The 57,360-nt window shown below is 58.1% G+C and carries 55 protein-coding genes (2 of these 55 running past the window's edge); 42 read left to right on the top strand and 13 right to left on the bottom strand.

Annotation, left to right across the window (positions count from 1 at the left end):
- Both fadJ and sixA read left to right on the top strand, forming a co-directional pair.
- A protein-coding gene (fadJ, locus tag ACUW6V_RS14475; RefSeq protein WP_454038524.1) for a fatty acid oxidation complex subunit alpha FadJ crosses the window boundary here: on the top strand, positions 1-2,013 show its 3' portion. Its footprint begins 141 nt before the window's first position; the window shows 2,013 of its 2,154 coding nt (coding positions 142-2,154); the start codon falls outside the window, past its left edge; the stop codon is at positions 2,011-2,013.
- A gap of 204 nt (positions 2,014-2,217) precedes the next feature.
- On the top strand, positions 2,218-2,706 hold the full coding sequence (gene sixA, locus ACUW6V_RS14470; protein WP_029039251.1) for a phosphohistidine phosphatase SixA: 489 nt from the start codon (positions 2,218-2,220) through the stop codon (positions 2,704-2,706).
- Positions 2,707-2,776: 70 nt separating this feature from the next.
- Here sixA and smrB read toward each other — a convergent pair whose 3' ends face one another.
- Positions 2,777-3,328 (bottom strand): endonuclease SmrB, encoded by a 552-nt coding sequence (gene smrB, locus ACUW6V_RS14465; protein ID WP_004387043.1) that lies wholly within the window; start codon positions 3,326-3,328, stop codon positions 2,777-2,779.
- A 161-nt stretch (positions 3,329-3,489) separates the two neighbouring features.
- On the opposite strand from smrB, the gene prmB reads away from it, so the two are divergent.
- The 6 genes from prmB to ACUW6V_RS14435 all read left to right on the top strand — a co-directional run bounded on the left by prmB (position 3,490) and on the right by ACUW6V_RS14435 (position 8,072).
- Positions 3,490-4,422: a 50S ribosomal protein L3 N(5)-glutamine methyltransferase gene (gene prmB / locus ACUW6V_RS14460; protein WP_004387044.1), complete on the top strand. Its 933-nt coding sequence runs from the start codon at positions 3,490-3,492 to the stop codon at positions 4,420-4,422.
- Positions 4,423-4,486: 64 nt separating this feature from the next.
- Positions 4,487-5,572, top strand: a complete 1,086-nt coding sequence (gene aroC / locus ACUW6V_RS14455) for a chorismate synthase (RefSeq protein ID WP_007700103.1) — start codon at positions 4,487-4,489, stop codon at positions 5,570-5,572.
- 4 nt (positions 5,573-5,576) lie between these two features.
- Positions 5,577-6,401, top strand: coding sequence for a penicillin-insensitive murein endopeptidase (mepA, locus tag ACUW6V_RS14450; RefSeq protein ID WP_105622408.1), 825 nt, complete (start codon positions 5,577-5,579; stop codon positions 6,399-6,401).
- Between the two features lie 21 nt (positions 6,402-6,422).
- On the top strand, positions 6,423-7,220 hold the full coding sequence (locus ACUW6V_RS14445; RefSeq protein ID WP_014728378.1) for a sulfite exporter TauE/SafE family protein: 798 nt from the start codon (positions 6,423-6,425) through the stop codon (positions 7,218-7,220).
- Complete coding sequence (locus ACUW6V_RS14440; protein WP_004388548.1) at positions 7,220-7,765, top strand: elongation factor P hydroxylase; 546 nt, start codon at positions 7,220-7,222, stop codon at positions 7,763-7,765. The genes ACUW6V_RS14445 and ACUW6V_RS14440 overlap by 1 nt, the downstream gene beginning before the upstream one ends.
- Positions 7,766-7,793: 28 nt before the next feature.
- Positions 7,794-8,072, top strand: coding sequence for a YfcL family protein (locus ACUW6V_RS14435; protein WP_004388549.1), 279 nt, complete (start codon positions 7,794-7,796; stop codon positions 8,070-8,072).
- An 83-nt stretch (positions 8,073-8,155) separates the two neighbouring features.
- Here the strand turns inward: ACUW6V_RS14435 and mnmC are convergent, their stop codons facing one another.
- Entirely contained in the window at positions 8,156-10,168 is a 2,013-nt protein-coding gene (gene mnmC, locus ACUW6V_RS14430; protein ID WP_454038523.1) for a bifunctional tRNA (5-methylaminomethyl-2-thiouridine)(34)-methyltransferase MnmD/FAD-dependent 5-carboxymethylaminomethyl-2-thiouridine(34) oxidoreductase MnmC, read from the bottom strand.
- A gap of 157 nt (positions 10,169-10,325) precedes the next feature.
- Here mnmC and fabB point away from each other — a divergent pair, with 157 nt between their 5' ends.
- Positions 10,326-11,543, top strand: a complete 1,218-nt coding sequence (fabB, locus tag ACUW6V_RS14425) for a beta-ketoacyl-ACP synthase I (protein ID WP_004388551.1) — start codon at positions 10,326-10,328, stop codon at positions 11,541-11,543.
- Positions 11,544-11,889: 346 nt separating this feature from the next.
- Here the strand turns inward: fabB and ACUW6V_RS14420 are convergent, their stop codons facing one another.
- Positions 11,890-12,240 (bottom strand): hypothetical protein, encoded by a 351-nt coding sequence (locus ACUW6V_RS14420; RefSeq protein ID WP_234012002.1) that lies wholly within the window; start codon positions 12,238-12,240, stop codon positions 11,890-11,892.
- Between the two features lie 13 nt (positions 12,241-12,253).
- Here ACUW6V_RS14420 and ACUW6V_RS14415 point away from each other — a divergent pair, with 13 nt between their 5' ends.
- A complete protein-coding gene (locus ACUW6V_RS14415) occupies positions 12,254-14,887 on the top strand; it encodes a S8 family serine peptidase (RefSeq protein WP_454038522.1) in 2,634 nt (877 codons plus the stop codon).
- Between the two features lie 53 nt (positions 14,888-14,940).
- On the opposite strand, the gene flk is transcribed toward ACUW6V_RS14415, so the two are convergent.
- Positions 14,941-15,948: a flagella biosynthesis regulator Flk gene (flk, locus tag ACUW6V_RS14410; protein ID WP_007892020.1), complete on the bottom strand. Its 1,008-nt coding sequence runs from the start codon at positions 15,946-15,948 to the stop codon at positions 14,941-14,943.
- Positions 15,949-16,067: 119 nt separating this feature from the next.
- On the opposite strand from flk, the gene pdxB reads away from it, so the two are divergent.
- The 15 genes from pdxB (at position 16,068) to hisP (ending at position 30,193) form a co-directional block, all read left to right on the top strand.
- Positions 16,068-17,204: a 4-phosphoerythronate dehydrogenase PdxB gene (pdxB, locus tag ACUW6V_RS14405; protein WP_012124141.1), complete on the top strand. Its 1,137-nt coding sequence runs from the start codon at positions 16,068-16,070 to the stop codon at positions 17,202-17,204.
- A 66-nt stretch (positions 17,205-17,270) separates the two neighbouring features.
- Positions 17,271-18,284, top strand: a complete 1,014-nt coding sequence (locus ACUW6V_RS14400) for an aspartate-semialdehyde dehydrogenase (RefSeq protein WP_007892029.1) — start codon at positions 17,271-17,273, stop codon at positions 18,282-18,284.
- Complete coding sequence (truA, locus tag ACUW6V_RS14395; protein WP_069682888.1) at positions 18,284-19,096, top strand: tRNA pseudouridine(38-40) synthase TruA; 813 nt, start codon at positions 18,284-18,286, stop codon at positions 19,094-19,096. The genes ACUW6V_RS14400 and truA overlap by 1 nt, the downstream gene beginning before the upstream one ends.
- 25 nt (positions 19,097-19,121) lie before the next feature.
- On the top strand, positions 19,122-19,781 hold the full coding sequence (locus tag ACUW6V_RS14390) for a DedA family protein (protein WP_012124142.1): 660 nt from the start codon (positions 19,122-19,124) through the stop codon (positions 19,779-19,781).
- Positions 19,782-19,931: 150 nt separating this feature from the next.
- Positions 19,932-20,852: an acetyl-CoA carboxylase, carboxyltransferase subunit beta gene (accD, locus tag ACUW6V_RS14385; RefSeq protein WP_007892032.1), complete on the top strand. Its 921-nt coding sequence runs from the start codon at positions 19,932-19,934 to the stop codon at positions 20,850-20,852.
- 70 nt (positions 20,853-20,922) lie between these two features.
- A complete protein-coding gene (gene folC / locus ACUW6V_RS14380) occupies positions 20,923-22,191 on the top strand; it encodes a bifunctional tetrahydrofolate synthase/dihydrofolate synthase (protein ID WP_088275031.1) in 1,269 nt (422 codons plus the stop codon).
- Positions 22,181-22,903 carry a cell division protein DedD gene (gene dedD / locus ACUW6V_RS14375; protein ID WP_012124144.1) on the top strand — a complete coding sequence of 241 codons (723 nt, stop codon included), beginning with the start codon at positions 22,181-22,183 and terminating at the stop codon, positions 22,901-22,903. Before folC ends, dedD begins: the two co-directional genes overlap by 11 nt.
- Positions 22,904-23,135: 232 nt before the next feature.
- The gene (gene cvpA, locus ACUW6V_RS14370) at positions 23,136-23,621 is read left to right on the top strand and encodes a colicin V production protein (RefSeq protein ID WP_004386645.1); all 486 of its coding nucleotides are present in this window, start codon (positions 23,136-23,138) and stop codon (positions 23,619-23,621) included.
- 39 nt (positions 23,622-23,660) lie between these two features.
- On the top strand, positions 23,661-25,178 hold the full coding sequence (gene purF / locus ACUW6V_RS14365) for an amidophosphoribosyltransferase (RefSeq protein ID WP_004386646.1): 1,518 nt from the start codon (positions 23,661-23,663) through the stop codon (positions 25,176-25,178).
- Between the two features lie 111 nt (positions 25,179-25,289).
- Positions 25,290-25,859 (top strand): UbiX family flavin prenyltransferase, encoded by a 570-nt coding sequence (locus tag ACUW6V_RS14360; RefSeq protein WP_069682890.1) that lies wholly within the window; start codon positions 25,290-25,292, stop codon positions 25,857-25,859.
- A 276-nt stretch (positions 25,860-26,135) separates the two neighbouring features.
- A complete protein-coding gene (argT, locus tag ACUW6V_RS14355; RefSeq protein ID WP_004386648.1) occupies positions 26,136-26,918 on the top strand; it encodes a lysine/arginine/ornithine ABC transporter substrate-binding protein ArgT in 783 nt (260 codons plus the stop codon).
- A 235-nt stretch (positions 26,919-27,153) separates the two neighbouring features.
- Complete coding sequence (gene hisJ / locus ACUW6V_RS14350; RefSeq protein WP_032968945.1) at positions 27,154-27,936, top strand: histidine ABC transporter substrate-binding protein HisJ; 783 nt, start codon at positions 27,154-27,156, stop codon at positions 27,934-27,936.
- Between the two features lie 73 nt (positions 27,937-28,009).
- Complete coding sequence (locus ACUW6V_RS14345; protein ID WP_105605125.1) at positions 28,010-28,696, top strand: histidine ABC transporter permease HisQ; 687 nt, start codon at positions 28,010-28,012, stop codon at positions 28,694-28,696.
- Positions 28,693-29,409 carry an ABC transporter permease gene (locus ACUW6V_RS14340; RefSeq protein ID WP_105605126.1) on the top strand — a complete coding sequence of 239 codons (717 nt, stop codon included), beginning with the start codon at positions 28,693-28,695 and terminating at the stop codon, positions 29,407-29,409. The genes ACUW6V_RS14345 and ACUW6V_RS14340 overlap by 4 nt, the downstream gene beginning before the upstream one ends.
- Positions 29,410-29,419: 10 nt before the next feature.
- Entirely contained in the window at positions 29,420-30,193 is a 774-nt protein-coding gene (gene hisP / locus ACUW6V_RS14335) for a histidine ABC transporter ATP-binding protein HisP (RefSeq protein WP_105605127.1), read from the top strand.
- A 27-nt stretch (positions 30,194-30,220) separates the two neighbouring features.
- Here hisP and ACUW6V_RS14330 read toward each other — a convergent pair whose 3' ends face one another.
- From ACUW6V_RS14330 to yfcG, 4 genes are all read right to left on the bottom strand, one after another.
- Complete coding sequence (locus tag ACUW6V_RS14330) at positions 30,221-30,865, bottom strand: RES family NAD+ phosphorylase (protein ID WP_105605128.1); 645 nt, start codon at positions 30,863-30,865, stop codon at positions 30,221-30,223.
- A complete protein-coding gene (locus tag ACUW6V_RS14325) occupies positions 30,858-31,562 on the bottom strand; it encodes a DUF2384 domain-containing protein (protein WP_454038521.1) in 705 nt (234 codons plus the stop codon). Before ACUW6V_RS14325 ends, ACUW6V_RS14330 begins: the two co-directional genes overlap by 8 nt.
- 139 nt (positions 31,563-31,701) lie before the next feature.
- A complete protein-coding gene (locus ACUW6V_RS14320; protein WP_097649248.1) occupies positions 31,702-32,604 on the bottom strand; it encodes a TIGR01777 family oxidoreductase in 903 nt (300 codons plus the stop codon).
- A gap of 141 nt (positions 32,605-32,745) precedes the next feature.
- The gene (yfcG, locus tag ACUW6V_RS14315; RefSeq protein ID WP_004387818.1) at positions 32,746-33,372 is read right to left on the bottom strand and encodes a GSH-dependent disulfide bond oxidoreductase; all 627 of its coding nucleotides are present in this window, start codon (positions 33,370-33,372) and stop codon (positions 32,746-32,748) included.
- 144 nt (positions 33,373-33,516) lie between these two features.
- On the opposite strand from yfcG, the gene yfcF reads away from it, so the two are divergent.
- From yfcF to yfcD, 3 genes are read left to right on the top strand one after another with little or no spacing between them, the layout of a single operon-like run.
- Positions 33,517-34,161: a glutathione transferase gene (gene yfcF / locus ACUW6V_RS14310; protein WP_007892040.1), complete on the top strand. Its 645-nt coding sequence runs from the start codon at positions 33,517-33,519 to the stop codon at positions 34,159-34,161.
- Positions 34,162-34,220: 59 nt separating this feature from the next.
- Positions 34,221-34,772 carry a phosphodiesterase gene (gene yfcE / locus ACUW6V_RS14305; protein ID WP_004387821.1) on the top strand — a complete coding sequence of 184 codons (552 nt, stop codon included), beginning with the start codon at positions 34,221-34,223 and terminating at the stop codon, positions 34,770-34,772.
- Between the two features lie 54 nt (positions 34,773-34,826).
- Positions 34,827-35,411, top strand: a complete 585-nt coding sequence (yfcD, locus tag ACUW6V_RS14300) for an NUDIX hydrolase YfcD (RefSeq protein ID WP_004387823.1) — start codon at positions 34,827-34,829, stop codon at positions 35,409-35,411.
- 55 nt (positions 35,412-35,466) lie between these two features.
- Here yfcD and ACUW6V_RS14295 read toward each other — a convergent pair whose 3' ends face one another.
- Positions 35,467-36,054: a TetR/AcrR family transcriptional regulator gene (locus tag ACUW6V_RS14295; protein WP_007892041.1), complete on the bottom strand. Its 588-nt coding sequence runs from the start codon at positions 36,052-36,054 to the stop codon at positions 35,467-35,469.
- A gap of 272 nt (positions 36,055-36,326) precedes the next feature.
- Between ACUW6V_RS14295 and ACUW6V_RS14290 the strand changes: the two genes are divergently transcribed.
- Both ACUW6V_RS14290 and ACUW6V_RS14285 read left to right on the top strand, forming a co-directional pair.
- Entirely contained in the window at positions 36,327-36,671 is a 345-nt protein-coding gene (locus ACUW6V_RS14290; RefSeq protein WP_004387824.1) for a RamA family antibiotic efflux transcriptional regulator, read from the top strand.
- 68 nt (positions 36,672-36,739) lie between these two features.
- The gene (locus ACUW6V_RS14285; protein WP_004387825.1) at positions 36,740-36,991 is read left to right on the top strand and encodes a DUF1158 domain-containing protein; all 252 of its coding nucleotides are present in this window, start codon (positions 36,740-36,742) and stop codon (positions 36,989-36,991) included.
- 65 nt (positions 36,992-37,056) lie between these two features.
- Here ACUW6V_RS14285 and pta read toward each other — a convergent pair whose 3' ends face one another.
- The gene (gene pta / locus ACUW6V_RS14280; protein WP_004387826.1) at positions 37,057-39,195 is read right to left on the bottom strand and encodes a phosphate acetyltransferase; all 2,139 of its coding nucleotides are present in this window, start codon (positions 39,193-39,195) and stop codon (positions 37,057-37,059) included.
- An 80-nt stretch (positions 39,196-39,275) separates the two neighbouring features.
- Entirely contained in the window at positions 39,276-40,478 is a 1,203-nt protein-coding gene (ackA, locus tag ACUW6V_RS14275) for an acetate kinase (protein ID WP_032988660.1), read from the bottom strand.
- Between the two features lie 334 nt (positions 40,479-40,812).
- On the opposite strand from ackA, the gene yfbV reads away from it, so the two are divergent.
- From yfbV to ACUW6V_RS14255, 4 genes are all read left to right on the top strand, one after another.
- On the top strand, positions 40,813-41,268 hold the full coding sequence (gene yfbV / locus ACUW6V_RS14270) for a terminus macrodomain insulation protein YfbV (protein WP_007869555.1): 456 nt from the start codon (positions 40,813-40,815) through the stop codon (positions 41,266-41,268).
- Positions 41,269-41,354: 86 nt separating this feature from the next.
- Entirely contained in the window at positions 41,355-41,849 is a 495-nt protein-coding gene (locus ACUW6V_RS14265; protein WP_029039256.1) for a YfbU family protein, read from the top strand.
- Between the two features lie 12 nt (positions 41,850-41,861).
- On the top strand, positions 41,862-42,521 hold the full coding sequence (locus ACUW6V_RS14260) for a sugar phosphatase (RefSeq protein ID WP_054624158.1): 660 nt from the start codon (positions 41,862-41,864) through the stop codon (positions 42,519-42,521).
- A gap of 105 nt (positions 42,522-42,626) precedes the next feature.
- Complete coding sequence (locus ACUW6V_RS14255) at positions 42,627-44,459, top strand: SLC13 family permease (RefSeq protein ID WP_454038520.1); 1,833 nt, start codon at positions 42,627-42,629, stop codon at positions 44,457-44,459.
- 5 nt (positions 44,460-44,464) lie between these two features.
- On the opposite strand, the gene yfbR is transcribed toward ACUW6V_RS14255, so the two are convergent.
- Positions 44,465-45,064 carry a 5'-deoxynucleotidase gene (gene yfbR, locus ACUW6V_RS14250; RefSeq protein ID WP_007699992.1) on the bottom strand — a complete coding sequence of 200 codons (600 nt, stop codon included), beginning with the start codon at positions 45,062-45,064 and terminating at the stop codon, positions 44,465-44,467.
- 80 nt (positions 45,065-45,144) lie between these two features.
- Entirely contained in the window at positions 45,145-46,359 is a 1,215-nt protein-coding gene (gene alaA / locus ACUW6V_RS14245) for an alanine transaminase AlaA (RefSeq protein ID WP_428858359.1), read from the bottom strand.
- Positions 46,360-47,310: 951 nt separating this feature from the next.
- Here alaA and lrhA point away from each other — a divergent pair.
- The 8 genes from lrhA to nuoH all read left to right on the top strand — a co-directional run.
- Positions 47,311-48,246: a transcriptional regulator LrhA gene (lrhA, locus tag ACUW6V_RS14240; protein WP_454038519.1), complete on the top strand. Its 936-nt coding sequence runs from the start codon at positions 47,311-47,313 to the stop codon at positions 48,244-48,246.
- 618 nt (positions 48,247-48,864) lie between these two features.
- A complete protein-coding gene (nuoA, locus tag ACUW6V_RS14235; RefSeq protein ID WP_007776781.1) occupies positions 48,865-49,314 on the top strand; it encodes an NADH-quinone oxidoreductase subunit NuoA in 450 nt (149 codons plus the stop codon).
- Between the two features lie 15 nt (positions 49,315-49,329).
- Positions 49,330-50,004: a NuoB/complex I 20 kDa subunit family protein gene (locus ACUW6V_RS14230; RefSeq protein WP_004388648.1), complete on the top strand. Its 675-nt coding sequence runs from the start codon at positions 49,330-49,332 to the stop codon at positions 50,002-50,004.
- Between the two features lie 87 nt (positions 50,005-50,091).
- Positions 50,092-51,903, top strand: a complete 1,812-nt coding sequence (gene nuoC, locus ACUW6V_RS14225; protein WP_454038518.1) for an NADH-quinone oxidoreductase subunit C/D — start codon at positions 50,092-50,094, stop codon at positions 51,901-51,903.
- A gap of 2 nt (positions 51,904-51,905) precedes the next feature.
- Positions 51,906-52,406, top strand: a complete 501-nt coding sequence (gene nuoE, locus ACUW6V_RS14220) for an NADH-quinone oxidoreductase subunit NuoE (protein WP_004388650.1) — start codon at positions 51,906-51,908, stop codon at positions 52,404-52,406.
- On the top strand, positions 52,403-53,740 hold the full coding sequence (nuoF, locus tag ACUW6V_RS14215) for an NADH-quinone oxidoreductase subunit NuoF (RefSeq protein WP_004388651.1): 1,338 nt from the start codon (positions 52,403-52,405) through the stop codon (positions 53,738-53,740). Before nuoE ends, nuoF begins: the two co-directional genes overlap by 4 nt.
- 54 nt (positions 53,741-53,794) lie before the next feature.
- Positions 53,795-56,521: an NADH-quinone oxidoreductase subunit NuoG gene (nuoG, locus tag ACUW6V_RS14210; protein ID WP_015386483.1), complete on the top strand. Its 2,727-nt coding sequence runs from the start codon at positions 53,795-53,797 to the stop codon at positions 56,519-56,521.
- Positions 56,518-57,360, top strand: partial view of an NADH-quinone oxidoreductase subunit NuoH gene (gene nuoH, locus ACUW6V_RS14205; RefSeq protein WP_004388258.1) — the 5' portion only. It continues 138 nt past the right edge of the window; 843 of the gene's 981 nt are visible here — the first part of the coding sequence; its start codon is at positions 56,518-56,520; the stop codon falls past the right edge of the window. The genes nuoG and nuoH overlap by 4 nt, the downstream gene beginning before the upstream one ends.

Here is a 57,360-nt window from a genome sequence, read left to right as displayed (position 1 = left end):
GAAAACCGCGATCTCGCGGGCGTGGTATTTATCTCCGCCAAGCCGGATAACTTTATCGCCGGTGCGGATATCAACATGATTGCGCACTGCCAGAGCGCGCAGGAGGCCGAAGCGCTGGCAAGCCAGGGCCAGCAGATCATGGCGGAGATCCACGCGCTGCCGGTGCATGTGGTGGCGGCTATTCATGGCGCGTGCCTCGGCGGCGGGCTGGAGCTGGCGCTTGCCTGCCACAGCCGCATCTGTACCGATGATGTGAAAACGCTGCTCGGGCTGCCGGAAGTGCAGCTTGGGCTGCTGCCGGGCTCCGGCGGCACGCAGCGGTTGCCGCGCCTCGTTGGCATCAGCACCGCGCTTGAGATGATCCTTGCGGGCAAACAGCTGAGGCCGCGTCAGGCGCTGAAAGCCGGGCTGGTGGATGATGTGGTGCCGCAATCTATTTTGCTGGAAGCCGCTGCCGAACTGGCGAAAAAGCGCCGTCCCGCGCCGCGCCGTCTGCCGGTTCGCGAGCGTTTGCTCGCAGGCCCGATTGGCCGCGCGCTGCTGTTTCGCATGGTGACCCAGAAAACGCATCAAAAAACCCACGGTAACTATCCGGCGGCGCAGCGCATTATTGACGTGGTGCGCACCGGCCTTGAGCAGGGCAGCGCCAGCGGTTATCAGGCCGAGGCCCGCGCCTTTGGCGAACTGGCGATGACGCCGGAATCCGCCGCGCTGCGAGGGCTGTTCTTCGCCACCACCGAGCTTAAAAAAGAGACCGGCAGCGAGGCCGCCCCGCGCGCGCTGCACTCGGTCGGTATACTGGGCGGCGGGCTCATGGGCGGCGGGATCGCCTATGTCACCGCCACCAAAGCCCGGCTGCCGGTGCGTATCAAAGACATCAGCGAAAAAGGCATTAACCATGCCCTGAAATACAGCTGGGATCTGCTTGAGAAAAAAGTGCGTCGTCGTCATCTGCGCGCCAGCGAGCGCGACGCGCAGATGGCGCTCATCTCCGCCAGCACCGATTACCGTGGGTTTCACGAGCGCGATATCGTCGTGGAAGCGGTTTTCGAAGATTTAACGCTCAAGCAAAAGATGGTCGCAGAGATCGAGGCGCATACCGCGCCGCATACGATTTTCGCCTCTAACACCTCGTCACTGCCTATCGGCGATATCGCCGCAGGTGCTACACGCCCGGAGCAGGTCATTGGCCTGCATTACTTCAGCCCGGTGGATAAAATGCCGCTGGTGGAAGTGATCCCGCACGCGGGCACCAGCGCGGAAACCATTGCCACTACCGTTCAGCTTGCCAAAAAACAGGGCAAAACGCCGATCGTGGTGGCCGACTGCGCCGGATTCTACGTTAACCGTATCCTGGCGCCCTACATCAATGAGGCGATGCGCTGCCTGATGGAAGGGGAGAGCATTGAGAAAATCGACGAGGCGCTGGTCAAAAGAGGCTTTCCGGTGGGGCCGATTCAGTTGCTTGATGAAGTGGGCATTGATGTCGGCACCAAAATTATGCCGGTGCTGGAGCGCGCTTACGGGCCGCGATTCAGCGCGCCGGGAGACGCCGTTGCAGCAATTTTGAATGACGATCGCAAAGGCAGAAAAAATGGCCGCGGTTTCTATCTTTATCCGGCGAAAGGGCGTAAAAGCAAAAAACAGGTTGACCCTGCGGTTTACGGGCTTATTGGCGTTAAACCCGGCGGGAAACTGAGCGGCGAGGAGATTGCCGAGCGCTGCGTCATGATGATGCTTAACGAGGCGGCGCGGTGTCTGGACGAAGGTGTGGTGCGTTCCGCGCGAGACGGTGATATCGGCGCGGTGTTTGGCATCGGTTTTCCGCCGTTTCTTGGCGGCCCGTTCCGCTATATGGACACGCTCGGCGCGGCGGCCGTGGTGGCGACGCTCACACGTCTTGCCACCCGTTATGGAGACCGTTTTACCCCGTGCGACAGGCTGTTGCGCATGGCGCAGACCGGACAAACATTTTGGCTCGCGGGGAACCCGCAAGCTGAAATGACGGTCTGATATAAGAACGTTCCTGATATCGAAAACGCAGCGCTGGCTAATTTGTAAACAGTGATTGACTATACTTACGTCAATAAGGTAAAAAACAGCGTTTCATTCGAAGTACGGATCAGGCACAATGCCCGACCGCCAGACGATACCCTTAAAAAGCGCGTTGCTTTTTAAGCTCTCGCTGGCGCTTCTGGTCAACAAAAGCGGTGCAATATGCAAGTTTTTATCATGCGTCACGGCGACGCAGCACTCGATGCCGCCAGTGATTCGGTTCGTCCTCTGACCGCGTGCGGTTGTGATGAATCCCGTCAAATGGCGACCTGGTTAAAAGGTCAAAAGGTGGATATCGAACGTGTTCTGGTGAGCCCTTTCCTGCGAGCCGAACAGACACTGGACGTCGTGAAAGAGGCCATGAGCCTGCCTGTCAAAACCGAAGTCCTGCCGGAGCTCACGCCGTGCGGCGATGTCGGTCTGGTGAGCGATTACCTCCACGTTCTGGCCCGTGATGGCGTCAGCGCGGTCATGGTTATCTCCCACCTGCCGCTGGTCGGTTATCTGGTGGCGGAACTCTGTCCTGGCGAAACGCCGCCGATGTTCTCTACGTCCGCTATCGCCTGTGTGACGGTTGAAGGCGACAACGAGAAGGGCATCTTTAACTGGCAGATGAGCCCCTGCAATCTCAAAATGGCGAAAGCGATTTAACGTAAGCCTGAACCATAAAAGAAAAGAGCCGCTGATGCGGCTCTTTCTGTTTCTGCAATACAGGCGGTGTTTAAGGCAACTGCGGCGGCTGCCACTCTTCCACTTCGATTAACACCAGCAGCGCGGCGTCGCCGCCATACTCTTTCGGCGCCTGATGAAAGGCCATCACGTGCGGGTGCTGGGCCAGCCACAGCGGCGTCTGCTGTTTGAGAATATGTTTACCGTGGCCATGCATCACGCAGGCGCAGAACACGTGTTCGCGGCGGCAGGCGGCGATAAGCGCGCCCAGCTCCTGCTTGGCCTGCATCTGCGTCAGGCCGTGGAGATCGAGAAACAGCTCGGGCGAGTAATCGCCGCGGCGCAGTTTTTTCAGCTCGAAATGATCCACGCCGGGGCGCACATAGCGCATCGGCCCGTCGCTATTTAAAAGCGGCTGGAATTCATCAGAAAAATAGTGGCTCGCGTCCACCTGCTCCTGCAACAGGCGTTTTGGCGGCACCTCGCGCAGCTTTTTACGCGCGGGCGGATGCACGATGGTGTCCTGTTTCAGCTCGCGCGTTCCGCTCATCAGCGCGCGAAACAGCGACTTTTCTTCTTCGCTTAGCGATGGCTTCTTTTTCATCTTCTTCTCTTCTTTCTCTTTGCGCAGGCAGTGTACCCGAGTTTGGCGCGCCGCCAAACAAAAGCCATTTTTCCGGGATGACGCGCCGGTTGCTGATTTATCGCCGCCTTCATGGCAAACTAGCCGCCGAATTTAACGCGGAGCGTCATGCGGAGGGCAGTGTGGATAAAATTTTCGTCGATGAGGCAGTCAGTGAACTGCATACCATTCAGGATATGTTGCGTTGGGCGGTGAGCCGCTTCAGCGCGGCCGGCATCTGGTATGGTCACGGCACGGACAACCCCTGGGATGAGGCCGTGCAGCTGGTGCTGCCGTCGCTCTACCTGCCGCTCGATATCCCGGAAGATATGCGCACCGCGCGCCTGACCTCCAGCGAACGTCATCGTATCGTGGAGCGGGTGATCCGCCGCGTTAACGAGCGTATTCCGGTGGCGTATCTCACCAATAAAGCCTGGTTCTGCGGCCATGAGTTTTATGTCGACGAGCGCGTGCTGGTGCCGCGTTCGCCGATTGGCGAGTTAATCAATAACCGCTTCGCCGGGCTTATCGACCACGAGCCGCAGCACATTCTTGATATGTGCACCGGCAGCGGCTGTATCGCTATCGCCTGCGCCTATGCCTTCCCGAACGCGGAAGTTGACGCGGTGGATATCTCTGCCGACGCGCTGGCCGTGACCGAGCACAACATTGAAGAACACGGGCTTATCCATCACGTCACGCCGATCCGCTCTGACTTGTTCCGCGACCTGCCGAAAGTGCAGTACGACATCATCGTCACCAATCCGCCGTACGTGGATGAAGAAGATATGTCCGATCTGCCGAACGAATATCGCCACGAGCCGGAACTCGGCCTGGCGGCGGGCAGCGACGGGCTGAAGCTCGCGCGCCGCATTCTCGCCTGCTCGCCGGACTACCTGACCGACAACGGTATTCTGATTTGTGAAGTCGGTAACAGCATGGTACATCTGATGGAGCAGTACCCTGACGTGCCGTTTACCTGGCTTGAGTTCGACAACGGCGGCGACGGCGTCTTTATGCTGACCAAAGCGCAGCTCATCAGCGCCCGCGAACACTTCAGCATCTACAAAGATTAACAACAGGCGGGCGCAGGCCCGCTGAATCATAAAAACACCACAACGACACGACAACGGAGCCGTGATGGCAGGCAACACTCTTGGACAACTCTTTCGCGTAACCACTTTCGGCGAGTCGCATGGTCTGGCGCTCGGCTGCATCATTGACGGCGTGCCGCCGGGCATTGCGCTGAGCGAAGCCGACCTGCAACACGATCTCGACCGCCGCCGCCCTGGCACCTCCCGTTACACCACGCAGCGCCGCGAGCCGGATCAGGTGAAAATTCTCTCCGGCGTGTTTGAGGGCGTGACCACCGGCACCAGCATCGGCCTGCTGATTGAAAATACCGATCAGCGCTCCCAGGATTACAGCGCGATTAAAGATGTGTTCCGTCCAGGACACGCCGATTACACCTACGAACAGAAATATGGCCTGCGAGATTATCGCGGCGGCGGTCGCTCGTCCGCGCGTGAAACCGCCATGCGCGTGGCGGCAGGTGCCATTGCCAAAAAATATCTGGCGCAAAAATTCGGCATCGTCATCCGCGCCTGCCTGACTCAGATGGGTGATATTCCGCTGGAGATCAAAGACTGGGCGCAGGTGGAGCAGAACCCGTTCTTCTCCCCGGATGCGGATAAGCTGGAAGCGCTGGACGAACTGATGCGCGCGCTGAAAAAAGAGGGCGACTCCATCGGCGCGAAAGTAACGGTGGTGGCTGATAACGTGCCGCCGGGTCTCGGCGAGCCGGTGTTTGACCGTCTCGATGCCGACATCGCCCACGCGCTGATGAGCATCAACGCCGTGAAAGGCGTGGAGATTGGCGAAGGCTTTGGCGTCGTGGCGCTGAAAGGCAGCGAAAACCGCGATGAAATCACCAAAGAGGGTTTTCAGAGCAACCACGCAGGCGGCATTCTCGGCGGCATCAGCAGCGGCCAGCAGATTGTCGCGAATATCGCGCTGAAGCCGACCTCCAGCATCACCGTGCCGGGCCGTACCGTTAACCGCTTTGGCGAGGAAGTCGAGATGATCACCCGCGGGCGTCACGACCCGTGCGTGGGTATTCGTGCCGTGCCGATCGCCGAGGCGATGATGGCTATCGTGCTGATGGATCACCTGCTGCGTCACCGCGCCCAGAACGCGGATGTCACCACCACGCTTCCTCGCTGGTAACGTCATGAAAAAACTCTGCTTAGCCTTGCTGGCGCTGCTTTCCTGCAGCGCGGCAAGCGCCGCCACGCCGTGGCAGAAAATCACCCAGCCGATCCCGGGCGCGGCCCAGTCGATCGGCACCTTCTCCAACGGCTGTATCGTCGGCGCGCAGCCGCTGCCGATCGAGTCAGAGCACTATCAAATCATGCGCACCGACCAGCGCCGCTATTTCGGTCACCCGGAGCTGGTGCGCTTTATCGAGCGCCTGAGCAACCAGGTGAGCGAGTTGCAGCTCGGAACGGTACTGGTGGGCGATATGGGAATGCCTGCGGGCGGACGCTTCAACGGCGGCCACGCCAGCCACCAGACGGGCCTCGACGTCGATATTTTCCTGCAACTGCCGAAAACGCGCTGGAGCGCGGCGCAACTGCGTCGCCCGCAGGCGCTGGATTTAGTCTCAAGCGACGGGAAATCGGTGGTGCAGTCACTCTGGAAGCCGGAGATCGGCGGGCTGATTAAGCTTGCGGCGCTTGATGATGAAGTGACGCGTATTTTCGTAAACCCGGCCATCAAACAGCAGCTCTGCCTGGATGCCGGGCCGGATCGCGACTGGCTGCGCAAAGTGCGTCCGTGGTTCCAGCATCGCGCCCATATGCACGTGCGTCTGCGCTGCCCGCCGGACAGCCTGGAGTGCGTGGAGCAAGACCCGCCGCCGCCGGGCGATGGCTGTGGTGAAGAGCTGCAAAGCTGGTTTAAGCCTGCGGCACCTGGCAGCAGCAAGCCTGAGAAAACCACGCCGCCGCCGCTGCCGCCGTCGTGTCAGGCGCTGCTCGACAAACACGTTCTTTAATACCGACTAAGGATGGCCGTGATGGACTGGTTTATGGTTTCGCCGCTGTTGCTGACAGCGCTCTTTTTTGTCGCGATGCTGGCAGGGTTTATCGATGCCCTCGCGGGCGGCGGCGGGCTGCTGACCGTGCCTGCGCTGCTGGCGGCGGGTATGTCGCCTGCCCAGGCGCTGGCGACCAATAAACTCCAGGCCTGCGGCGGCTCGCTGTCGGCCTCGCTCTATTTTATCCGCCGCGGCGTGGTCAGCCTGCGCGACCAGAAGCTCAACATCCTGATGACGTTTATCGGCTCGACCAGCGGCGCGCTGCTGGTGCAGCACGTGCAGTCCGATATTCTGCGCCAGATCCTGCCGGTGCTGGTAATTGCCATTGGTCTCTATTTTCTGCTGATGCCGCGCCTGGGCGAAGACGATCGCCAGCGCAGGCTGTATGGCCTGCCGTTCGCGCTGGTGGCGGGCGGCTGCGTCGGCTTTTATGACGGCTTTTTCGGCCCCGGCGCAGGCTCGTTTTACGCGCTGGCGTTTGTGACGCTCGCCGGTTTTGGCCTCGCCAAATCCACCGCTCACGCGAAAGTGCTTAACGCCACGTCTAACGTCGGCGGTTTGCTGCTCTTCATCATTGGCGGCAAAGTTATCTGGGGCACCGGCTTTGTGATGCTCGCCGGACAGTTTCTCGGCGCGCGCTTAGGCTCGCGTCTGGTATTAAGTAAAGGACAGCGCCTGATCCGCCCGATGATCGTTATCGTGTCGGCGGTGATGAGCGCCAAATTGTTATATGACAGCCACGGACAGGAGATCCTCCACTGGCTGGGGATGGCGTAATGCGTGAACACCACTATCAGGATTTAATTACTATTTTCGACGGCTGTTTTGCCGGTGATTTTAATACCCGTCTGATTAAAGGCGACGACGAACCGATCTATCTTCCGGCAGATGCCGATGCGCCTTATCACCGCGTGGTGTTCGCACACGGCTTTTATGCCAGCGCCCTGCATGAGATTTCGCACTGGTGCATCGCGGGGAAAGCGCGGCGCGAGCTGGTGGATTTTGGCTACTGGTACTGCCCGGACGGGCGCGATGCGCAAACCCAGAGCCAGTTTGAAGACGTCGAAGTCAAACCGCAGGCGCTGGAGTGGCTGTTCTGCGTGGCGGCGGGCTTTCCGTTTAACGTCAGCTGCGACAATCTTAACGGCGATTTCGATCCGGATCGCATCGCGTTTCAGCGCCGGGTGCACGCGCAGGTGATGCAGTATCTGACCAACGGCATTCCCGAACGTCCGGCGCGCTTTATCGCGGCCTTACAGGATTTTTACCAGACGCCGCCGCTGGCGGCGCAACAATTCCCATGGCCGGAAGACTTGTGCTAATCGCCATGTTATTAACCGAGGAAAACGAATGATTGCCGAATTTGAAGCACGTATTCTGGCGCTGATTGATGAGATGGTGGAGCACGCGAGCGACGACGAACTGTTCGCCAGCGGCTACCTGCGCGGACACCTGACGCTTGCCGTCGCGGCGCTGGAGCAGGGCGACGACCACTCGCCGCAGGCGGTATATACCAAAGTGACCAACAGCCTTGAGACGGCGATCCACGCGGGCGAGCTTTCGCCGCGCGACCAGGCGCTGGTGCTGGGCATGTGGGACAACCTGTTCCAGCAGGCGAAGCTCAACTAAGCCTCACAGCCTGCGCGCCGCCCGGCGCGCAGGTTTTTTAGCGTTTACGCTTTCAGCCACGTCACCTGTTCGACATTACCGCATTAACCCGCCGCACGCCCCTTGAGAAGCTTACGCACCCACAGCCGGTTGGGATTCAGCGCGGCGAGCGTCGCGCCATCAAGCGGCAGCGGTTCGCCGCTCATTTGCGAGGCTAAAATCTCAGCGGCCAGCGGCGCGCTGCACAGCCCGCGCGAGCCGAGCGCGCCCAGCACAAAGAGATTCTTGAGCACCGGCGCGGGCATGACCGTCTCCGGCGCGCTGGCATCCTGGGAAAGTGTCGCGTAATCGCGAAGCGTCGCGGCGTAATCCGGCGCGTTGCCGACCATGGGCAGATGATCGCGTGTGGCGCAGCGTACCCCGCAGCGCGCGTCGCCCGCGCTCACGTCCACCTCCTGCGCCCAGCTGGCCGCGGGCAGGCAGTCGATAAGCCGCTGGCGGTTGCGCTGCTGGTCTTCCTCCTGGTAGCGCATTTCGCTCACGCCGCGGTGATAGCTGGCGCCGATGCAGTGCATCGCATTCGCCGGGTTTTGCGGCGTCAGGTAGCCGTCATAACAGAGCACCTGGCGCAGCGCGCCGAGGCCCGGCGTGGTGGGAATATGGCTCACCTGGCCGCCGACCGGGTAGACCGGCAGCTTTTCGGTTTGCGGGAAGCCGCTGAGCTGGTGCCCGTTCGCCAGTACCACGGCGGCGTGGCGCGCCTGCGCGCCGTTCGCGAAGTCGAGTTGCCAGTCCAGGTCTTCCCGATGCAGCGCGCTCACCCTGTGCCCGTAGTGCACCCGCAGGCCGTGCGCCTGCGCAAGTTCCAGCACGCCTGCAGTCAGTTGCGCCGGGCAGAGCCAGCCGCCCTGTGGATATTCAATGCCGCCACAGCCCGTCTCCACGCCACAGCGTTCGCGCACTTCTCGCGCGTCAACGCCGCGCGCCAGCGTGTCCGGCAGGGCGAGCTCCAGCATCTGGTTGATTTTCGTCTGGCTCTTTTCATCCCAGCCAAGCTGCGTCACGCCGCACCAGTCTTTATCGAAACTGACCGGCAGCGCGTCATAGAGCCTGCGCGCGAAGGTAAAGGCCGCCGGGAAGAAGGCGGCCAGCGCGGCGTCATGATGGCTTAACAGAGGATAGAGCGCGCCCTGGCGGTTGCCCGATGCCCCCTGCGCCGGTGCGTCATCCGCGCAGTAGAGCGTGACCTGCCAGCCACGCCTCTGTAAGGCGAGCGCGAGCAGGGCACTGGCGATACCGCCACCGATAATCGCCACGTCTTTATCACCACTCGCCGGACGACGCGCATACCAGGGCGCGCGGGCAGGCGGCGGCGCGTCATGGCTGAGCGCGCCTGTCAGCATTTCGCGCTTGCGCCCGAATCCTTTGCGCTTCACCACGTCAAACCCGGCCTCAATCAGCCCGCGGCGCACAAAGCCTGCCGAGGTGAATGTCGCGAGCGTACCGCCGGGGCGGGCGAGGCGCGCCATCGCAGTAAACAGGCCTGGCGTCCACATTTCCGGGTTTTTCGACGGCGCGAAGCCATCCAGAAACCAGGCGTCTACCTGGCGGTTGTGCGTGTCATCCAGCGTATCGACCAGTTCGTTGATATCGCCAAGCCAGAGATCGAGCGTCACGCGTCCGCCATCCAGCACCAGCCGCTGACAGCCCGGCAGCGCCATCGGCCACTGTGCCTGGAGCTGTTGCGCCCACGGCGCGAGTTCCGGCCAGTGGGCGTGCGCGCTTTTAAGATCGGCAGACGTCAGCGGGAATTTTTCAAAACTGATGAAGTGCAGGCGTTGCAGCGTAGCGTCCGGGTATGCGTCGCGAAACGCCGCGAACGCCTGCCAGAGCGTCAGGAAATTCAGCCCGGTGCCAAATCCGCTTTCGGCGACAATAAAGCTGTCACGCGGGTGTGACATAAAGCGTTCAGGGAGCTGATTACCGTCCAGAAAGACATAGCGGGTCTCTTCCAGACCGTCATCATTGGAAAAATAAACGTCATCAAAATCTCGGGAAACAGGTGTACCCTCATTATTAAACGTCAGGCTGGCGGGCTGTATGGCGATAGGTTTCACGTAAATGGCTCGAATGACAGGCAGTCGCACGATCTTAGCGAGCCCGGTCAGACATCGCAAATTTCTTGCCAATCTGGCTGATCGGACTTGTTCGGCGTACAACTGTACGCTATCTTGCGACACGACAACTTACTTAGCGTACTCGAAGAGGTATTGAATGAAACGTGCAGTAATTACTGGCCTGGGCATCGTTTCCAGCATCGGTAATAACCAGCAGGAAGTCCTGGCATCCCTGCGTGAAGGACGCTCGGGGATCACTTTCTCTCAAGAATTTCTCGACGCAGGTATGCGCAGCCACGTCTGGGGCAACGTGAAGCTGGACACCACCGGTCTTATCGACCGTAAAGTGGTGCGTTTCATGAACGACGCCTCTATTTATGCTTATCTCTCCATGCAGGAAGCGATTAAAGACGCTGGTCTGCCCGACGAGGTGTATCAGAACAACCCGCGCGTCGGTATCGTGGCCGGCTCCGGCGGCTCGTCTAAAGCCCAGGTGTTCGGCGCTGACGCGATGCGCAGCCCGCGCGGCCTGAAAGCGGTCGGCCCTTACGTGGTGACTAAAGCGATGGCCTCTGCGGTTTCCGCCTGCCTCGCGACCCCGTTTAAAATCCACGGCGTTAACTACTCCATCAGCTCCGCGTGTGCGACTTCCGCGCACTGCATCGGCAACGCGGTTGAGCAGATCCAGCTTGGCAAACAGGACATCGTGTTTGCGGGCGGCGGTGAAGAGCTGGGCTGGGAAATGGCGTGTGAATTCGACGCGATGGGCGCGCTCTCCACTAAGTACAACGAGACCCCGGACAAAGCGTCCCGTACCTATGACGCAAGCCGTGACGGCTTTGTCATCGCAGGCGGCGGCGGTATGGTCGTGGTAGAAGAGCTGGAACACGCGCTGGCGCGCGGTGCGCACATCTATGCAGAGATCGTCGGCTACGGCGCAACCTCCGATGGTGCCGACATGGTCGCACCGTCTGGCGAAGGCGCGGTGCGCTGCATGAAGATGGCGATGCATGGCGTGGATACGCCGATTGACTACCTGAACTCCCACGGTACGTCTACGCCGGTTGGCGACGTGAAAGAGCTTGGCGCTATTCGTGAAGTATTCGGCGATAACACGCCGGCTATCTCCGCGACCAAAGCGATGACCGGCCACTCGCTGGGTGCCGCAGGCGTTCAGGAAGCTATCTACTCGCTGCTGATGCTGGAGCATGGCTTTATCGCGCCGAGCATCAACATTGAAGAGCTGGACGAGCAGGCGAAAGGCATGAACATCATCACCGCGCCGGTTGAGCGTGAGCTGACGACGGTAATGTCCAACAGCTTCGGTTTTGGCGGCACCAACGCCACGCTGGTTATGCGTAAATATCAGGCGTAACGTCTCTTTAAAAGAAATGGAGCCGAAAGGCTCCTTTTTTTATATTTACTCTCCGCCTTTAACATTTCTTGTTTCTTTATCCGAAACAGGCTTAATCTCCTCCTCCCTGTAGTTACTGACATCTCTCCTGTCTTATTAAGAATAACCTTTTGATTTAATAGTTTTAAACACTATTCATTCTTAAGATGTGTCGTTTCATGAAAATCCTTATTTAACCATGGATTAAACTTTTCTGTTTTTATTTAATTTAACTTAAGTCGTAAAAAATATATTTATAATAATTCTAACCTGCTGATAAATATAATTTAGTTTAATGAAAATGCCTTTATTGGCTTCTTTCTTAAAGTTATGGCATTTTTTGACGATATATCAGTATATATCTGAGTAGCCGTTTTCTTTGCATTAACGGTAACTCGTAGCGGAAACGCATATCACATAATGCCATTCTCAATCTTTTCAAAAAGATAAGAGTGAAGGACGCAGCATAAAAGAAATCCGAAATCAGTTTGCGGAATTCAGGGAATAGTTGTTTGCCTCTCACGAGGCCTTGCCAGCCGGGGAAACCAACCATGCCCACAGACGTATCTCTGGGTAAAGGGACTTTTTTGACCACAGGAAAAGTGATTCCACTTATTATTCTGTCCTGCTCAGGGGCTGCCTCTGCCAGCGCAAAGAAGAATGCGGATGATACTTTCACGTATGTCCCCTCTGTGGCGGCAGCGGATGTCGTCACGCGCACCAACTATAACCGTCCGCTGTTTATTACCAGCGCCGCGACGGCGCGCGCGGCAGGCATTAACGGCGCCGGGATAAAAGTCGGCGTGGCGGATACCGGTATTCTGACCACGCATCCGGCGCTGCTGGGGGTGGTGAAAGGCACGCTGAACTATGTCGATCCGAAAACCAATAATCTGAGCGTGGGCGATGTGCGCGGCCACGGCACGATGGTCGCCCAGACGCTCGCGGGCCGCGCCACAGGCCTGTTCACCGGCGGTACTGCGCCGGGCGCGACGCTTATCAGCGCGCGTATCATTCCTGATGTCGCCAATACCCGGCAGAGCCTGAATTTCGGGCAGATTAACTACGATCTCGCGCGTGCAGGCGCGAAAATTATCAATAACTCCTGGGGTATTCCTGACTGGAACCCGACCAGCACTGCCACGACTACCTATTTTGTAAACGCCTGGAAGCCTTTTATCTCGTCGTATAACGGGCTGATTGTGTTTGCGAGCGGCAACGATGGCGCGGCGAATCCGGTAGGCGTTGCGAAACTGCCATCGCTGGCCCCCGCCTCCGGGCTGGATAAGGGCTGGCTGGTGGCCACGGCGGTCGACACCTTTAACCCGAGCTATATCGCAAGCTACGCTAACCGCTGCGGCGTAATGAAAAACAGCTGCCTCGCGGCACCCGGCAGCGTGTATGTGCAGTCGACCGACAGCACCGGCAAACCGGTGCTACGCCTGGTGAGCGGCACCTCATTTGCCGCGCCGCAGGTTTCCGGCGTGGCGGCGATGGTCTGGCAGAAATATCCGTATTTTACTAACGACCTGGTTCGCCAGACGGTGCTCGGCACCGCGACCGATATCGGCGCACCGGGTGTGGACGCGGTATTTGGTTATGGCCTGCTGAACGCCGCGAAGGCGATTAACGGCCCGGCGAAGTTTAACTGGGGCACCGTGAGCGTCGCGTTTAACAGCTACACCTCGACCTGGAGCAACGCCATCAGCGGCAGCGGCGGGTTGATTAAAAGCGGTACCGGCAAGCTGGTACTGACGCAGGACGCCAGCTATACCGGCACCACGCAGGTGCTGGGCGGCAGCCTGTCGTCGGCGAAAAGTCTGGCCTCCGCGGTGAACATTGGCCGCGCGGGCACGCTGGATGTGCGCACGGTAAAAGGCAATGTCGATAACAGCGGTTTCGTGCTGCTGCGCGACGGCAAAACGCGCTTTATGACCAACTATACGCAGCGCACCACCGGCAGCCTGGCGTTTATGCTCGGCTCGACGCTGGATGTGGCGGGGCGCGCGACGCTCGCCGGTAACCTGCATCTTTTGGGCGTACCGGCAGGCTACATCACCCAGGCGCGTCAGCCGGTGGTCAACGCGGGCGCGGTGTCCGGCAAGTTCAGCCGCTTTACGCAGTCGGCGGGCGTGTTCCTGACGGGTTCGCTGGGCTACAGCACGAAACAGGTATGGCTGAACATCAAGCGCCTGCAGGTGACGCAGACCAAAGTCGCCAGCACGTCTGCGGCCACGCAGTCCGCCGCCGTGCGTCTGGAACAGGCGTTTACGCAGCTTGATAAACAAGTCTCGACCGGCGTGGCGGTACGCGCCAGTTCGTTTGCGTCCGCGGCGGGCGAGTTGCAGCGTATCTCGAATAACCCGTCTGCCCGCGCGGCGCTGGAGAGCCTCTCCGGCCAGCTTCCGGCAGCGACGGCGGCGCTCACCTGGCAGGCCATCAATGTGAATCAGCGCAGCAGCGCGACTCACATCAACGCGCTGCTGGACGCGCCGCAAAGCCGTAGCTGGAGCGATACGCTCTCCTGGAACGGCAGCCTCGGGCGCAGCGGATATTCGCCGGTGAGCTACTCCATGAAAGGGTGGGTGACCGGCCAGGACCGGTTTATTGATGAGCACACGTTTATCGGCACGTCACTGTCGCGCACCGACACGTTCAGCGCGCTGAGCAGCGGCGGCGAGCGCAATACCGGCACGCTGAGTGAAGCTGCGCTGTACGGCGGCAAGATCTACGGCGGCTACTACCTGACCGGCCGTCTGGCGTCCGGGTATTACGACGGCCAGCAGCGCCGTATGTTGTGGCTCGGCAGCCGTTCCGAGCGCGTCAGCAGCCGTCAGAGCGGCAGCTGGATGTCGCTTGGCAGCGAGACCGGCTATCGCTTCAACGTGGACGGCTTAGCCGTGACGCCGTTTATCGATACGCAATACATCACGCTGAAGCAGGATGCGTTTAGCGAGAAGAGCGGCTCAGGTTTTGGCCTGCGCGCCGACAACCAGACCACCACGCGCTGGCAGGCGGGCGCGGGGCTGCGCGCGGCGTACACGTTCGATCTGCAAACCCACGGGCGGCTGGATCTGAGCTTCCAGACTCACCTGCAGCGTGCGTTGAGCCAGGATGAAGGCCGCTATCAGGCGAGCTTTACCGGCGTGGATCAGCCAGTGCCGCTGCACGGCGTGACGGCACCTGAGAAAACGCTGACCAGCGCGGTGTCGCTCGGCTGGCAGGTGAACCCGGCGCTGAATTTGAATCTGACGGGCGAGCAGGAGACCAGCGACGGGCGCAACAGCAACCGCAGCGTGATGGCCGGCGTGTCGTTAAGTTTCTGATACGGGGTATGGGGAAAATAAAAAGGCGTCGTAAGACGCCTTTTTGCTGCCTGTCAGATAACCAGCCAGAGCAGAAGAATAACCAGCACCAGCAGGAACATCGCAAGGCCGGGTTTCGCGGAAATCTGCTTCATCGGCTGGGTGAAAAACGCGATAAGCGGGCTGTAGATAGGCTGAATATGGCGCACTTCAAGCGTTTCCGGCGACCCTTCCGAGCGACGAATAAACACCTGATTAAGAATATCCTGCACCTGCGCGGTGGTCAGCACTGTTTGCGGCGTGGCCTGAAAGCGCTGCTGCGCGTAGTCGCTTATCTCCTGCCATTCGCGCGATTCCAGCGGCTGGCGCAGCGCGGCCTGAATGCTGTGCAGCGTCGGCGCGGGCTGGTCGGCGAGCGTCTGGCGCGCGACAAGCCAGGTCGAGAGCGCCGCGAAATGCTTCGCCGGAATCAGCTCGCCGCTTTTCACGCCAGAAAGCTCCAGCATCGATTGCCAGATGAGCTTCGGCGATTCGCCGGTGGCGGCGGCAAGCTTCGTTACCTGCTGGTTGAGCGTATTATGCTCCGCGGGCTGCATCGGGCGGTCGGTCGCCGGGCGCTGCTGCGGCTGCGGAATATTCAGCTGCGCGTTTTGCAGCAGCGTCAGCACGCTTTTGAGCTGCTCGCCGGAAAGCTGGTTCAGCGCGGTGTGCCCAAACTGCTGGCGGATATAATCGCTCACCGCCTGGCGGTTGTTGCCGACGTTCAGAAGCTCGGTCAGTTGCGACAACACCTGGCGCTGAGTGTGGGTCTGCTGCGCCTGGCCTAGCCGCTGGTTAAGATTCTGCTCGGCGGCGGGGAAGTGGCGCGAAAGCAGCGGCGCATCGCTCTTTAAGCCCAGATCGTGCTTCATACCGGCCCAGACTTCGGCGCTTTGCTGTTGGGTTAGCGCCACAAGCCGGGTGATAAGCCGCTCAAGCACCGTGCGCTGCTGAGTGGAAAGCGGCTGCTCGCCTGCGGAGTGGGGCGATGTGGGAGGCTCCCCCGCCGGGCGGGGCGTGGCGCCATGAATGGGTTGCATCATCAATAATCCTTAACCTGACCGGACGGTGCCGCGAAACTAACCACGCTGTTAAGTATGCCTGGCGGCGAGATTATGGCACACTTAACGGCTATCTCCCGCACATAAACAGGTAGAGAAACGTGAAAATCCTCGTTGATGAAAATATGCCTTACGCACGCGAGCTGTTCAGCCGTCTTGGCGAGGTGCAGGCCGTGCCTGGCCGCCCGATCCCGCAGGCGGCGCTGGACGACGCCGACGCACTGATGGTGCGCTCGGTCACGCAGGTCAATCGCGATTTGCTGGCAGGCAAAAACATCCGGTTTGTCGGCACCGCCACGGCGGGCACCGATCACGTTGATGAAGATTACTTACGCGAGGCGGGCGTCGGGTTTTCCGCCGCGCCCGGCTGCAACGCGATTGCGGTCGTTGAGTATGTGTTCTCCGCGCTGCTGATGCTTGCCGAGCGCGACGGCTTTGCGCTTACCGACCGCACTGTCGGTATTGTCGGCGTGGGCAACGTTGGTTCTCGTTTGCAGGCGCGGCTGGAGGCGCTCGGCGTGCGCACGCTGCTGTGCGATCCGCCACGTGCCGATCGCGGCGACAGCGGCGATTTCCGCACGCTCGACGAGCTGGTGCGCGAAGCAGACATTCTCACCTTCCACACGCCGCTCTTTAAAGAAGGGCCGTACAAAACGCTGCATCTGGCCGACGAGGCGCTGATCGCGCGCCTTAAGCCTGGCGCTATTCTCATTAACGCCTGCCGCGGCCCGGTGGTCGATAACGCCGCGCTGCTGGCGCGCCTTGAGGCGGGGCAGCCGCTCAGTGTCGTGCTGGATGTCTGGGAGCCGGAGCCTGCGCTGAACGTTGAGCTTTTAAAGCGTGTTGATATCGGCACCGCGCATATCGCGGGCTATACGCTGGAAGGCAAAGCGCGCGGCACTACGCAGGTCTTTGAGGCGTACAGCCAGTTTCTCGGCACGCCGCAACAGGTGGCGCTTGCCACGTTGCTGCCGCCGCCGGAGTTTGGCCGCATCACGCTTCAGGGGCCGCTCGATCAGCCGACGCTGAAACGGCTGGTGCATCTGGTGTATGATGTGCGCCGCGACGACGCGCCGCTTCGCCGCGTGGCGGGCATGCCGGGCGAATTTGATAAGCTTCGCAAAAATTACCAGGAGCGCCGCGAATGGTCGTCGCTCTATGTGCAGTGCGATGACGAAGCCGCCGCCGCGCTGCTGCAAAAGCTGGGTTTTAACGCGACCCATCATCCGATCCGTTAATCACTGATTCTCTTATTCCCCGCAAACCCGCGGGGAAGGCATTTTATTTTCTGGAGTAAAACCACCATGTCTGAAGGCTGGAATATCGCCATACTGGGCGCGACGGGCGCCGTGGGAGAGGCCCTGCTTGAGCAACTCGCCGAGCGTCAGTTCCCGGTGGGTGAACTTTATGCGCTGGCGCGCAATGAAAGCGCGGGTGAAACGCTGCGCTTCAACGGTAAAAGCGTGCAGGTGCAGGACGCCGACGCGTTCGACTGGACTCAGGCGCAGCTCGCCTTTTTCGTCGCAGGCCAGGAAGCAAGCGCCCGCTACGTGGATGACGCAACTAACGCCGGTTGTCTGGTTATCGATTCCAGCGGCCTGTTCGCGCTGGAGCCGGACGTGCCGCTGGTGGTGCCGGACGTCAACCCGTATGTGCTGGCGGATTACCGCAACCGCAATGTGGTGGCGGTGGCCGACAGCCTGACCAGCCAGCTTCTGACGGCGCTGCGTCCGCTGATGGAAGCGGGCGGATTGTCGCGCATTCAGGTGACGAATCTGTTGTCCGTTTCCGCGCAGGGTAAAACGGCGGTGGACGCGCTGGCGGGCCAGAGCGCGCGTCTGCTGAACGGGATGCCGGTCGATGAAGACGATCATTTTGGCCGCCAGCTGGCGTTCAACATGCTGCCGCTGCTGCCGGACCGCGAAGGCAGCGTGCGCCAGGATCGCCGTCTGGTGGATGAAGTCCGCAAGGTGTTACAGGACGAAGGCCTGATGATTTCCGTCACCAGCGTACAGGCACCGGTGTTTTACGGCCATGCCCAGATGGTGAATTTCGAAGCGCTGCGCCCGCTCGCAGCGGAAGAAGCCCGCGACGCGCTGGAGCGCGATCAGGACATCGCGCTCTCTGAAGAGAACGATTATCCGACGCAGGTGGGCGACGCCTCCGGCAGCGTGCATCTTTCCATCGGCTGCGTGCGTAACGACTACGGCATGCCGGAGCAGATCCAGTTCTGGTCGGTCGCTGATAACGTGCGCTTCGGCGGCGCGCTGATGGCCATCAAAACGGCGGAAAAACTGCTGCAGGAGTACCTGTACTGATGTCGGAGAGTCTGGAAAAGCCGGTAGTTAAAATCGCGCTTGGCATTGAGTACGACGGCAGTAAATATTACGGCTGGCAGCGTCAGCAGGAAGTGCGCAGCGTTCAGGAGAAGCTTGAAAAAGCACTCTCGCAGGTGGCGAACGAGCCGGTTAACGTTTTCTGCGCGGGCCGTACCGACGCGGGCGTGCATGCCACCGGACAGGTGGTGCATTTTGAAACCACCGCCATCCGCAAGGATGCCGCCTGGACGCTCGGCGTAAATGCGAATTTACCTGGTGACATCGCGGTGCGCTGGGTGAAAGATGTGCCCGCAGAGTTTCACGCCCGGTTCAGCGCCACGGCTCGCCGTTACCGCTACGTTATCTATAATCACCGTTTGCGACCGGCGGTGCTCTCGCAAGGGGTGACGCATTACCACCTGCCGCTGGACGCAGAGCGTATGCACCGGGCGGCGCAGTGTCTTATCGGCGAAAACGACTTTACCTCGTTTCGCGCGGTGCAGTGCCAGTCCCGCACGCCCTGGCGCAACCTGATGCATATCAACGTTGAGCGCTTCGGGGCGTACATTGTGGTGGATATCAAGGCTAACGCGTTTGTGCATCATATGGTGCGTAATATCGTTGGCAGCCTGATGGAAATAGGCTGCGGTAACCAGCCGGAGAGCTGGATGGCAGAACTGCTGGCGGCTAAGGACAGAACGCTTGCGGCAGCGACGGCGAAAGCGGAAGGGCTCTATCTGGTGTCGGTGGATTATCCGGCGCAGTTTGAGCTTCCAAAGCCGCCGATGGGCCCACTTTTTTTAGCTGACTGACAGCAGTCGGGGAAGAAGAACCAGTATGGACATTATTCGCTTTCTGATTGATTTTATTTTACATATCGACGTGCATCTGGCGGAGCTGGTGGCGCAGTACGGGATCTGGGTATACGCGATCCTGTTCCTGATCCTGTTCTGCGAAACGGGGCTTGTCGTGACGCCGTTTCTGCCAGGTGATTCGCTGCTGTTTGTGGCGGGCGCGCTCTCTTCGCTGCCGTCCAACGATCTCAATGTGCACCTGATGGCGCTTTTAATGGTTATCGCGGCGATACTCGGCGACGCGGTGAACTACACTATAGGCCGACTCTTTGGCGCGCGGCTTTTCAGCAACCCGGATTCAAAAATCTTCCGTCAGAGCTATCTTGATAAAACGCATGCGTTTTATGAGCGTCACGGCGGTAAAACGATTATCCTCGCCCGCTTCGTGCCGATCGTGCGCACTTTCGCGCCGTTCGTCGCCGGGATGGGGCATATGTCCTATCGTCATTTTGCCCTGTATAACGTGGTGGGCGCGCTGTTGTGGGTTCTGCTGTTTACCTACGCGGGCTACTTCTTTGGCGCGATGCCGTTTATTCAGGACAATCTGAAGTTGCTGATCGTCGCTATTATCGTCTTCTCGGTATTGCCGGGCGTATATGAAGTGGTGCGTCACAAACGCGCCGCGGCGCGCCAGACAAAATAAGCCCTCTGGCGGTTCGACCACTTTTTTATCCAAAGTTGCGGGCCGTTATGGTTTAATGAGCACCATTTATGGTCTGTGGAAGGCAATAATGGCATTATGCGCCCCCACAGAAAAACTGGCATCGACCAGGTTCAGGCAGAAAGGTTATCAATGAGCTGGATTGAACGAATTCTCAATAAAAGCAATATTACTCCCACTCGCAGGGCAAACATCCCGGAAGGGGTGTGGACCAAGTGCGACAGCTGCGGCCAGGTACTCTACCGCGCCGAACTGGAGCGTAACCTTGAGGTTTGCCCGAAATGCGATCACCACATGCGCATGGCGGCGCGCGACCGTCTGCACAGCCTGTTAGACGAAGGGTCGCTGGTGGAACTGGGCAGTGAGCTTGAGCCGAAAGATGTGCTGAAGTTCCGTGATTCCAAAAAATACAAGGATCGTCTGGCCACCGCCCAGAAGGAAACCGGCGAGAAAGACGCGCTGGTGGTGATGAAAGGCACCCTGCACGGTATGCCGGTTGTTGCGGCGGCGTTCGAGTTCGCCTTTATGGGCGGCTCAATGGGTTCCGTCGTGGGCGCGCGTTTCGTGCGTGCGGTTGAGCAGGCGCTGGAAGACAACTGCCCGCTTATCTGCTTCTCCGCCTCCGGCGGCGCGCGAATGCAGGAAGCGCTGATGTCGCTGATGCAGATGGCGAAAACCTCCGCGGCGCTTGCGAAAATGCAGGAGCGTGGACTGCCGTACATCTCCGTGCTGACCGACCCGACCATGGGCGGCGTTTCCGCGAGCTTCGCGATGCTTGGCGATCTCAATATCGCCGAGCCGAAAGCGCTGATTGGCTTCGCCGGCCCGCGCGTTATCGAGCAGACCGTGCGCGAAAAACTGCCTGCTGGCTTCCAGCGCAGTGAGTTCCTGATCGAAAAAGGCGCTATCGATATGATCGTGCGTCGCCCGGAGCTGCGCCTCAAGCTTGCCAGCATTCTGGCGAAGCTGATGAACCTTCCGGCACCAAGCCCGGACGCGCCGCGTGAAGCGGTGGTCGTGCCGCCGGTACCGGACCAGGATCACGAGGCCTGATAGTCATGAAGGGCAGGGCCATAAGGCACTGCCCTTCTTGTTTATGAACCGTAACCAGGATACGGGCATCATGGAAAAGCAACACCTTCCCCAAGCCACGTCGCCTCTGGCCACGTGGCTTTCTTATCTGGAAAACCTGCACGGTAAAACCATCGACATGGGCCTTGAGCGCGTCTCGCGCGTGGCGGCATTGCTTGATGTGGCGAAACCCGCGCCGTTTGTCTTTACCGTCGCGGGCACTAATGGCAAAGGCACCACCTGCCGCACGCTCGAAGCGGTGCTGATGGCGGCAGGCTATCGCGTGGGCGTCTACAGCTCGCCGCACCTGGTGCGCTACACCGAGCGCGTGCGCGTGCAGGGCGAGGAGCTTGCCGAAAGCCAGCATACCGCCGCCTTTGCGGAGATTGAAGCCGTGCGTGGTGAAACGTCCCTCACGTACTTTGAGTATGGCACGCTGTCCGCGCTGTGGCTCTTTAAGCAGGCGCAGCTGGATGTCGTTATCCTCGAAGTCGGGCTCGGCGGGCGTCTGGACGCCACCAACCTGGTGGATTGCGATGTGGCGGTCATCACCAGCATCGCGCTCGATCATACCGACTGGCTGGGTCCGGATCGTGAAAGCATCGGGCGCGAGAAAGCCGGTATTTTCCGCGCGGGCAAACCGGCGGTCGTGGGCGAGACGGATATGCCGCACACCATCGCGCAGGTGGCGCAGGAGAAGGGCGCACGGCTGCTTTGTGTGAACGACGCCTGGCGCTATGAGGCGGAACGCGACGGCTGGCGCTTTAGTGATGGCGACGGCGAACTGATTCATCTTCCGCTGCCGCAGGTGCCGCAGCCTAACGCGGCGACTGCGCTCGCCGCGCTTCGCGCAAGCGGTCTTGCGATTAGCGAGCAGGCTTACCGCGACGGCATCGCGCGCGCCGCGCTGCCGGGGCGTTTCCAGATTGTGAGCGAGGCCCCGCGCATCATTCTGGATGTGGCCCATAATCCGCACGCGGCGGGCTATCTGGCGCAGCGGCTCGCGCAGTCGCCATCCGCCGGGCGCGTGCTGGCCGTTATCGGCATGCTGCATGATAAAGATATCGCCGGAACGCTCGCCTGTCTGGAGAGGGTCGTGGATAGCTGGTATTGTGCCCCTCTGGACGGGCCGCGCGGCGCCCGCGCCGAAGAGCTTGCGGAACATCTGCAGGCCAGCGCTGTCTTTGATAGCGTGGCGCAGGCCTGGCACGCGGCGCTGGCCGACGCGCAGCCCGCCGATACGGTGCTGGTATGCGGGTCGTTTCATACCGTCGCAGCGGTAATGGAAGAGATGGACGCGGGGAGACGAGGTGGCGAGTAAGTTTCAGAACCGATTAGTCGGCACAATTGTGCTGGTGGCGCTGGGCGTTATCGTGCTGCCAGGGCTGCTGGACGGCCAGAAAAAACATTATCAGGATGAGTTCGCGGCGATCCCGCTGGTGCCGAAACCTGGCGATCGCGACGAGCCGGATATGCTGCCGGCCGCGACGCAGGCGCTGCCGTCTCAGCCGCCGGAAGGCGCGGCGGAAGAGGTAAGAGCCGGTAACGCGGCGGCGACGTCGATAGACACCACGCGACTGCCTGCCGATACCGGCGCGGATCTGGATGAAGTGCCGGTGACGCCTGCGAAGCCTAAAGCGACGGAGCCTGCGAAAACACGGACTGCCGATAAGCCCCAGAGCAAGCCGCAACGCGATAAAACCGACGAGCAGCTTGCGATGGTGAGCGAGGCCGAAGCGCCCGCGCCTGCGAAAACCGCGCCGCCGGAGAAACCGCAAACGCCGCCTGCGGGCAAGGCGTATGTCGTGCAGCTCGGTGCGCTGAAAAACGCCGATAAAGTCAATGAAATCGTCGGCAAACTGCGCTCGGCGGGTTATCGGGCGTATACGTCGCCGTCCACGCCGGTGCAAGGGAAAATCACCCGCATTCTGGTAGGGCCGGAGGCGTCGAAGGATAAGTTAAAATCGTCGCTTGGCGAGCTGAACAGCCTGTCAGGGCTTAACGGCGTAATAATGAATTACAGCGTGAATTAAGCGGTCTGGCGTCTTTTTTAAAGGCGCATCGAGAAACCGCATCGCGCCACAGACGGCCCGCTTACGGCGCTTTTTTGCCGCCCGCGGGCGTAACGGACGGATGGCGTTGAAGATTTTTTCAACGCCATTTTTTATTAACGCGTGGAAAGGAAATCCCTACGCAAACGTTTTCTTTTTCTGTTAGAATGCGCCCCGAACCGGATGTCAGGGCGTTTTATCGTGGGACACATTCATGGTCTGGATAGATTACGCCATCATTGCAGTAGTGGGTTTCTCGTGTCTGGTCAGCCTCATCCGCGGCTTCGTGAGAGAGGCGCTGTCGCTGGTCACCTGGGGCTGTGCTTTCTTTGTCGCCAGTCATTACTACACTTACCTGGCAGTCTGGTTCACCGGCTTTGAAGACGAACTGGTACGTAATGGGATTGCTATCGCGGTGCTGTTTATCGCGACGCTTATCGTCGGTGCGATAGTCAACTATGTGATTGGCGCGCTGGTGGAGAAAACCGGCCTGTCGGGTACAGACAGGGTGTTGGGGATCTGTTTCGGCGCCTTGCGGGGCGTGCTGATTGTCGCCGCCATTCTGTTCTTTCTTGATACCTTCACGGGCCTGTCCAAAAGCGAGGACTGGCAAAAGTCGCAGCTCATCCCGCAGTTCAGTTTCATCATCAGATGGTTCTTTGACTATCTGCAAAGCTCGTCAAGTTTCCTGCCCCGGTAATCGTGCCGGGGGCGGTCTTTGAATTGAGGAAAAGACAACATGTGCGGTATTGTCGGGATCGCCGGTGTTATGCCGGTCAACCAGTCGATTTATGACGCGTTAACGGTGCTTCAGCACCGCGGGCAGGATGCCGCAGGCATCATCACCATCGATGCGAATAATTGCTTCCGTCTGCGTAAAGCGAACGGCCTGGTGAATGATGTATTCGAAGCCCGCCACATGCAGCGTCTGCAGGGCAATATGGGTATCGGCCATGTACGCTACCCGACGGCAGGCAGCTCCAGCGCCTCCGAAGCCCAGCCGTTCTATGTGAACTCGCCCTACGGTATTACGCTTGCCCATAATGGCAACCTGACGAACGCCCATGAACTGCGCAAAATGCTCTTTGAAGAGAAGCGCCGTCATATCAACACCACCTCAGATTCTGAAATCCTGCTCAATATTTTCGCCAGCGAGCTGGATAACTTCCGTCACTACCCGCTGGAAGCGGACAACATTTTCGCGGCCATCGCGGCGATGAACCGCCTGATCCGCGGCGCATACGCGTGTGTGGCGATGATCATCGGCCACGGCATGGTAGCGTTTCGCGACCCTAACGGCATTCGCCCGCTGGTGCTTGGCAAACGCGACGCCGGTAACGGCCGCGCCGAGTACATGGTGGCGTCCGAGAGCGTGGCGCTCGATACGCTGGGCTTTGAGTTCCTGCGCGACGTAGCGCCTGGCGAAGCGGTGTATATCAGCGAAAAAGGCCAGCTCTTCACGCGCCAGTGCGCTGACAACCCGGTCAGCAACCCGTGCCTGTTTGAGTATGTTTACTTCGCGCGCCCGGACTCCTTTATCGACAAGATTTCCGTCTACAGCGCTCGCGTGGAAATGGGCAAAAAGCTCGGCGAGAAAATCGCCCGCGAGTGGGAAGATCTGGATATCGACGTGGTGATCCCGATCCCGGAAACCTCCTGCGATATCGCCCTTGAAATCGCGCGCATTCTTAACAAACCCTACCGCCAGGGTTTTGTGAAAAACCGCTACGTCGGCCGTACCTTCATCATGCCGGGACAGCATCTGCGCCGTAAATCGGTGCGCCGCAAACTGAACGCTAATCGCGCCGAGTTTCGCGATAAAAACGTGCTGCTGGTGGATGATTCCATCGTGCGCGGCACCACGTCCGAGCAGATTATCGAGATGGCCCGCGAGGCGGGCGCGAAGAAGGTCTATCTGGCCTCCGCCGCGCCGGAAATTCGCTTCCCGAACGTCTACGGTATCGACATGCCGAGCGCCAACGAGCTTATCGCTCACGGCCGCGAAGTAGATGAAATCCGCCAGATCATCGGCGCAGACGGCCTGATTTTCCAGGATCTCGACGATCTCATCGAAGCCGTACGCGCCGAGAACCCGGATATTCAGCAGTTCGAATGCTCGGTCTTTAACGGCGTTTACGTCACCAAAGATGTCGATCACCAGTACCTGGAATACCTTGAATCCCTGCGTAACGACGACGCCAAAGCGGTCATGCGCCAGAACGAAGTCGAAAACTTAGAGATGCACAACGAAGGCTAATCTTTCCCCGTGCCGTCGCCCCTTGCGCAACGCGAGGGGCGAAATCCCCGTTTGCATCTCGCCGCGTCTTGCGGCAAAGTCTCGCTCAGTGCTCCTTTTCCTGATAACTCCATGAAAAAAATCATTGTCGGCATCTCTGGCGCCAGCGGCGCAATTTATGGCATCCGGCTGTTGCAGACGCTTCAGTCGGTGGCAGAGGTGGAAACGCATCTCATCATGAGCCAGGCGGCGCGTCAGACGCTGTCGCTTGAAACCGATATGAGCGTGCGCGATGTTCAGGCGCTGGCTGATGTGAATCACGACGCGCGCGATATCGCTGCCAGCGTTTCTTCCGGCTCGTTTAAAACCGACGGAATGATTATTCTGCCGTGTTCGATTAAAACGCTCTCCGGCATTGTGAACAGCTATACCGACGGGCTGCTGACCCGCGCGGCGGATGTGGTGTTAAAAGAGCGTCGCAGGCTGGTGCTGTGCGTGCGGGAAACGCCGCTGCATCTCGGCCATTTGCGTCTGATGACACAGGCCGCTGAGCTTGGCGCGATTATCATGCCGCCGATGCCCGCATTTTATCATCGCCCGCAGACGCTGGATGATGTGATTAACCAGACGGTAAACCGCGCGCTCGATCAGCTTGATATCACGCTTCCTGCCGATCTCTTCACCCGCTGGCCCGGCGCGTAATGCGCGCCAACATGGGGCAAAGCGCAGCGCGGTGCCTCATTGTGGGGCAATTCTGCAAGCGCGATCATATCCTCGACATTTAATCCCGCCTTTTGCGATTTCACGCTCAGCGTCTGCTGTGCGGAATGCTATCTTCATTCACACAACTTCATTGCAACCATTTTTTAACAAATCATGGCGGCGTATGCGGCGACGCAAAGCTGGCATGGGAAGTGCAACGTCTGGTTGCAACACACAACGCAACAGATAATAAAACAGAAAACTTGAGGGTAATGTATGAAGAAGAAGGTGCTCGCGTTCTCCTTACTGCTTGGCCTTTCCACCAGCGCCAGCGTTTTCGCCGCGCTCCCCCAGACGGTACGCATCGGTACGGATGCCACCTACGCGCCGTTCTCCTCAAAAGACGCTAAAGGCGATTTTGTCGGGTTTGATATCGATCTCGGCAACGAGATGTGTAAACGCATGCAGGTGAAATGCACCTGGGTTGGCAGCGATTTCGATTCGCTGATCCCGTCGCTTAAAGCGAAAAAAATCGACGCGATTATCTCTTCGCTCTCTATTACCGAAAAGCGTCAGAAAGAGATTGCCTTCTCTGACAAGCTTTACGCCGCCGACTCCCGCCTGATCGCCGCCAAAGGCGCGACCATTCAGCCGACCATTGAATCGCTGAAAGGCAAACATGTGGGCGTGCTGCAGGGCTCCACGCAGGAAGCCTACGCCAATGAAAAATGGCGCGGGAAGGGCGTCGATGTCGTGGCCTACCAGAACCAGGATCTGATCTACTCCGATCTCTCGGCGGGCCGTCTCGATGCAGCGCTGCAGGATGAAGTGGCCGCCAGCGAAGGTTTCCTCAAACAGCCTGCCGGGAAGGATTACGCGTTTGCCGGCCCATCGGTGAAAGACAAAAACTACTTTGGCGACGGTACCGGCGTTGGCCTGCGTAAAGAAGACGCCGAGCTGAAAGCCGCGTTCGACAAAGCGCTCGGCGAGATTCGCAAAGACGGCACCTACGACAAAATGGCGAAAAAATATTTCGACTTTAACGTCTATGGCGACTGATTATCTGTAACGCGTTTGCCAGCCAGTCACTATGTTGGTGCGTGTCTGGCTAGCATGACGCAAAATGGTGCAGGTTATGCACCAGAGAAGAGCATGTGTGCATTTCTACGCACCGAAAATGAAAATAAATCTATCTCAGCGCGCATAAAGTTTTGATTACGAGGCGGCAGTGATGGCACGATAAGTGCAGTTTTTCCGCCTGACATTTAAATATGCGCGTCTGATGAGGATAGTTATGAAAAAAAGGCTGTTAGCACTTTCTCTGGGGCTGGCGCTGTCCAGCATTTCTGGGGCTTTCGCAGCAATTCCGCAGCACTTACGTATCGGCACTGACCCTACCTATGCGCCGTTTGAATCGAAAAACGCGCAGGGTGAACTGGTCGGTTTCGACATCGATCTGGCCAAAGAACTGTGCAAACGCATTCAGACGCAATGTTCGTTCACTGAACAGCCGCTGGATGCGCTGATCCCGTCGCTGAAAGCGAAGAAAATCGACGCGATTATGTCGTCGCTGTCGATCACCGAAAAACGCCAGCAGGAAATCGCCTTTACCGACAAGCTCTACGCCGCGGATTCGCGCCTGGTGGTGGCAAAAGGCTCGCCCATTCAGCCGACGCTGGAGTCGCTGAAGGGCAAACGCGTGGGCGTGTTGCAGGGCACCACCCAGGAAACTTACGGTAATGAGCACTGGGCGCCGAAAGGCGTGGAGATTGTCTCTTATCAGGGCCAGGACAATATCTATTCCGACCTGACCGCGGGCCGTATCGACGCCGCGTTTCAGGATGAAGTGGCCGCCAGCGAAGGCTTTCTGAAGCAGCCGGTGGGCAAAGGCTATCAGTTCGGTGGCCCGTCGATTAAAGATGAAAAACTCTTTGGCGTCGGCACCGGCATGGGGATCCGTAAAGAAGATAACGAACTGCGCGAGGCGCTGAACAAGGCGTTTGCCGACATGCGCGCCGACGGCACCTACGAGAAGCTTGCCAAAAAGTATTTCGATTTTAACGTCTACGGCGATTAATCCGCACGCGTTTGCACGGCGCCCTGCGGGGCGCCGATGGGCCGTGCGCACGCTGAGTACAGGATAAGTCACCATGCTGTATGGGTTTTCACAGGTAATCCTTCAGGGCGCGCTCGTCACCCTGGAGCTGGCGCTCAGCGCCGTTGTCCTCTCGGTGGCGATTGGTCTGGTCGGCGCAGGGGCGAAGCTCTCACATAACCGCCCGCTGGCGCTGATTTTTGAAGCGTACACGACGCTGATTCGCGGCGTGCCCGATCTCGTTCTGATGCTGCTAATTTTTTACGGTTTGCAGATTGCGCTGAACGCCATCACCGACGCGCTGGGATTCAGCCAGTTTGATATCGACCCGATGATCGCGGGGATTATCACGCTTGGGTTTATCTACGGCGCTTATTTCACCGAAACCTTCCGCGGCGCGTATCTCGCCGTGCCGAAAGGCCATATCGAGGCGGCGACCGCGTTTGGTTTTACCGGCTCGCAAACCTTCCGCCGGATTCTGTTTCCTTCCATGATGCGCTATGCGCTGCCGGGCATCGGCAACAACTGGCAGGTGATTTTAAAAGCCACCGCGCTGGTGTCGCTACTGGGCCTGGAAGATGTCGTGAAAGCGACGCAGCTTGCCGGGAAAAGCACCTGGCAGCCGTTTTACTTCGCGATTGTCTGCGGGCTGATTTATCTGGTGTTTACCACGCTCTCCAACGGCGTTCTGCTGCTGCTTGAGCGTCGCTATACCGTGGGCGTGAAGAGGGCCGACCTGTGATCGAGATTATTCAGGAGTACTGGAAATCCCTGCTGTGGACCGACGGCTATCGCTTTACGGGTGTGGCGATTACGCTCTGGCTGCTTATCGCCTCGGTGGTGATGGGCGGCGTGCTGGCGGTTTTTCTCGCCATTGGCCGCGTTTCGGAAAACAAACTGGTCTGGTTCCCCATCTGGCTCTTTACCTATGTTTTTCGCGGCACGCCGCTCTACGTGCAACTGCTGGTCTTCTACTCCGGCATGTACACGCTGGACGTGGTGAAAGGCACGCCATTACTCAATGAGTTCTTTCGCAGCGGCCTGAACTGTACCGTACTGGCGCTGACGCTCAACACCTGCGCGTACACCACCGAGATTTTCGCGGGCGCCATACGGGCGGTGCCGCACGGCGAGATCGAGGCGGCGCGCGCTTACGGCTTTTCACGCTTTAAAATGTACCGCTGCATTATTCTGCCGTCGGCGCTGCGCATCGCGCTGCCTGCCTACAGCAATGAGGTGATCCTGATGCTGCACTCCACGGCGCTGGCGTTTACCGCGACCGTCCCGGATCTGCTGAAGATCGCCCGCGATATTAACGCCGCCACTTATCAGCCGTTTACGGCGTTTGGCATCGCGGCGGTGCTGTACCTGATTATCTCTTATGTGCTGATAAGCCTCTTCCGCAAGGCGGAAAAGCGCTGGCTGCGGCACCTGAAACCGGCTTCAACGCACTGAGTGGCTACGCATGTCTGAAAATAAATTAAACGTTACCGATCTGCACAAGCGCTACGGCGAACATGAAGTGCTTAAAGGGGTATCGCTGAAGGCGAACGCCGGTGATGTCATCAGCATTATCGGCTCTTCTGGCTCCGGCAAGAGCACCTTCCTGCGCTGCATTAACTTCCTGGAAAAGCCCAGCGAAGGCACCATCGTGGTGAACAACCAGAACATTACGCTGGTGCGTGACAAAGACGGTCAGCTCAAGGTGGCGGATAAAAACCAGCTGCGCCTTCTGCGCACGCGCCTGACGATGGTGTTCCAGCACTTTAACCTGTGGAGCCACATGACTGTGCTGGAGAACGTGATGGAAGCGCCGGTTCAGGTGCTGGGCTTAAGCAAACAGGATGCGCGCGAGCGTGCGGTGAAATACCTCGCCAAAGTGGGCATCGATGAGCGCGCGCAGGGCAAATACCCGGTGCATCTCTCCGGTGGTCAGCAGCAGCGCGTGTCGATTGCCCGCGCGCTGGCGATGGAGCCGGATGTCTTGCTGTTCGACGAACCGACCTCCGCGCTGGACCCTGAACTGGTGGGCGAAGTGCTGCGTATCATGCAAAAGCTTGCCGAAGAGGGCAAAACGATGGTGGTCGTGACGCACGAAATGGAGTTTGCCCGCCATGTTTCCTCGCATGTGATTTTCCTGCATCAGGGCAAAATCGAAGAAGAAGGGCCGCCGGACGCGCTCTTTAACAACCCGCAAAGCTCGCGTCTGCAGCAATTTTTGAAGGGATCGCTGAAGTAATATCTATCAGTCCGGCAGGGACGCCGGTTATGCCTCGTCGTCTATCAGAATCAGACCCATCTCTTCGGCCAGCCGGTAAATCTCGGTCAGCACCCCCGGTATCAGCGGCAGACTTTCATGCAGCGTAAGACGGTTAATGCGATCCCCGAAGAGCATCAGCGCTTTGCCGCCGTGCTGGCGCGACGCCCAGCTAATACCGTGAAGGCGCGGATTCGCGGCGTGAATGGCGCTCGCCCACAGGCGCGTTTGCGGATAACACTGCGGAGAGCTTCCGGTCAGCGCCGCCTGCGTGACGCCCCAGCGGCGCAGCAGCACCGGCGTCAGGTTAGCGAGCTCAAGCGCCACGTCCGGTGTTAACGTGCTGATGCAAAGTTCACGGGCCTTATGCAGATCGAAGCTGGCACCAGAGGCGCCTGCCGGGACATCGTGAAACAGCGATTCCATAATCGCCACTTCGGCATCAATACCGCCATAAAGCGTTGGAATAAGACGGCCATCGGCGCGCTGTAGCGGGCTGAAACGCGCGTTACCATAACCTGGGTTGAAAGCGTCGCCCGCGAACTGACGGCTGTGAACGCGAACTATCCGCCTCCCTGCGGGCCATACCGTGACGCGCGGCACTTGCATATCTGCAGGCGGCGCAGGCAGGCGTTCTTCCCTGAATTCAACCATGCATCGGCCCTTCGGCTTCCGCTTTTGCGGCGTCCAGCACCGCCTGCGGATCGGCTTTCAGACGGTCTTTGGGTTTTGCGCCGCCAAGCCAGGCATTGGGCGAATGAAACCAGAGGGCGATACTCCAGGGCGTTTTCTCACGAAACAGCGCAAGGATGGGTTTGAGTGACGGCAGCGGCTGACCGCCTTCGTCAAACGCCCAGGCGGGGTAACGATCTTTGCCGTTGACCGGCAACGCAAAAACTTTACCCGCCTGTTTCCAGCGGTTCGCGGTCGCGCTCGGGTTTTTCAGCGCGGCACCGGCGGCAAGGCTCACTTCGCCTGCAGACAGCCACTGGCCTTCATCAAGCACGGTCTGGCGCAGCGCATCAAGCCGCTCGCGATTACGGGCCTGCAACGGCGCGGCGTGCGCGGGCTCGCTATGGTGCCCGGCGCGCTTCATTTGCGACACCGCCGTGACGGCGCTGACAATCGCAAGCCGCAAATCGTTATCCAGCGTCTCTTCGTTTACATCATCCGGCATTTTGAGCATCAGATAACGCCCGGCGTCTTCTCCTGGTATATCGGAAAGCTGAATACGCCCCCAGGGCGCAGGCGTCTCGTGCAGGGACGTCACCAGATGCCCGACATCGACAAACTCGACGCTGACGTCCAGTGGATACTCGTTCAGTTTTACGTGGCGTGGACGGGAACTCATTGTGCCCCCTTCGTGATATAAATGATATTCGTGATATTGATTATAACGTAATCAGGTGAGGAAATGCCAGCGGCGGGTGAAACGTGTAAAAAATAGCGGGACGCGGGCACCATCATTGCCCGCGTAGCCAAAGACGGCATCAACGCGCTCGCGCAGCGATATCCTCCAGCGCCTCTTCCAGCTCAAACCAGCGGAAACCGAAGCCCGATTCCTCCAGGCGTTTAGGCAGGGCGCGCTGGCCGCCCAGCACCAGGACCGCGGATTCGCCCATCATAAGGCGCACGGCGGTTGCGGGCGCGCGCATCAGCGCGGGGCGGTGCAGTGCATGGCCGAGCGCGTGGGCAAAGCGCTCGTTGCGCACCGGGTAAGGGGAGACCATGTTAAATGGCCCGCGCAGATCGTTATCCAGCAGCCAGATAATCGCGTTGACCATATCGTCGATATGGATCCAGGCGAGATACTGACGGCCGCTGCCAATCGGCCCGCCAAGGCCCAGACGAAACAGCGGCAGCAGTTTGCTCATCATGCCGCCATCGGGCGCGAGCACCGCGCCGGTGCGCAGCAGGCAGACGCGGGTTTTATCGCTTTGAGCGCCTTCGGCTATCTGCTCCCAGCGGGCGCAAAGCTTATGGGTAAATTCGCTGTGCGGCGGTTCGTCTTCCGTCACCACCACTTCGCCGAGATCGCCGTAATAACCGACCGCAGAGCCGGAGAGAAAAACCGCAGGCGGATTGCTACCAGCCTGCATCATCGCCACCAGTTGCTGCGTTATATGCCAGCGGCTCTGACACAGGCGCTCTTTCTGGGCGGCGGTCCAGCGTTTATCGGCAATAGGCTCGCCCGCGAGGTTAATCACCGCGTCGAACGCATCGAGATTATCGAAGTGATCGAGGCCCGGCACCAGCGTAATAGCGGTGTCGAGCCGCGCGCGGGCACGCTCAGGATTGCGGGTCACGACCGTGACGTGATGCCCTAACGCCACCAGACGCGATGTCAGCGTGCGGCCAATCAGGCCAGTACCGCCAGTTACCAGAATCTCCATAAGTGCCTCCTGCGCCGCCCGCGCATAACGTAGTGTTATCTCTTCAGCATAGGCGACCCGGCAAGGTTTGCCTGAGATATGGCGCACGCCGGGCGTAATTTTTCCTGTAAAGAGAGAAGGTTAACAACGTATTTGCGCTGGTTAACTGCTGGCGAGCTGGTACGCACGTTCGGTCGCCGGGCGATGCCTGATGCGCTCAAACCAGTTGCTGACCGCCGGGAAGTTGTCGAGATCGATTCGCTGGCGCTCGTGCGACACCACCCACGGATAGGTGGCGATATCGGCAATGCTGTAACGCTCGCCGCCAAGCCACGGGCATTTCTCCAGACGCTTATTCAGCACGCCGTAGAGACGCTGTGTCTCCACCTGATAGCGTTCAATGGCGTAAGGCACCGCCTGGGGCGCGAAATGGTTGAAGTGGTGGTTCTGGCCAAGCATCGGCCCGAATCCGGCAACCTGCCAGAACAGCCACTGTAGCGTCACCTGACGCTCGCGCAGTTCGCCGCTCAACAGCTTGCCGCTCTTCTCGGCGAGATAGAGCAAAATCGCGCCCGATTCAAACAAACTCAGCGGCGCGCCGCCGTCGGAGGGCGCATGGTCGATAATGGCGGGAATTTTATTGTTCGGGGCAATGGCGAGAAATTCCGGTTTAAACTGCTCGCCCTTGCTGATGTCAACGCGGTGGAGGCGATACTCAAGCCCGGCCTCTTCAAGAAACAGCGTAACTTTATGGCCGTTCGGCGTCGGGGCGTAGTAGAGATCCAGCATGACAGCGTCCTTTAGATGGGGATTTGGCGTGCTCAAAGTATAGGCGGTTTGCTGAATAATGCGGCAGCTCTCATAGTCGGCAGCATGACAGAAAACGGTTTACGGTATAGTTTTAGCTATCCGCCATCAGAGATGAGAATTGCTATGTCGCAGCCCGCCATTACGCTTTGGTCCGATGCCAGTTTCTTTAGCCCTTACGTGATGTCCGTCTGGGTGGCGCTTCAGGAAAAAGGTTTGCAATTTCAGCTGCAAACCCGCGATTTGTCGCGCGGCGAACATTTACAGGCCGACTGGCAGGGCTTCGCCCTGACGCGCCGTGTGCCGCTGCTGGTGATTGACGATTTCGCGCTGAGCGAATCCTCCGCTATTACGGAATATCTTGAAGAGCGCTTTGCGCCGCCGGTGTGGGAGAGGCTCTATCCGCACGATATTGAAAAACGTGCCCGCGCCCGTCAGGTGCAGGCGTGGCTGCGCAGCGATCTGGGCGCGTTACGTGCCGAACGTCCGACTGACGTTATCTTTGGCGCGGCCCGCTACGCGCCATTAAGTGCAGATGGCCAGGCGGCGGCGGATAAGCTTATCGCGTGCGCGCAGGCGTTACTTCCGCACGGGCAACAAAATCTGTTTGGTGAATGGTCACTCGCAGATACCGATCTGGCGCTGATGATTAACCGGCTGGTTATGCATGGCGACCCGGTGCCGGAGGCGCTTGCCGACTACGCTGCGTTCCAGTGGCAGCGCGCGTCGGTACAGCGTTATATCGCACTTTCTGCCAGGCGTTTGGGCTGATAAGCCCGGCGCGATCCGTTATCATGCGTGCACCACAATTTTCATTCGGAAGGTGAGTAATGAAGCTGATGTTTGCTTCGGATATTCACGGCTCGCTGCCTGCCACAGAGCTTCTGCTGGCGCGCTTTGCCGACAGCGACGCCCGCTGGCTGGTATTGCTGGGAGATTTTTTAAACCACGGGCCACGTAACCCGCTTCCTGAGGGCTACGCCCCAGGCGAAGTGGCGAAACGGCTTAACACCGTGGCCGACCGCATTATCGCGGTGCGCGGCAACTGCGACAGCGAAGTTGACCAGATGCTGCTGGAATTTCCCGTCACCGCGCCCTGGCAGCAGGTGTTGCTCGCCAGACAGCGGCTCTTTTTGACCCACGGTCATCTCTACAGCCCCGATAACCTGCCGCCGCTGGCCGCAGGCGATGTCCTGATCTACGGCCACACGCATATTCCGGTGGCGGCACGCCACGGCGAGCAGTTCCACTTTAATCCAGGCTCAATCAGTATGCCGAAAGGCGGGCATCCGGCAAGCTACGGGTTCCTCAATGGCGATACGTTGAGCGTCATTACCCTGGAAACCTCGCAGGTTATTGCACAGATCGCGATTTCCCCTTAATTTACCGAACAACCAGAACGCGCCGTAAGAGCGCTTATTACAGAAGGTTTCCTGATGGTGGAGCAGAATCATTTGGCAGACATGGAATGGGTGGACATTGTCAGTGAAGACAATGAGGTGATAGCGCAGTCCAGCCGGGCGCAGATGCGCGCCGAACGTTTGCGTCACCGCGCGACCTATATCGTGGTGCATGATGGTATGGGCAAAATCCTGGTGCAGCGTCGCACTGATATCAAAGACTTTATGCCGGGCATGCTCGACGCCACCGCAGGCGGCGTAGTGCAGGCGGGCGAAGCGCTGCTTGAGAGCGCGCGTCGCGAGGCGGAAGAGGAGCTGGGCATCGCGGGCGTTCCTTTCGCCGAGCACGGGCAGTTTTATTTTGAAGATGAGCATTGTCGCGTCTGGGGCGGGCTGTTCAGCTGCGTCTCCCACGGTCCGTTCGCGCTCCAGGAGAGCGAAATCAGCGAAGTATGCTGGATGGAGCCGGAAGAGATAACGGCGCGTTGCGATGAGTTCACGCCGGATACGTTAAAAGCGCTTTCGCTCTGGCTGAGCCGTAACGCGGGTCAGGAGAGTGGCAGTCACAGTAAAGACAGTAAAGAAAAAGAGCAGGAAGAGAAAAACCCTACGCTCAGCTAAGCGTCGCGGCCCCGCCATCGTCAGCGACGCGCGGGGCGGCTTTTACAGCGTTAGTTTACGCCTGCTGGTTGTCGCACATCGCGCGCCACAACGTATCAAATCCCACCGCTTTAAACTCGTCAGAGCGTGCCGGTTCGCGCGTCGCGAAATCCATGGTCGTCTGCGCCAGCGCAAAGAAAATTTCATCGCCAAACGCGCGAAATTCACTGGAGCGGAACAGCGGCAAAATGCATTTCTCGCAAAGCTCGTGGAGCTCCGGGTAGATATCGGTCACCAGTTTTTTGCTTTCATCGGTAATACGACTGCTGACTTCGAGCTTACGCGCGGCCAGATTGGCTTCCGGTTTGGTTAACCCCCAGTCGATAAAGCTGTTCCAGACATAACGAATATTTTCTTTGTGGTCGTTCTTGCTGTCGAGCTTGCCTATCATCGAACGGCAGAAATCTTGCTTAAGATGGACATAGAGCGCGTTATAGAGATCGTCCTTGGAGGCGAAATAGCGAAATATCGTCCCTTCAGCCACGCCCGCTTTACGCGCGATAAGCGCGGTCGACGCGCCAAGGCCCGCCTCGGCTATCGCTTCGGTGGCGGCTTCGAGAATCGCCATTCTTTTATCTTCACTGCGGGGACGCGCCACGGACATTGCTCTCCTGTAAAAAGGGCAGATTGAATCACGACTCGCCGATCCGCTGCAAGGCTTGCGATCACAGGAAAAAACAGAGTTGACGAATCGGCCGACATTCCTATAATGAGTGTTTACTCACTCATTATCAAGTTTCACTGGCTACCATTTTTGATGGTGCTGCGTGCGGGCCGTTTTCGCCCGGAAAATGAGCAGAGCGCTCATGCGAGCCGGAATTCAGGACAGGCGAAGGCCTGAAACATCATTGCGATTACCACTACTGGAGGGATTCTATGGAACTTCCCGCTCAGGTTATTGAAACGCTGACCGACTGGATTGATGACAATCTTCATAAGCCGCTGCGCATTGATGATATCGCGCGCCACGCGGGTTATTCGAAATGGCATTTGCAGCGGCTTTTTCACCATCATAAAGGGGAGAGCATCGGGCGTTATATTCGCGAGAAAAAGCTGCGGCTGGCGGCGCAGGACCTGCGTGCCACCAACGACCGCGTGCTGGATATTTCCATGAAATACGGGTTCGATTCTCAGCAAACTTTTACGAGACTCTTCACGCGTAAGTATCGGATGTCGCCAGGCACCTGGCGCAAGCAGGGCGATGCCCCGACTAACCACTGAGCGCGGGCGGTTTGCATAGCGCGCCAGATTCCCTGACAATACGCTTTTGAACCAACCGAAAGCCTCTCATGAAGCATCCTCTTGAAACGCTGATCACCGCTGGTGGCATTTTGCTGCTGGCGTTTCTCTCCTGCCTGCTGCTGCCGGCCCCGAGACTCACGCTGACGCTGGCGCAGCACCTGATGACGATGTTCCATCTGGTCGATCTTAACCAGCTCTACACCATCATCTTCTGCATCTGGTTTTTACTGCTCGGCACGGTGGAGTATTACGTGATTCGCTTTGTGTGGCGGCGATGGTTTTCGCTGGAGCGTGCTTAAGCGCGTACTGGCAGGATATAAAAAAGGCCGCATCGCGCGGCCTTTTGCTTTCTTTTCAGCAGTGATTACTGCTGGCTTGCCTGAATTGCCGTCAGGGCGATGGTGTAGACGATATCGTCAACCAGCGCGCCACGGGACAGGTCGTTAACCGGTTTGCGCATACCCTGCAGCATCGGCCCGATGGAGATCAGGTCGGCAGAGCGCTGTACCGCTTTGTACGTGGTGTTACCGGTGTTCAGATCCGGGAAGATGAACACGGTAGCACGGCCGGCAACCGGTGAGTTCGGCGCTTTGGATTTCGCTACGTCAGCCATAACGGCAGCGTCATACTGCAGCGGGCCGTCGATAACCAGGTCAGGGCGTTTTTCCTGCGCCAGTTTGGTCGCTTCACGCACTTTTTCGACATCGCTGCCCGCACCGGAGTTGCCGGTGGAGTAGGAGAGCATCGCCACGCGCGGTTCGATGCCGAAAGCGGCAGCGGAATCGGCGGACTGGATGGCGATTTCGGCCAGCTGTTCTGCAGTCGGATCCGGGTTGATCGCGCAGTCGCCGTACACATAAACCTGTTCCGGCAGCAGCATGAAGAACACAGAAGAGACCAGCGAGCTGCCCGGTGCCGTTTTGATGAGCTGCAGCGGCGGGCGAATGGTGTTCGCGGTAGTGTGAACCGCGCCTGATACCAGACCGTCCACTTCGTCCTGCTCCAGCATCAGCGTGCCCAGCACCACGTTATCTTCCAGCTGCTCGCGGGCGACCGCTTCGGTCATGCCTTTGTTTTTACGCAGCTCAACCAGACGTGCCACATAGCTTTCGCGTACCACTTCCGGATCGACGATTTCAATGCCAGCGCCCAGTTCAACGCCCTGTGCGGCGGCAACGCGCGCGATTTCATCCGGGTTGCCCAGCAGCACGCAGGTCGCGATGCCGCGCTCGGCGCAGATGGCCGCGGCTTTGACGGTGCGCGGTTCGTCGCCTTCCGGCAGCACGACGCGTTTGCCCGCTTTACGCGCAAGCTCGGTCAGCTGGTAGCGGAACGCTGGCGGCGAGAGACGACGGCTGCGCTCGGAGGCGGCGGTCAGAGAGTCGATCCACTCGGCGTTAACGTGGCTTGCCACATATTCCTGTACTTTTTCGATACGCTCGTGGTCGTCTGCCGGCACTTCCAGATTAAAGCTCTGCAGGCTGAGCGAAGTCTGCCAGGTGTTGGTGTTCACCATGAATACCGGCAGGCCGGTGGCGAAAGCGCGTTCGCACAGCTTGCTGATGCGCTCGTCCATTTCATAGCCGCCGGTCAGCAGGATGGCACCGATTTCCACGCCGTTCATCGCGGCGAGGCAGGCAGCCACTAACACATCAGGGCGATCCGCGGAGGTCACCAGCAGAGAGCCCGGACGGAAATGTTCCAGCATGTGCGGAATGCTGCGCGCGCAGAACGTCACAGACTTCACGCGGCGGGTTTTGATATCGCCTTCGTTAACGATGGTCGCGTTCAGGTGACGGGCCATATCGATAGCGCGGGTGGCGATAAGATCAAAGCTCCACGGCACCGCGCCGAGAACCGGCAGCGGGCTGATGGCCTGCAGATGCTGTGCATCGATATTGATGACTTTCGCTTTCGTGGAGTCATCGAAAATCTCGGAGAGATCCGGGCGCGTGCGGCCCTGCTCGTCCACGGGCGCGTTCAGTTTGTTGACGATAACACCGGTGATGTTGGCGTTTTTGCTGCCGCCGAAGCTGCTGCGCGTCAGCTCGATACGCTCTTTCAGCTGTTCCGGGGTATCGGTGCCCTGAGACATTACAAACACGATTTCCGCGTTCAGGGTCTTCGCGATTTCATAGTTCAGCGACTGAGCGAACTGATGCTTACGGGTCGGCACCAGGCCTTCCACCAGCACCACTTCGGCATCTTTGGTGTTCTCATGGAAGCGAGCAATGATCTCTTCCATCAGCACGTCTTTCTGGTTGCTGGAGAGCAGCGACTCGACGTGGCTCATGCGCAGCGGCTCAGCGGCCGGCAGATTGGTGTTAGCACGCACGATAGTCGTGGTCTGGTCCGGCGTATCGCCGCCAGTACGTGGCTGGGCGATAGGTTTGAAGACGCTCAGACGAACGCCTTTACGTTCCATAGCGCGGATCACGCCGAGGCTGACGCTGGTCAGGCCGACGCTGGTTCCGGTAGGAATAAGCATAATGATACGGGACACGGTTTATCCTCTTTTTTGCAGCCAGCCGCGCGGCTGGCACCACATAAAACAACACCGCCAGCGAGGCTGGCGGTGAGGGATCAGGCGGTCAGGCGGCAGGCGTCCTGCGCGATAACCAGTTCTTCGTTGGTCGGAATGACCATCGCGAGGGTGGTGCCTTCTTTGTTGATGAAGCCGGATTTGCCGAAACGCGCGGCCAGGTTGCGCTCGTGGTCAACCTCGAAGCCCAGCACGCCCAGTTTACCGAGGGAGAGTTCGCGAACCATCGCCGCGTTCTCGCCGATGCCGCCGGTGAAGACGACCGCGTCCAGACGGCCTTCCATCAGCGCGGTGTAAGAGCCGATGTATTTCGCCAGGCGATGGCAGTAAACGTCCATCGCGCGCTTCGCGTCTTCTTTGGTCGCGTAGTTATCTTCAACATAACGGCAGTCGCTGGTGACTTCGGTCAGGCCCAGCAGACCGGACTCTTTGGTCAGCAGTTTGTTGATGTCATCAACGCTCATGCCCAGCGCGTCGTGCAGATGGAAGACGATAGCCGGGTCGATGTCGCCGGAGCGGGTGCCCATAACCAGACCTTCCAGCGGGGTCAGACCCATGGAGGTGTCAACGCATTTGCCGTTGCGGATAGCGGAAACAGAACCGCCGTTGCCCAAGTGGCAAGTGATGATGTTCACTTCTTCCACCGGTTTGTTCAGCATTTTCGCGGCTTCCTGCGTCACGTAGAAGTGGCTGGTGCCGTGTGCGCCATAGCGACGGATGCCGTGTTCTTTGTACAGTTTGTACGGCAGGGCATAGAGGTAAGATTCTTCCGGCATGGTCTGGTGGAACGCGGTGTCGAACACGGCCACGTTTTTATCCGCCAGGTGCGGGAAGGATTTCAGCGCTTCGGCGATACCGATCAGGTGAGCCGGGTTGTGCAGCGGTGCGAAAGAGGCGGAATCTTTGATGCCCTGAATAACAGTCTCATCAATCACAACGGAACTGGTATACTTTTCGCCACCATGCACGATACGATGACCAATCGCGGTCAGCTCTGCAGACAGCTCTGGTTTTTGTGCCAGAATAGTATTAACGATGAAGTTCAGCGCTTCGCTGTGAGCCGCACCGGCGCCAAGCGCCGCTTCGTGTTTGCCGCCGTCCATTTTCCATTTGATACGCGCTTCTGGAAGATGGAAACATTCGGCCAGACCGGACAGGTACTCGTCACCGTTAAGAGCATCGATGATGGCAAATTTCAGTGAGGAGCTACCGCAGTTGAGAACCAGTACTAACTTACTCGACATGGAAGTACCTATTAATGATACGTGGCTAAAAAAACGTCAGTGAGTCTCTCAGCGTAGCGTAAGATGACGCCGACATTTATGATTAACGTCATAGCGAAGCGAGATTCTGCTGTGACGAAGAAATAAACAGAGTTTACGCCATTTTGCGCAAATTTCCGGCGCGAAAGACGGCCTTAAAGATTTGACAGCGCGGGCTTTGCCTTCTACGCCATCGCAGGCGCGCACAGGATAACTGATTGCGACTTGTATTGACAAAATATTTTGAACGTTGTCATAGAGAGTTGTTATCTTGCAGGAAAATTTTATTTTTTATTAATGAAGTTGAGGTAAGGCCATGTCGACACCTGAAAATCGCCCCGTGAGCTTTTTTAGCCTGTTTCGTCGTGGGCAACACTATTCCAAGACCTGGCCGACTGATAAACGCCTGGCACCGGTCTTTATTGAAAACCGCGTAATCCGCGCCACGCGCTTTGCGATACGCATTATGCCGCCCGTCGCCGTATTTACGCTCTGCTGGCAGATTGCGCTCGGCGGCCAGCTGGGGCCTGCCGTCGCTACGGCGCTGTTCGCGCTGAGTATGCCGATGCAGGGCCTGTGGTGGCTTGGCAAACGCTCCGTCACGCCGCTGCCGCCGGGCACGCTGAACTGGTTTTATGAAGTGCGCACGAAATTGCAGGAGGCGGGGCAGGCGCTCGCGCCGGTAGAAGGAAAGCCCGATTATCAGGCGCTGGCCGACACCTTAAAACGTGCGTTTAAGCAACTTGATAAAACTTTTCTTGATGACTTGTAATTGATCAAAAGACGTTTGGGCAAAAAAAGGCAAAGTAAGGGCAGTATCCCACTTTGATCGGGCTTCGCCTGAAACAGGAGCACACCATGGAAATGACCCATGCCCAGCGTCTTATTCTCTCCAACCAGTACAAAATGATGACCCTGCTCGATCCGGAAAATGGCGAGCGCTATCGCCGCCTGCAAACCATTATTGAGCGCGGTTACGGGTTACAGATGCGCGAACTCGACCGCGATTTCGGCGAGCTCAGCGAAGAAACCTGCCGCACCGTCATCGATATCATGGAGATGTATCACGCCCTCCAGGTCTCCAGATCAAATATGAAAGACGGCCAGAGCATTGATGAGCGTCGCGTCACCTTCCTGGGCTTCGATGCGGCGACCGAAGCGCGCTTTCTGGGTTACGTGCGGTTTCTGGTTAATACCGAAGGGCGCTATACCCATTTCGACGCCGGCACGCACGGCTTTAACGCGCAAACCCCGATGTGGGAAAAATACCAGCGGATGCTGAAAGTGTGGCAGGCGTGCCCGCGGCAGTACCATTTGTGCGCCAACGAAATTATGCAAATTATTAACGCCTGACGGGAGAAGGCTGTGGAATGTAAAGGGTTTTTGTTCGATCTTGACGGTACGCTGGTGGACTCTCTGCCCGCCGTTGAACGCGCCTGGTGTCACTGGGCGGATCGCTTTGGCATCGCGCATGACGAAGTGCTGGGCTTTATTCACGGTAAGCAGGCGATCACGTCGCTCCGTCATTTTATGGCGGGGCACAGCGAAGACGAGATCATGGCGGAGTTTCATCGTCTGGAACAAATAGAAGCGAGTGATACCGAAGGCATCGTCGCGCTGCCGGGCGCGCTGGAACTGCTGAACCATTTGAACGAGGCCCGCATTCCCTGGGCTATTGTCACTTCAGGCTCTATGCCCGTTGCCTCCGCGCGTCGTGGTGCTACGGGGCTGCCGGAGCCGGAAGTGTTCGTTACCGCGGAGCGCGTGAAGCGCGGCAAACCAGAGCCGGATGCGTATTTGCTCGGCGCTGAGCTGCTGGGGCTTGCGCCTCACGAGTGTGCTGTCGTGGAAGACGCGCCTGCGGGCATTCTCTCTGGCCTTGCGGCGGGTTGCCCGGTGATTGCCGCTAACCCGCCTGCCGATACGCCGCGTCTTGACGAGGCGGCGCTGGTGATTAAATCCCTTACCGAACTGGTGCTGGAAAAAGGAGCGGACGGCTGGGTCAGCGTTAAAAAGCAGCCGTAACGGCTGTCCGCCCTCAGGCGCTCTCGCGCCACCTTTCTTTGTACGGCGGGTTGCTTCCCGCCGTTTTCGTTTCCTAAGGCCGTGATGACAACACAAGGATACGTTGTGAATGGTGAATTAATCTGGGTGCTGACGCTGTTAGGTGTGGCGGTTTTACTGTTCGCCACCGGGAAAATCCGCATGGACGCCGTGGCGCTGCTGGTGATTGTGGCGTTCATTCTCGGCGGGACGCTGACCGTTAACGAAGCCTTTGCAGGGTTCAGCGATCCCAACGTCATTCTTATCGCCGCGCTGTTTGTGATTGGCGATGGTCTGGTGCGTACCGGCGTTGCCACGAAAATGGGCGCCTGGCTGGTGCAAATGGCGGGCAGCAGCGAAACCCGTATGTTAATCCTTCTGATGCTGACCGTTGCCGGGCTCGGCGCGTTTATGAGTTCCACCGGCGTGGTGGCGATTTTTATTCCGGTGGTAATAAGCGTCTGCGCGCGGATGAAAATTGCGCCGTCGCGGCTGATGATGCCGTTAAGCTTCGCCGGGCTTATCAGCGGTATGATGACGCTGGTGGCGACGCCGCCAAATCTGGTGGTGAACAGCGAACTGCTGCGTGAAGGGCATCCGGGCTTTGGCTTCTTTAGCGTGACGCCCGTAGGCCTGGCAATTCTCGCGCTTGGCATCCTCTATATGCTGGTGATGCGTTTTATGCTCGGCTCTGGTGACAGCCGCGAGAAGCCGCAGGCGTGGAACCGCCGCACCTTCCGCGATTTTATCCGCGATTATCATCTTACGGGGCGGGCGCGCCGCCTCGCCATTCGCCCCGGCTCGCCGCTTATCGGCCATCGCCTTGATGATTTAAAACTCCGTGAGCGCTATGGCGCGAATGTGATAGGCGTTGAGCGCTGGCGTCATTTTCGCCGTGTGATTGTGGATGTGAATGGCGTGACGGAGTTTCGCGCGCGGGATGTGTTGCTGATAGATATTTCCGCGTCTGATATCGATTTGCGTCAGTTCTGCAGCGAGCAGCAACTGGAGCCCATGATCCTGCGCGGCGACTATTTTTCCGATCAGGCGCTGGATGTCGGCATGGCCGAGCTGTCGCTGACGCCCGAAGGAACCATGGTGGGTAAAACGGTGCGCGAACTGAATTTTCGCAGCCGCTACGGGCTGAATGTCGTCGGCATCAAACGCGAAGGGAAAGCCCTGCCGGGCGCGATAGTGGACGAGCCGCTTGAGCTTGGTGATTTACTCTTGGTCGTCGGCACCTGGAAGCTTATCAGCCAGCTCGGGCAGAAAAGCCGCGATGTGGTGGTGCTCAATCTGCCGGTGGAAGAGAGCGATGCTTCACCCGCTCATAGTCAGGCACCGCACGCCATCTTCTGTCTGGTGCTGATGGTGGCGATGATGCTGACGGATGAAATCCCGAACCCCGTCGCCGCGATTATAGCGTGCCTGCTAATGGGCAAGTTTCGCTGCATCAACCCCGAAAGCGCGTGGAAAGCCATTCACTGGCCGAGCATTATTCTTATTGTCGGTATGATGCCATTCGCGCAGGCGTTACAAAAAACTGGCGGGGTGGCGCTGATTGTTGACGGCCTGATGCGCGTCGGCGGCGGCTATGGCCCGCATATGATGCTGGTCTGCCTGTTTGTGATGTGCGCGGTTATTGGACTATTTATTTCCAATACCGCGACGGCCGTATTGATGGCGCCTATTGCGCTGGCGGCCGCGAAAACCATGGGCGTGTCACCGTACCCGTTCGCCATGGGCATCGCGATGGCGGCGTCAGCGGCCTTTATGACGCCAGTGTCCTCGCCGGTCAACACGCTGGTGCTGGGGCCAGGGAATTACCGCTTCAGCGATTTTGTAAAAACCGGCGTGCCGTTCACGCTTATCGTGATGGTGGTCTGCGTACTGTTAATCCCTGTGCTGTTCCCGTTCTGAACCGCTCAGAGCGGGGAGTCCTGGCTGATTTCATCTAAGGAAAGATGGAAGCTCGGCACGAAAACCTGCATGAAATAGTCCATTTCGGCGCTGTGCCGCTGTGCCAGCGTTTTTTCCAGACGGCTTTTGGCGAGCAGAAATTCATTGTTGCCCGCCGAAAGCTCTTCCAGGCATTTCAGGTAGGCGCACAGCGCATCGGCCTGTTTCACCAGCGATTTCTCATCTTCCGTATAGTGATGCTCATCAAGCAGCGGGGCGAAGATGTCCTGTAACTCTTCCGGCACCATCGCGATCAGCTTTTGCTGAGCGATTTTCTCGATGGCCTTATATTCATGGGCTATCTGGGAGTTAAAGTATTTCACCGGCGTGGGTAGATCGCCCGTCAGTACTTCGCTGGCGTCGTGGTACATCGCCAGCAGCGCGATGCGCTCGGGATTCACATTGCCCTGAAATTTCCGGTTTTTAATCACGGCGAGCGCGTGGGCAACCATCGCCACCTGCAGACTGTGTTCAGAGACATTTTCAGTGCGCACGTTGCGCATGAGCGGCCAGCGGTTGATTAACTTCAGGCGGGAAAGGTAGGCGAAAAAATGACTCTGACTCATAAAGATCCCTTGTCTGTGACTGCGACAAAAAACCATTGTGAGGGGAGCGGGGGGAAGATGCAAATCTCCCCCCGAATCGGTTACTGATGATAGCCGGAAAGGAAGCGGCCGAGCTTAGTGATGGCAAGATCGAGTTCGTCGATGCGCGGCAGCGTCACGATACGCACGTGATCCGGCCACGGCCAGTTGAACGCGGTACCCTGAACCAGCAGCACTTTTTCCTGAAGCAGGAAATCGAGCACCATTTTCTGATCGTCGTGAATATTAAATCGTTTTGCGTCGATTTTCGGGAACATATAGAGCGCGCCGCGCGGTTTGACGCAGCTAACGCCCGGAATGTCGTTAATCAGCTCCCACGCACGGTTACGCTGCTCGTAAAGCCGCCCGCCGGGTACGATAAACTCGCTGATGCTCTGATAACCTCCAAGCGCCGTCTGAATGGCATGCTGCGCGGGCACGTTCGCGCACAGGCGCATCGAGGCGAGCATTTCCAGCCCTTCGATATACCCTTTGGCGTGTTTTTTCGGCCCGTTCAGTACCATCCAGCCCTGACGGAAACCCGCCACGCGGTAGGTTTTAGAAAGACCGTTAAAGGTGACGGTAAGCAGATCCGGTGCCAGCGCGGCGATCGAGTGGTGTTGCGCGTCATCGTAGAGGATCTTGTCGTAGATTTCGTCGGCGAAAATGATGAGGTTGTGCTGACGGGCAATCTCAACGATGTCCAGCAGCAGTTCTTTAGAGTAGACCGCGCCGGTCGGGTTGTTCGGGTTGATGATGACAATCCCGCGGGTGCGCGGCGTGATTTTGGCACGAATATCGTCAAGATCCGGGAACCAGTCGGAGGATTCGTCGCAAAGATAATGCACCGCTTTGCCGCCGGAGAGCGACACCGCCGCCGTCCACAGCGGATAATCGGGCGCAGGCACCAGCATTTCGTCACCGGTGTTCAATAATGCCTGCATTGCCTGGACTATCAGTTCTGACACGCCGTTGCCGATATAGATATCTTCGACCGTCACATCGCGCATGTCGCGCGCCTGGTAGTGCTGCATGATAGCTTTGCGGGCGGAGTAGAGCCCTTTAGAGTCGCAGTAGCCCTGCGCGGTGGGCAGGTTGCGGATGACATCGACAAGAATCTCATCTGGCGCGTCAAAGCCAAAAGGCGCCGGGTTGCCGATGTTCAGCTTAAGAACTTTTTGACCTTCCTCTTCAAGGCGTTTGGCCTCTTTAAGCACCGGGCCGCGGATGTCATAGCAGACATTGTCGAGCTTACTGGATTTTTCGATGGACGACATAACGTCAGAACCTTACTTGTTTTGCGCTTCCTGCCATGGAAGCCGATGGCCGACAATTTACTCCTCCCGCTCATGCTTTTAAAGCCTCCTGTGCCGGCCAGGTTCTGCATCAACACTTCATTTGAATGGTGTTAAGTTTTTAATAATTAACTTTTTGTTTTATAAAATATTGTAAAACTGAGTGAGTTGTAATTTTTGTGCTGGTATAAGATTTAACTATGGTTGATGCCACCATCGCTGGAAAATCACAACATTAGCGCGTTAATTAATTCACGCGATATGAAATTTACCCACAGAAATTAGCCAGGCTTTAACCCAACCTTTATTACTGTAAAAAGGCGGCGGTATAACGCGCTTTGTAACAATCTTGTTATATGAAAAGACGGAGAAATTATGAATTATTAAATAATATTAATTATTGGTTCTGACGATGTCTGTAATAGAGTTACGAAAATTTTGAAATTTACTGGCTCGTATAAGTAAAATCGCACGAAGTCTTAAAAAAAGAACAGATTTGCGATATTATAAAGCCGCCTGCGCGAGACGTTTCGCCAGCGCAGCCAGGCCGTAACGCCTCTTGCGGGCAACTGGTTGTTTTTATAGTCATTCAGGACACAAGTCAGGCATAGTTATATACTCTTCTTTTTCTTTTGCCAGAGTATGTTAAGGTCGTGAAGTTGTTGCTTTTCGCCTTAGCCAACGTAGCCAGATTTTTAATTCAAATCACGGGTTCGCTGTGCAGAATATTTGACATAAAGGCACAACGATAACAGAGAAATGCCCCTTTTACTGTTTTAATAACCAGGGGTTTGAATTAGAAAAGCGCATGGCGGTCTTCCGACGCGGGTTGTGTTAGCCCGGAAGCATGCTTCAAAAGGAATTGCTTTCTTTCCTTTACACATAGCAACAGACGGTGCCCGCTGCGTGCGGTTACCTGAAAGTGATAACAATATGATTAACGCAAATCGTCCGATCTTAAACCTCGACCTCGATCTGCTGAGAACGTTTGTCGCAGTCGCCGATCTGAACACGTTTGCCGCCGCGGCGGCAGCGGTATGCCGTACGCAGTCGGCCGTCAGCCAGCAGATGCAGCGCCTGGAGCAACTGGTCGGTAAAGAGCTCTTCGCCCGCCACGGGCGTAATAAGCTTTTAACCGAACACGGCATCCAGTTGTTGGGTTATGCCCGTAAAATTTTGCGCTTCAATGATGAAGCATGCACTTCGCTAATGTATAGCAATCTGCAGGGCGTCCTGACCATTGGCGCTTCTGACGAATCGGCGGATACCATCCTGCCGTATCTTCTCAATCGCATCAGTTCGGTTTATCCGAAGCTGGCGATTGATGTTCGCGTTCAGCGTAACCCGTACATCATCGAGATGCTCAACCAGCAGGAGATTGATCTGGTAGTCACCACGCATCAGCCGGAGAATCTGGACTCGCTGGTACTGCGTACGTCGCCCACGCTCTGGTATTGCGCCGCCGACTACACGTTGCACAAAAATGAAGCGGTGCCGCTGGTGATGCTTGATGAGCCGAGCCCGCATCGTGAAGTGATTATTGAGCAACTGAATGCGGCGAATGTACCGTGGCGTATCTCCTATGTCGCATCAACACTGCCGGCGGTGCGTGCCGCGGTGAAAGCGGGGCTTGGCATCACCGCGCGCCCGGTCGAGATGATGAGCCCGGAGCTACGCGTGCTTGGCGCGTCAGACGGTCTGCCCGTCCTGCCTGAGACGCAATACATGCTGTGTCGCAACGCGAACAGCAAAAACGAAATGGCGGAAATAATCTTCCAGGCGATGGAAAGCCACTATCAGCCGTGGCGTTATACCGCCACGCTTGAAGACGGCGATGATACTCTCCTGATGCAGGGCGATCTGGAGTAATTTCTCTGCTTTTGTTAAAACTGTGTTAATAAAGCCTCTGAAGGTCTCAGGATCTCCAGAGGCTTTTTTTATACACTTTCGAACTCTAAGTGACTGTAATTAGCTCTGATAAAACGCCCTTATCATCCACTGTTCCACTCGCTTCACCCGCTTTTGCGGCTGGTATGCCAGCAGAAAATTTTACTTTTGTTGTTAAAAATTGAGCGATTTTGTTGCCTTTTTCAGTGGTCAATTAACAAAAGCGTGTCTCAGATCAAGAAAATACTCCCGACGAGGGGGAGGAATAGTCAGAAATTCCTGCCAAAATAAGGGGTGTTTATGTCTTCTCACTTTTAACGGACACGATTCACCCGCCGGGCTCCGTAGTCTCGCACGCGGCTCACAGGACGCTTAAAGCATCAAATGTTAAGGGTCTTGGGGAGATGTAAACTAATGTTAGGTTTCTTTTGTTAAAGTTGACAAAAGGTTATAGAAAGGAGTAAAAAACCCCATCAATTTGCTGCTTAAGTAATAATTCCGGCAGTTATTGTACGGTTGATTGTTCCTCCCCTTGAATCGATGTGGCGTTCATCTGCCAGCAAGAGCAGAGGCTTTAGCGCCACTTTTGATGAGTAAGCAATGAGTATGTCAACATCCACTGAAGTTATCGCTCATCACTGGGCGTTCGGTATCTTTCTTATTGTTGCCATTGGCCTGTGTTGTCTGATGCTGGTCGGCGCCTGGTTCCTCGGCGGACGCGCCCGCGCCAGGTACAAAAACACCCCGTTCGAATCGGGGATCGACTCGGTCGGCACCGCCCGCTTACGACTTTCCGCGAAGTTCTACCTGGTAGCGATGTTCTTCGTCATCTTTGACGTGGAAGCGCTTTACCTCTTCGCCTGGTCAACATCAGTTCGTGAAGTCGGCTGGCTCGGCTTTATCGAGGCCGCAATTTTCATTTTAGTGCTACTGGCTGGTCTGGTTTACCTGGTGCGCATCGGCGCGCTGGAGTGGACGCCTTCGCGCTCACGTCGCGAACGTCTTAACACCGAAGAAGCCGGCAGTCTCACTAATCGTCATACGCAGTAACAGCGAGGCAATAAGATGGACTATACGCTCACCCGCATAGATCCCGACGGTGAGAATGACCGTTACCCCCTGCAAAAACAGGAGATTGTGACTGATCCTCTGGAACAGCATGTACACCGCAGCGTCTACATGGGCAAGCTCGAGCATGCCCTGCATGACATGGTGAACTGGGGGCGTAAAAACTCCCTGTGGCCTTACAACTTCGGCCTTTCCTGCTGCTACGTGGAAATGGTGACCTCGTTCACCGCGGTCCATGACGTTGCGCGTTTCGGCGCGGAAGTATTACGTGCTTCCCCGCGTCAGGCAGATTTCATGGTGGTCGCCGGTACGCCGTTTACCAAAATGGCCCCGGTGATTCAGCGTTTGTATGACCAAATGCTGGAACCGAAATGGGTGATTTCCATGGGCGCGTGTGCGAATTCCGGCGGCATGTACGATATTTATTCCGTCGTGCAGGGCGTGGACAAATTCCTGCCCGTGGATGTGTACATCCCAGGCTGCCCGCCGCGCCCGGAAGCGTATATGCAGGCGCTGATGCTGCTGCAGGAATCGATTGGCAAAGAGCGCCGTCCGCTTTCATGGGTGGTTGGCGATCAGGGCGTTTATCGCGCCAACATGCAGTCAGAGCGTGAGCGTAAACGCGGCGAACGTATCGCAGTCACTAACCTGCGTACGCCGGACGAAATTTAATTTGCGCCTGCGGGAGGTCGCTTCTCACGTATACCAATAAACGACAGCGAGAAGCCGCCGCCCGACAGTCATCACAGACCATTGGCAATGGTGAACAATATGACCGATTTAACTGCGCAAGACGCCGTTTTGCCTGTGTGGCAGACCAGGGATCACCTCGACGATCCGGTGATTGGCGAACTGCGTAACCGTTTTGGGCCGGATGCCTTTACCGTTCAGGCCACCCGCACCGGTGTTCCGGTTGTCTGGGTTAAGCGTGAACAATTACTGGAAGTTGGCGAATTTTTACGAAAGCTGCCGAAACCCTACGTCATGCTGTATGACCTGCATGGCATGGATGAGCGCCTTCGCACCCACCGCAACGGTTTACCGGCTGCGGATTTTTCCGTTTTCTACCACCTGCTTTCCATCGATCGCAACCGCGACATCATGCTGAAAGTGGCGCTGTCGGAAAACGACCTCAACGTGCCGACCTTTACCCGCCTTTTCCCGAACGCCAACTGGTATGAGCGTGAAACCTGGGAGATGTTCGGTATTAAGTTCACCGGTCACCCGAACCTGCGCCGCATCATGATGCCGCCGACCTGGGAAGGGCACCCGCTGCGTAAAGACTATCCGGCGCGCGCGACGGAGTTCGATCCGTTTACGCTCACTAAGCAAAAAGAAGAGCTGGAAATGGAAGCGCTGACCTTCAAGCCCGAAGAGTGGGGCATGAAGCGCGGCAACGACACTGAAGATTTCATGTTCCTGAACCTCGGCCCGAACCACCCGTCGGCGCACGGTGCGTTCCGTATCATCCTGCAGCTGGACGGCGAAGAGATCGTCGACTGCGTGCCGGATATCGGTTACCACCACCGCGGCGCGGAGAAAATGGGCGAGCGTCAGTCCTGGCACAGCTACATTCCTTACACCGACCGCGTCGAATACCTCGGCGGCTGCGTAAACGAAATGCCATACGTGCTGGCCGTGGAGAAACTGGCTGGGATTCAGGTGCCGGAGCGCGTGGAAGTCATCCGCGTAATGCTCTCTGAGCTGTTCCGCATCAACAGCCATCTGCTGTACATCTCGACATTTATTCAGGACGTCGGTGCTATGACACCGGTCTTCTTCGCTTTTACCGATCGTCAGAAAATCTACGATCTGGTTGAGGCGATTACCGGTTTCCGTATGCACCCGGCCTGGTTCCGCATTGGCGGCGTCGCGCACGACCTGCCGCGCGGCTGGGATCGTCTGCTGAAAGAGTTCCTGGAGTGGATGCCGAAACGTCTCGACTCTTACGTCAAAGCGGCGCTGAAAAACACCATCCTGAAAGGCCGTTCTCAGGGCGTGGCGGCGTATGACGCCAAAGAAGCGCTGGCATGGGGCACTACTGGCGCAGGCCTTCGCGCTACCGGTATCGATTTCGACGTGCGTAAAGCCCGCCCGTACTCTGGCTATCAGAACTTTGAGTTCGAAGTGCCGGTCGGCGGCGGCATCAGCGACTGCTATACCCGCGTGATGCTGAAAGTCGAAGAAGTGCGCCAGTCACTGCGTATTCTTGAGCAGTGCCTGAAGAACATGCCGGAAGGCCCGTTCAAGGCGGATCACCCGCTGACCACGCCGCCGCCGAAAGAGCGCACGCTGCAACATATCGAAACCCTGATTACCCACTTCCTGCAGGTTTCCTGGGGCCCGGTCATGCCGGCCAACGAATCCTTCCAGATGATTGAGGCAACCAAGGGGATTAACAGTTACTACCTGACCAGCGACGGCAGCACCATGAGCTACCGTACCCGCGTCCGTACACCGAGCTTCCCGCATCTTCAGCAGATCCCGTCGGTGATCCGCGGCAGCCTGGTGTCCGACCTGATTGTCTATCTGGGTAGTATCGATTTTGTAATGTCTGATGTGGATCGCTAACTATGCACGAGAATCAACAACCACAGAACGAGGCTTTTGAGCTGAGTGCGGCAGAGCGTGAGGCGATTGAGCACGAGAAGCACCACTACGAAGACCCGCGTGCGGCGTCCATTGAAGCGCTGAAAATCGTTCAGAAGCAGCGTGGCTGGGTGCCGGACGGCGCTATCTATGCGATAGCGGAAGTCCTGGGCATTCCGGCGAGCGACGTCGAAGGGGTCGCGACCTTCTACAGCCAGATCTTCCGCCAGCCGGTTGGCCGTCACGTGATTCGCTACTGCGACAGCGTGGTGTGCCATATCACTGGCTATCAGGGCATTCAGTCCGCGATTGAAAAACATCTGAGCATCAAACCGGGCCAGACCACGTTTGACGGACGCTTCACCCTGCTGCCGACCTGCTGCCTTGGCAACTGCGACAAAGGGCCGACCATGATGATTGATGAGGACACTCACAGTTATCTGACGCCGGAAGGGATCCCTGAACTTCTGGAGCAGTACAAATGAAACAGATAATTCGTACTGCCGAAACGCATCCGCTGACGTGGCGTATGCGCGACGACAAGCAGCCGGTCTGGCTTGAAGAATACCGCAGCAAAAACGGCTACGAAGGCGCGCGCAAAGCGCTCACCGGCATGGCGCCGGATGAAATCGTCAATGCCGTGAAAGACGCGGGCCTGAAAGGGCGCGGCGGCGCGGGCTTCTCGACCGGTCTGAAATGGAGCCTGATGCCGAAAGACGAATCCATGAACATCCGTTACCTGCTGTGTAACGCCGATGAAATGGAGCCGGGCACCTATAAAGACCGCATGCTGATGGAACAACTGCCGCACCTGCTGGTGGAAGGCATGCTGATCTCCGCGTTCGCGCTGAAAGCGTACCGTGGCTACATCTTCCTGCGCGGTGAGTATATCGAAGCTGCCGAGCGTCTGCGCCGCGCTATCGCGGAAGCGACCGAAGCGGGGCTGCTTGGCAAAAACATTCTCGGTTCAGGGTTCGATTTTGAACTCTTCGTGCATACCGGCGCGGGCCGCTACATCTGCGGTGAAGAGACGGCGCTTATCAACTCGCTGGAAGGCCGTCGCGCCAACCCGCGTTCCAAGCCGCCGTTCCCGGCATCCAGCGGTGTGTGGGGTAAACCGACCTGCGTTAACAACGTAGAAACCCTGTGCAACGTGCCGGCCATTCTCGCTAACGGCGTGGAGTGGTATCAGGGCCTGTCGACCAGCGAAGACAAAGGCACCAAGCTGATGGGCTTCTCCGGGCGCGTGAAAAACCCGGGCGTCTGGGAACTGCCGTTTGGCACCACCGCGCGTGAAATCCTCGAAGAATACGCGGGCGGCATGCGTGACGGCCTGAAATTCAAAGCCTGGCAGCCGGGCGGCGCGGGAACAGACTTCCTGACCGACGCGCATCTCGATCTGCCGATGGAATTCGCCAGCATTGGTAAAGCGGGCAGCCGTCTCGGCACCGCGCTGGCAATGGCCGTCGACCACGAAATCAATATGGTGTCGCTGGTACGTAACCTGGAAGAGTTCTTTGCGCGCGAGTCCTGCGGCTGGTGTACGCCATGCCGTGACGGGCTGCCGTGGAGCGTTAAAATCCTGCGCGCGCTGGAGCGCGGCGAAGGGCAGCCGGGGGATATCGAAACCCTGGAGCAGCTCTGCCGCTTCCTGGGGCCGGGTAAAACGTTCTGCGCCCATGCGCCAGGTGCCGTAGAGCCACTTCAGAGCGCCATTAAATATTTCCGTGACGAATTCGAAGCGGGCATTAAGCAGAGCCCCGGCAACACCCGTGCCATTAATGGTATTCAGCCGAACCTGCTCAAGACGCGCTGGTAAAAGCATTTTGATTAACGCCTGGCTCGCGCCAGGCCAACTGGAAGCATGCTGACTATGGCTACGATTCATGTAGACGGCAAAGAATATGAGGTAGACGGCGCGGACAACCTGCTGCAGGCGTGTCTGTCGCTCGGCCTCGATATTCCTTATTTTTGCTGGCATCCGGCGCTGGGTAGCGTCGGTGCCTGCCGCCAGTGCGCGGTGAAGCAATATCAGAACGCGGAAGATACCCGTGGTCGCCTTGTGATGTCCTGCATGACGCCGGCATCCGATGGCACCTTTATTTCTATTGATGACGACGAAGCGAAACAGTTCCGCGAAAGCGTTGTGGAGTGGCTGATGACCAACCACCCGCACGACTGCCCGGTCTGTGAAGAGGGCGGCAACTGCCACCTGCAGGATATGACCGTGATGACCGGCCATAGCTTCCGTCGCTACCGTTTCACCAAACGTACTCACCGCAATCAGGATCTGGGGCCGTTCATCAACCATGAGATGAACCGCTGCATCGCCTGTTATCGCTGCGTGCGTTACTACAAAGATTACGCGGACGGCACCGATCTCGGCGTGTACGGCGCGCATGACAACGTCTATTTCGGTCGCCCCGAAGACGGTACGCTTGAGAGTGAATTCTCCGGTAACCTGGTCGAAATTTGCCCGACCGGCGTTTTCACCGATAAAACGCACTCCGAGCGCTACAACCGTAAATGGGACATGCAGTTTGCGCCGAGCATCTGCCAGCAGTGCTCGCTGGGCTGCAATACCAGCCCTGGCGAACGTTATGGCGAACTGCGCCGCATCGAAAACCGCTACAACGGTACGGTTAACCACTACTTCCTGTGCGACCGCGGTCGTTTCGGTTACGGCTACGTCAACCTGAAAGACCGTCCGCGTCGTCCGGTGCAGCGCCGTGGCGATGACCTGATCACCCTGAACGCCGAACAGGCGATGCAGGGTGCGGCGGATATTCTGCGCCAGTCGAAGAAAGTGATTGGTATAGGCTCCCCACGCGCGAGCGTTGAGAGCAACTTCGCGCTGCGTGAACTGGTCGGTGCGGAAAACTTCTATACCGGCATCGCGGCGGGCGAGCAGGAACGTCTGCAGCTGATGCTGAAAGTGCTGCGTGAAAGTGGCATCCGCACACCGGCGCTGCGTGAGATTGAATCTTATGATGCCGTGCTGGTGCTGGGCGAAGACATCACCCAGACCGGTGCGCGCGTGGCGCTGGCGGTACGTCAGGCGGTGAAAGGCAAAGCGCGTGAAATGGCGGCGGCCCAGAAAGTGGCTGACTGGCAGATCGCGGCCATCCTGAACATCGGCCAGCGCGCCAAACATCCGCTGTTTGTGACAAACGTTGACAGCACCCGCCTGGACGACATCGCCGCGTGGACCTACCGTGCGCCGGTGGAAGATCAGGCGCGTCTCGGTTTTGCCATCGCTAACGCGCTGGATGCCGCATCGCCTGCGGTGGAAGGGCTGGATCGCGATCTGCAAAACAAAGTAGACGTGATTGTGCAGGCGCTGGCAGGGGCGAAAAAGCCGCTGATTATCTCCGGCACCAACGCCGGTAGCGTGGAAGTGATTCAGGCGGCCGCGAACGTGGCGAAAGCCCTGAAAGGCCGCGGCGCGGATGTCGGCATCACGATGATTGCCCGCGCGGTTAACAGCGTCGGTCTCGGCATGATTGGCGGCGGTTCCCTTGACGACGCGCTGAACGAGCTCGAAACCGGCAATGCTGACGCCGTCATCGTGCTGGAAAACGATCTGCACCGTCACGCCTCGGCGGCACGTGTGGATGCAGCGCTGGCGAAAGCGCCGCTGGTGATGGTGATTGACCATCAGCGCACCGCGATTATGGATCACGCGCATCTCGTGCTCTCCACCGCGAGCTTCGCGGAAAGCGACGGTACGGTCATCAACAACGAAGGCCGCGCGCAGCGCTTCTTCCAGGTCTATGACCCGTCGTACTACGACAACACCGTGACCATGCTGGAAAGCTGGCGCTGGCTGCATTCGCTGCACAGCACGCTGGAAAACCGTCATCCGGACTGGACGCAGCTTGATCATGTGATCGACGCCTGCATCGAAAAACTGCCGCACCTGGCGGGCATTAAAAACGCCGCGCCGGACGCGACGTTCCGCATCCGCGGCCAGAAACTGGCGCGCGAACCGCATCGTTACAGCGGTCGCACCGCGATGCGCGCGAACATCAGCGTTCACGAGCCGCGTCAGCCGCAGGATAAAGACACCATGTTCGCCTTCTCCATGGAAGGGAACAACCATCCGGACGCGCCGCGTTCTCAGGTGCCGTTCGCCTGGGCACCGGGCTGGAACTCCCCGCAGGCCTGGAACAAATTCCAGGACGAAGTGGGCGGCCACCTGCGTCATGGCGATCCGGGCGTGCGCCTCATTGAGGCGGGCGAGGGCGCTATCGATTACTTCACGACCGTACCGCAGCGTTTCGCGCCGCAGGATGGTCAGTGGCGTATCGCGCCTTACTACCATCTGTTTGGCAGCGACGAGTTGTCGCAGCGCTCACCGGTCTTCCAGAGCCGCATGCCGCAGCCGTACATCCGCCTGAATCCGGCTGATGCCGCGAAGCTTGGCGTCAATGCGGGGGCGAAGGTCTCCTTCAATTATGAAGGCCAGACTATCACGCTGCCGTTGCAGTTGTCGGAAGGGCTGACGGAAGGGCAGGTCGGTCTGCCGATGGGCATGCCGGGCATCGCGCCTGTCATGGCTGGCGCTCGTCTTGAAAATCTGCAGGAGGCTGCGCAATGAGTTGGTTGACACCGGATGTTATTGAGATCCTGCTCAGCATCCTGAAAGCGGTGGTCATTCTGCTGGTGGTTGTGAGCTGCGGCGCGTTCATGAGTTTTGGCGAGCGTCGTCTGCTCGGCCTCTTCCAGAACCGCTACGGGCCGAACCGTGTAGGCTGGGGCGGTTCGCTCCAGCTGGTCGCGGACATGATCAAGATGTTCTTTAAAGAGGACTGGATCCCGCGCTTCTCCGACCGCGTTATCTTTACGCTGGCACCGATGATTGCTTTCACCTCGCTGCTGCTGGCGTTCGCGATTGTGCCTGTCAGCCCGACCTGGGTCGTGGCGGATCTCAATATCGGGATCCTCTTCTTCCTGATGATGGCGGGCCTTGGCGTTTACGCGGTGCTGTTCGCAGGCTGGTCGAGCAACAACAAATACTCGCTGCTGGGCGCAATGCGCGCCTCCGCGCAGACGCTGAGCTACGAAGTGTTCCTCGGCCTCTCGCTGATGGGTGTTGTCGCGCAGGCCGGGTCGTTCAACATGACCGACATCGTGAACAACCAGGCGCATCTCTGGAACGTTATCCCGCAGTTCTTCGGCTTTATCACTTTCGCTATCGCGGGCGTTGCGGTGTGTCACCGTCACCCGTTTGACCAGCCGGAAGCGGAGCAGGAGCTGGCTGACGGTTATCACATCGAATATTCCGGCATGAAGTTCGGTCTGTTCTTTGTGGGCGAATATATCGGGATTGTGACCGTTTCTGCGCTGATCGTGACGCTGTTCTTTGGCGGCTGGCAGGGACCCTGGTTACCGCCTTTCATCTGGTTCGCGCTGAAAACCGCGTTCTTCATGATGATG

Source organism: Cronobacter sp. 153480017-3 (genome assembly GCF_053627815.1).
The sequence above is the reverse complement of the archived record's forward strand: the minus strand, read 5'-3'. Positions and strand labels throughout refer to the sequence as shown.

Bases quoted from the DNA above. Each gene is read 5' to 3' on its own strand.
- sixA (WP_029039251.1), top strand. From the start codon at position 2,218: ATGCAAGTTTTTATCATGCGTCACGGCGACGCAGCACTCGATGCCGCC.
- smrB (WP_004387043.1), bottom strand. From the start codon at position 3,328: ATGAAAAAGAAGCCATCGCTAAGCGAAGAAGAAAAGTCGCTGTTTCGC.
- aroC (WP_007700103.1), top strand. From the start codon at position 4,487: ATGGCAGGCAACACTCTTGGACAACTCTTTCGCGTAACCACTTTCGGC.
- mepA (WP_105622408.1), top strand. From the start codon at position 5,577: ATGAAAAAACTCTGCTTAGCCTTGCTGGCGCTGCTTTCCTGCAGCGCG.
- ACUW6V_RS14445 (WP_014728378.1), top strand. From the start codon at position 6,423: ATGGACTGGTTTATGGTTTCGCCGCTGTTGCTGACAGCGCTCTTTTTT.
- ACUW6V_RS14440 (WP_004388548.1), top strand. From the start codon at position 7,220: ATGCGTGAACACCACTATCAGGATTTAATTACTATTTTCGACGGCTGT.
- ACUW6V_RS14435 (WP_004388549.1), top strand. From the start codon at position 7,794: ATGATTGCCGAATTTGAAGCACGTATTCTGGCGCTGATTGATGAGATG.
- fabB (WP_004388551.1), top strand. From the start codon at position 10,326: ATGAAACGTGCAGTAATTACTGGCCTGGGCATCGTTTCCAGCATCGGT.
- flk (WP_007892020.1), bottom strand. From the start codon at position 15,948: ATGATGCAACCCATTCATGGCGCCACGCCCCGCCCGGCGGGGGAGCCT.
- ACUW6V_RS14400 (WP_007892029.1), top strand. From the start codon at position 17,271: ATGTCTGAAGGCTGGAATATCGCCATACTGGGCGCGACGGGCGCCGTG.
- truA (WP_069682888.1), top strand. From the start codon at position 18,284: ATGTCGGAGAGTCTGGAAAAGCCGGTAGTTAAAATCGCGCTTGGCATT.
- ACUW6V_RS14390 (WP_012124142.1), top strand. From the start codon at position 19,122: ATGGACATTATTCGCTTTCTGATTGATTTTATTTTACATATCGACGTG.
- accD (WP_007892032.1), top strand. From the start codon at position 19,932: ATGAGCTGGATTGAACGAATTCTCAATAAAAGCAATATTACTCCCACT.
- folC (WP_088275031.1), top strand. From the start codon at position 20,923: ATGGAAAAGCAACACCTTCCCCAAGCCACGTCGCCTCTGGCCACGTGG.
- cvpA (WP_004386645.1), top strand. From the start codon at position 23,136: ATGGTCTGGATAGATTACGCCATCATTGCAGTAGTGGGTTTCTCGTGT.
- purF (WP_004386646.1), top strand. From the start codon at position 23,661: ATGTGCGGTATTGTCGGGATCGCCGGTGTTATGCCGGTCAACCAGTCG.
- ACUW6V_RS14360 (WP_069682890.1), top strand. From the start codon at position 25,290: ATGAAAAAAATCATTGTCGGCATCTCTGGCGCCAGCGGCGCAATTTAT.
- argT (WP_004386648.1), top strand. From the start codon at position 26,136: ATGAAGAAGAAGGTGCTCGCGTTCTCCTTACTGCTTGGCCTTTCCACC.
- hisJ (WP_032968945.1), top strand. From the start codon at position 27,154: ATGAAAAAAAGGCTGTTAGCACTTTCTCTGGGGCTGGCGCTGTCCAGC.
- ACUW6V_RS14345 (WP_105605125.1), top strand. From the start codon at position 28,010: ATGCTGTATGGGTTTTCACAGGTAATCCTTCAGGGCGCGCTCGTCACC.
- hisP (WP_105605127.1), top strand. From the start codon at position 29,420: ATGTCTGAAAATAAATTAAACGTTACCGATCTGCACAAGCGCTACGGC.
- ACUW6V_RS14330 (WP_105605128.1), bottom strand. From the start codon at position 30,865: ATGGTTGAATTCAGGGAAGAACGCCTGCCTGCGCCGCCTGCAGATATG.
- ACUW6V_RS14325 (WP_454038521.1), bottom strand. From the start codon at position 31,562: ATGAGTTCCCGTCCACGCCACGTAAAACTGAACGAGTATCCACTGGAC.
- ACUW6V_RS14320 (WP_097649248.1), bottom strand. From the start codon at position 32,604: ATGGAGATTCTGGTAACTGGCGGTACTGGCCTGATTGGCCGCACGCTG.
- yfcG (WP_004387818.1), bottom strand. From the start codon at position 33,372: ATGCTGGATCTCTACTACGCCCCGACGCCGAACGGCCATAAAGTTACG.
- yfcF (WP_007892040.1), top strand. From the start codon at position 33,517: ATGTCGCAGCCCGCCATTACGCTTTGGTCCGATGCCAGTTTCTTTAGC.
- yfcE (WP_004387821.1), top strand. From the start codon at position 34,221: ATGAAGCTGATGTTTGCTTCGGATATTCACGGCTCGCTGCCTGCCACA.
- yfcD (WP_004387823.1), top strand. From the start codon at position 34,827: ATGGTGGAGCAGAATCATTTGGCAGACATGGAATGGGTGGACATTGTC.
- ACUW6V_RS14295 (WP_007892041.1), bottom strand. From the start codon at position 36,054: ATGTCCGTGGCGCGTCCCCGCAGTGAAGATAAAAGAATGGCGATTCTC.
- ACUW6V_RS14290 (WP_004387824.1), top strand. From the start codon at position 36,327: ATGGAACTTCCCGCTCAGGTTATTGAAACGCTGACCGACTGGATTGAT.
- ACUW6V_RS14285 (WP_004387825.1), top strand. From the start codon at position 36,740: ATGAAGCATCCTCTTGAAACGCTGATCACCGCTGGTGGCATTTTGCTG.
- ackA (WP_032988660.1), bottom strand. From the start codon at position 40,478: ATGTCGAGTAAGTTAGTACTGGTTCTCAACTGCGGTAGCTCCTCACTG.
- yfbV (WP_007869555.1), top strand. From the start codon at position 40,813: ATGTCGACACCTGAAAATCGCCCCGTGAGCTTTTTTAGCCTGTTTCGT.
- ACUW6V_RS14265 (WP_029039256.1), top strand. From the start codon at position 41,355: ATGGAAATGACCCATGCCCAGCGTCTTATTCTCTCCAACCAGTACAAA.
- yfbR (WP_007699992.1), bottom strand. From the start codon at position 45,064: ATGAGTCAGAGTCATTTTTTCGCCTACCTTTCCCGCCTGAAGTTAATC.
- alaA (WP_428858359.1), bottom strand. From the start codon at position 46,359: ATGTCGTCCATCGAAAAATCCAGTAAGCTCGACAATGTCTGCTATGAC.
- lrhA (WP_454038519.1), top strand. From the start codon at position 47,311: ATGATTAACGCAAATCGTCCGATCTTAAACCTCGACCTCGATCTGCTG.
- nuoA (WP_007776781.1), top strand. From the start codon at position 48,865: ATGAGTATGTCAACATCCACTGAAGTTATCGCTCATCACTGGGCGTTC.
- ACUW6V_RS14230 (WP_004388648.1), top strand. From the start codon at position 49,330: ATGGACTATACGCTCACCCGCATAGATCCCGACGGTGAGAATGACCGT.
- nuoC (WP_454038518.1), top strand. From the start codon at position 50,092: ATGGTGAACAATATGACCGATTTAACTGCGCAAGACGCCGTTTTGCCT.
- nuoE (WP_004388650.1), top strand. From the start codon at position 51,906: ATGCACGAGAATCAACAACCACAGAACGAGGCTTTTGAGCTGAGTGCG.
- nuoF (WP_004388651.1), top strand. From the start codon at position 52,403: ATGAAACAGATAATTCGTACTGCCGAAACGCATCCGCTGACGTGGCGT.
- nuoG (WP_015386483.1), top strand. From the start codon at position 53,795: ATGGCTACGATTCATGTAGACGGCAAAGAATATGAGGTAGACGGCGCG.